The organism is Curvibacter sp. GW821-FHT09D12 (assembly GCF_059416245.1).
Window position 1 is genome coordinate 470958 of record NZ_JBWKOU010000002.1, and the last position, 57002, is coordinate 527959.

At 67.6% G+C, this 57002-nt stretch carries 50 protein-coding genes and 1 riboswitch (2 of these 51 cut by a window edge); of the genes, 39 read left to right on the forward strand and 11 right to left on the reverse strand.

Annotation, left to right across the window (positions count from 1 at the left end):
• A protein-coding gene (locus AC07PT_RS04645) for a hybrid sensor histidine kinase/response regulator (protein ID WP_494655920.1) crosses the window boundary here: on the reverse strand, positions 1-2728 show its 5' portion. The gene continues 713 nt to the left of window position 1, outside the view; the window shows 2728 of its 3441 coding nt (coding positions 1-2728); its start codon is at positions 2726-2728; its stop codon lies off the left edge, out of view.
• 190 nt (positions 2729-2918) lie between these two features.
• Here AC07PT_RS04645 and urtA point away from each other — a divergent pair, with 190 nt between their 5' ends.
• From urtA to AC07PT_RS04695, 10 genes are all read left to right on the forward strand, one after another.
• Positions 2919-4187, forward strand: a complete 1269-nt coding sequence (gene urtA / locus AC07PT_RS04650; protein ID WP_494655921.1) for an urea ABC transporter substrate-binding protein — start codon at positions 2919-2921, stop codon at positions 4185-4187.
• A 194-nt stretch (positions 4188-4381) separates the two neighbouring features.
• On the forward strand, positions 4382-5296 hold the full coding sequence (gene urtB, locus AC07PT_RS04655; protein WP_492349553.1) for an urea ABC transporter permease subunit UrtB: 915 nt from the start codon (positions 4382-4384) through the stop codon (positions 5294-5296).
• A 58-nt stretch (positions 5297-5354) separates the two neighbouring features.
• Entirely contained in the window at positions 5355-6563 is a 1209-nt protein-coding gene (urtC, locus tag AC07PT_RS04660) for an urea ABC transporter permease subunit UrtC (RefSeq protein ID WP_492349554.1), read from the forward strand.
• Between the two features lie 17 nt (positions 6564-6580).
• Positions 6581-7324: an urea ABC transporter ATP-binding protein UrtD gene (urtD, locus tag AC07PT_RS04665; protein WP_494655922.1), complete on the forward strand. Its 744-nt coding sequence runs from the start codon at positions 6581-6583 to the stop codon at positions 7322-7324.
• A gap of 57 nt (positions 7325-7381) precedes the next feature.
• A complete protein-coding gene (gene urtE, locus AC07PT_RS04670; protein ID WP_492349556.1) occupies positions 7382-8071 on the forward strand; it encodes an urea ABC transporter ATP-binding subunit UrtE in 690 nt (229 codons plus the stop codon).
• A 57-nt stretch (positions 8072-8128) separates the two neighbouring features.
• The gene (gene fmdA, locus AC07PT_RS04675; RefSeq protein ID WP_492349557.1) at positions 8129-9358 is read left to right on the forward strand and encodes a formamidase; all 1230 of its coding nucleotides are present in this window, start codon (positions 8129-8131) and stop codon (positions 9356-9358) included.
• 23 nt (positions 9359-9381) lie between these two features.
• The gene (locus AC07PT_RS04680) at positions 9382-9765 is read left to right on the forward strand and encodes an FmdB family zinc ribbon protein (RefSeq protein WP_494655924.1); all 384 of its coding nucleotides are present in this window, start codon (positions 9382-9384) and stop codon (positions 9763-9765) included.
• A 31-nt stretch (positions 9766-9796) separates the two neighbouring features.
• Positions 9797-10837: an aliphatic amidase gene (locus AC07PT_RS04685; protein WP_019573618.1), complete on the forward strand. Its 1041-nt coding sequence runs from the start codon at positions 9797-9799 to the stop codon at positions 10835-10837.
• Entirely contained in the window at positions 10821-11675 is an 855-nt protein-coding gene (locus AC07PT_RS04690) for a CbbQ/NirQ/NorQ/GpvN family protein (protein ID WP_492349560.1), read from the forward strand. The genes AC07PT_RS04685 and AC07PT_RS04690 overlap by 17 nt, the downstream gene beginning before the upstream one ends.
• Positions 11659-13386: a VWA domain-containing protein gene (locus tag AC07PT_RS04695; protein WP_494655925.1), complete on the forward strand. Its 1728-nt coding sequence runs from the start codon at positions 11659-11661 to the stop codon at positions 13384-13386. Before AC07PT_RS04690 ends, AC07PT_RS04695 begins: the two co-directional genes overlap by 17 nt.
• A gap of 13 nt (positions 13387-13399) precedes the next feature.
• On the opposite strand, the gene AC07PT_RS04700 is transcribed toward AC07PT_RS04695, so the two are convergent.
• Together AC07PT_RS04700 and AC07PT_RS04705 are read right to left on the reverse strand one after the other, a co-directional pair.
• Positions 13400-14494: a porin gene (locus AC07PT_RS04700; protein WP_494655926.1), complete on the reverse strand. Its 1095-nt coding sequence runs from the start codon at positions 14492-14494 to the stop codon at positions 13400-13402.
• Positions 14495-14757: 263 nt separating this feature from the next.
• The gene (locus AC07PT_RS04705; protein ID WP_492349563.1) at positions 14758-15669 is read right to left on the reverse strand and encodes a LysR family transcriptional regulator; all 912 of its coding nucleotides are present in this window, start codon (positions 15667-15669) and stop codon (positions 14758-14760) included.
• A gap of 155 nt (positions 15670-15824) precedes the next feature.
• Between AC07PT_RS04705 and AC07PT_RS04710 the strand changes: the two genes are divergently transcribed.
• Complete coding sequence (locus tag AC07PT_RS04710) at positions 15825-16244, forward strand: PACE efflux transporter (RefSeq protein WP_492349586.1); 420 nt, start codon at positions 15825-15827, stop codon at positions 16242-16244.
• Between the two features lie 27 nt (positions 16245-16271).
• On the opposite strand, the gene AC07PT_RS04715 is transcribed toward AC07PT_RS04710, so the two are convergent.
• Positions 16272-16844, reverse strand: coding sequence for a cyclic nucleotide-binding domain-containing protein (locus tag AC07PT_RS04715; protein ID WP_492349564.1), 573 nt, complete (start codon positions 16842-16844; stop codon positions 16272-16274).
• Between the two features lie 86 nt (positions 16845-16930).
• Positions 16931-17010: riboswitch (S-adenosyl-L-homocysteine riboswitch) on the forward strand.
• A gap of 26 nt (positions 17011-17036) precedes the next feature.
• On the opposite strand from AC07PT_RS04715, the gene metH reads away from it, so the two are divergent.
• Together metH and AC07PT_RS04725 are read left to right on the forward strand one after the other, a co-directional pair.
• The gene (gene metH / locus AC07PT_RS04720; RefSeq protein ID WP_492349565.1) at positions 17037-19799 is read left to right on the forward strand and encodes a methionine synthase; all 2763 of its coding nucleotides are present in this window, start codon (positions 17037-17039) and stop codon (positions 19797-19799) included.
• A gap of 134 nt (positions 19800-19933) precedes the next feature.
• A complete protein-coding gene (locus AC07PT_RS04725) occupies positions 19934-20791 on the forward strand; it encodes a hypothetical protein (protein ID WP_494655927.1) in 858 nt (285 codons plus the stop codon).
• 23 nt (positions 20792-20814) lie between these two features.
• On the opposite strand, the gene AC07PT_RS04730 is transcribed toward AC07PT_RS04725, so the two are convergent.
• The 4 genes from AC07PT_RS04730 to AC07PT_RS04745 all read right to left on the reverse strand — a co-directional run bounded on the left by AC07PT_RS04730 (position 20815) and on the right by AC07PT_RS04745 (position 24842).
• Entirely contained in the window at positions 20815-21939 is a 1125-nt protein-coding gene (locus AC07PT_RS04730; RefSeq protein ID WP_492349567.1) for a serine hydrolase domain-containing protein, read from the reverse strand.
• Between the two features lie 86 nt (positions 21940-22025).
• Positions 22026-23225 (reverse strand): amidohydrolase family protein, encoded by a 1200-nt coding sequence (locus AC07PT_RS04735; protein ID WP_492349568.1) that lies wholly within the window; start codon positions 23223-23225, stop codon positions 22026-22028.
• 76 nt (positions 23226-23301) lie between these two features.
• Entirely contained in the window at positions 23302-24012 is a 711-nt protein-coding gene (locus tag AC07PT_RS04740; RefSeq protein ID WP_494655928.1) for a TetR/AcrR family transcriptional regulator, read from the reverse strand.
• A 56-nt stretch (positions 24013-24068) separates the two neighbouring features.
• Positions 24069-24842: a ferredoxin--NADP reductase gene (locus AC07PT_RS04745; protein WP_492349570.1), complete on the reverse strand. Its 774-nt coding sequence runs from the start codon at positions 24840-24842 to the stop codon at positions 24069-24071.
• A 406-nt stretch (positions 24843-25248) separates the two neighbouring features.
• Here AC07PT_RS04745 and AC07PT_RS04750 point away from each other — a divergent pair, with 406 nt between their 5' ends.
• The 11 genes from AC07PT_RS04750 (at position 25249) to AC07PT_RS04800 (ending at position 39163) form a co-directional block, all read left to right on the forward strand.
• On the forward strand, positions 25249-26892 hold the full coding sequence (locus AC07PT_RS04750) for a 6-hydroxynicotinate reductase (RefSeq protein ID WP_494655929.1): 1644 nt from the start codon (positions 25249-25251) through the stop codon (positions 26890-26892).
• 10 nt (positions 26893-26902) lie between these two features.
• Positions 26903-27823 (forward strand): UPF0280 family protein, encoded by a 921-nt coding sequence (locus tag AC07PT_RS04755; protein ID WP_494655930.1) that lies wholly within the window; start codon positions 26903-26905, stop codon positions 27821-27823.
• A 21-nt stretch (positions 27824-27844) separates the two neighbouring features.
• Positions 27845-28486 carry an amino acid synthesis family protein gene (locus AC07PT_RS04760; protein ID WP_494655931.1) on the forward strand — a complete coding sequence of 214 codons (642 nt, stop codon included), beginning with the start codon at positions 27845-27847 and terminating at the stop codon, positions 28484-28486.
• Positions 28487-28535: 49 nt separating this feature from the next.
• Positions 28536-29120 carry an amino acid synthesis family protein gene (locus AC07PT_RS04765; protein ID WP_494655932.1) on the forward strand — a complete coding sequence of 195 codons (585 nt, stop codon included), beginning with the start codon at positions 28536-28538 and terminating at the stop codon, positions 29118-29120.
• Positions 29121-29193: 73 nt separating this feature from the next.
• On the forward strand, positions 29194-30399 hold the full coding sequence (locus AC07PT_RS04770) for an ABC transporter substrate-binding protein (RefSeq protein WP_492349575.1): 1206 nt from the start codon (positions 29194-29196) through the stop codon (positions 30397-30399).
• 97 nt (positions 30400-30496) lie between these two features.
• On the forward strand, positions 30497-32467 hold the full coding sequence (locus tag AC07PT_RS04775) for an ABC transporter permease (RefSeq protein WP_492349576.1): 1971 nt from the start codon (positions 30497-30499) through the stop codon (positions 32465-32467).
• Positions 32464-33237, forward strand: a complete 774-nt coding sequence (locus tag AC07PT_RS04780; protein ID WP_494655933.1) for an ABC transporter ATP-binding protein — start codon at positions 32464-32466, stop codon at positions 33235-33237. Before AC07PT_RS04775 ends, AC07PT_RS04780 begins: the two co-directional genes overlap by 4 nt.
• The gene (locus AC07PT_RS04785; protein ID WP_492349578.1) at positions 33234-33992 is read left to right on the forward strand and encodes an ABC transporter ATP-binding protein; all 759 of its coding nucleotides are present in this window, start codon (positions 33234-33236) and stop codon (positions 33990-33992) included. Before AC07PT_RS04780 ends, AC07PT_RS04785 begins: the two co-directional genes overlap by 4 nt.
• Before the next feature lie 89 nt (positions 33993-34081).
• Positions 34082-34819 (forward strand): bifunctional nicotinamidase/pyrazinamidase, encoded by a 738-nt coding sequence (pncA, locus tag AC07PT_RS04790; RefSeq protein WP_492349579.1) that lies wholly within the window; start codon positions 34082-34084, stop codon positions 34817-34819.
• 124 nt (positions 34820-34943) lie between these two features.
• Positions 34944-35435, forward strand: a complete 492-nt coding sequence (locus AC07PT_RS04795) for a (2Fe-2S)-binding protein (RefSeq protein ID WP_494655934.1) — start codon at positions 34944-34946, stop codon at positions 35433-35435.
• 8 nt (positions 35436-35443) lie between these two features.
• Entirely contained in the window at positions 35444-39163 is a 3720-nt protein-coding gene (locus tag AC07PT_RS04800; RefSeq protein ID WP_494655935.1) for a molybdopterin cofactor-binding domain-containing protein, read from the forward strand.
• Between the two features lie 116 nt (positions 39164-39279).
• Here AC07PT_RS04800 and acpA read toward each other — a convergent pair whose 3' ends face one another.
• Entirely contained in the window at positions 39280-40962 is a 1683-nt protein-coding gene (acpA, locus tag AC07PT_RS04805) for an acid phosphatase (RefSeq protein ID WP_494655936.1), read from the reverse strand.
• A 224-nt stretch (positions 40963-41186) separates the two neighbouring features.
• Here acpA and AC07PT_RS04810 point away from each other — a divergent pair, with 224 nt between their 5' ends.
• Complete coding sequence (locus AC07PT_RS04810) at positions 41187-42422, forward strand: cytochrome-c peroxidase (protein ID WP_494655965.1); 1236 nt, start codon at positions 41187-41189, stop codon at positions 42420-42422.
• Positions 42423-42425: 3 nt separating this feature from the next.
• On the opposite strand, the gene AC07PT_RS04815 is transcribed toward AC07PT_RS04810, so the two are convergent.
• Complete coding sequence (locus AC07PT_RS04815; protein WP_494655937.1) at positions 42426-43991, reverse strand: YifB family Mg chelatase-like AAA ATPase; 1566 nt, start codon at positions 43989-43991, stop codon at positions 42426-42428.
• Between the two features lie 264 nt (positions 43992-44255).
• Between AC07PT_RS04815 and AC07PT_RS04820 the strand changes: the two genes are divergently transcribed.
• The 11 genes from AC07PT_RS04820 to AC07PT_RS04870 all read left to right on the forward strand — a co-directional run bounded on the left by AC07PT_RS04820 (position 44256) and on the right by AC07PT_RS04870 (position 54481).
• Complete coding sequence (locus tag AC07PT_RS04820) at positions 44256-45023, forward strand: TorF family putative porin (RefSeq protein ID WP_494655966.1); 768 nt, start codon at positions 44256-44258, stop codon at positions 45021-45023.
• Positions 45024-45050: 27 nt separating this feature from the next.
• A complete protein-coding gene (gene glnK / locus AC07PT_RS04825; RefSeq protein ID WP_019573583.1) occupies positions 45051-45389 on the forward strand; it encodes a P-II family nitrogen regulator in 339 nt (112 codons plus the stop codon).
• Positions 45390-45426: 37 nt separating this feature from the next.
• Positions 45427-46983 (forward strand): ammonium transporter, encoded by a 1557-nt coding sequence (locus tag AC07PT_RS04830; protein WP_494655938.1) that lies wholly within the window; start codon positions 45427-45429, stop codon positions 46981-46983.
• Positions 46984-47159: 176 nt separating this feature from the next.
• Positions 47160-48056: an aldose 1-epimerase gene (locus AC07PT_RS04835; protein ID WP_494655939.1), complete on the forward strand. Its 897-nt coding sequence runs from the start codon at positions 47160-47162 to the stop codon at positions 48054-48056.
• On the forward strand, positions 48053-49000 hold the full coding sequence (locus AC07PT_RS04840; RefSeq protein ID WP_494655940.1) for an SMP-30/gluconolactonase/LRE family protein: 948 nt from the start codon (positions 48053-48055) through the stop codon (positions 48998-49000). The genes AC07PT_RS04835 and AC07PT_RS04840 overlap by 4 nt, the downstream gene beginning before the upstream one ends.
• 207 nt (positions 49001-49207) lie before the next feature.
• Positions 49208-50278, forward strand: coding sequence for a glycolate oxidase subunit GlcE (gene glcE, locus AC07PT_RS04845; protein ID WP_492350568.1), 1071 nt, complete (start codon positions 49208-49210; stop codon positions 50276-50278).
• A gap of 29 nt (positions 50279-50307) precedes the next feature.
• Positions 50308-51075: a YoaK family protein gene (locus tag AC07PT_RS04850; protein WP_492350560.1), complete on the forward strand. Its 768-nt coding sequence runs from the start codon at positions 50308-50310 to the stop codon at positions 51073-51075.
• Positions 51076-51129: 54 nt separating this feature from the next.
• A complete protein-coding gene (glcF, locus tag AC07PT_RS04855; protein WP_494655941.1) occupies positions 51130-52359 on the forward strand; it encodes a glycolate oxidase subunit GlcF in 1230 nt (409 codons plus the stop codon).
• A 47-nt stretch (positions 52360-52406) separates the two neighbouring features.
• Entirely contained in the window at positions 52407-53477 is a 1071-nt protein-coding gene (locus tag AC07PT_RS04860; RefSeq protein ID WP_494655942.1) for a ProQ/FinO family protein, read from the forward strand.
• Between the two features lie 103 nt (positions 53478-53580).
• Entirely contained in the window at positions 53581-53979 is a 399-nt protein-coding gene (locus AC07PT_RS04865) for a VOC family protein (RefSeq protein ID WP_494655943.1), read from the forward strand.
• Positions 53980-53992: 13 nt separating this feature from the next.
• Entirely contained in the window at positions 53993-54481 is a 489-nt protein-coding gene (locus AC07PT_RS04870) for an EVE domain-containing protein (protein WP_494655944.1), read from the forward strand.
• Between the two features lie 27 nt (positions 54482-54508).
• Here AC07PT_RS04870 and AC07PT_RS04875 read toward each other — a convergent pair whose 3' ends face one another.
• A complete protein-coding gene (locus AC07PT_RS04875) occupies positions 54509-55048 on the reverse strand; it encodes a cysteine hydrolase family protein (RefSeq protein ID WP_494655945.1) in 540 nt (179 codons plus the stop codon).
• An 88-nt stretch (positions 55049-55136) separates the two neighbouring features.
• On the opposite strand from AC07PT_RS04875, the gene AC07PT_RS04880 reads away from it, so the two are divergent.
• The 3 genes from AC07PT_RS04880 to AC07PT_RS04890 all read left to right on the forward strand — a co-directional run.
• A complete protein-coding gene (locus AC07PT_RS04880; protein ID WP_492350554.1) occupies positions 55137-55832 on the forward strand; it encodes a helix-turn-helix transcriptional regulator in 696 nt (231 codons plus the stop codon).
• Between the two features lie 122 nt (positions 55833-55954).
• Complete coding sequence (locus AC07PT_RS04885) at positions 55955-56344, forward strand: DUF2237 family protein (RefSeq protein WP_492350553.1); 390 nt, start codon at positions 55955-55957, stop codon at positions 56342-56344.
• A gap of 6 nt (positions 56345-56350) precedes the next feature.
• Positions 56351-57002: the 5' portion of an AraC family transcriptional regulator gene (locus AC07PT_RS04890; protein ID WP_494655946.1), read on the forward strand. The gene runs 233 nt beyond the window's last position; 652 of the gene's 885 nt are visible here — the first part of the coding sequence; its start codon is at positions 56351-56353; its stop codon lies off the right edge, out of view.

A 57002-nucleotide genomic window follows, 5' to 3' on the forward strand; every position in this document is an offset into this window, starting at 1 on the left:
TCGGGTCGGGCGGCACGCCCGGCAGGTAAAGGCGCACGCTGAAGGTGCTGCCCTGGCCCGGCGTGCTGGCCAGCACCAGTTCGCCACCCATGAGCTGGGTCAGCAGGTGGGTGATGGTCAGGCCCAGGCCGGTGCCCGCCTCGCTCACGCGGCGCCCGGCGCTGCCGCGTTCGAAGGGGTGGAAGATGCGTTCCTGGTCCTGCGGCTCGATACCGATGCCGGTGTCGCTGACCTCGAAGCGCGTCACGTGTTGCCGGAAATCCATGCGCAGGCGCACCTCTCCGTGCTCGGTGAAGCGCACTGCGTTGGACAGCAGGTTGATCAGGATCTGGCGCAGGCGTTTCGCATCCACCCGCACCCAGCCCGGCATCATGCCCACCGTCTCGACCACGAAGCGCAGGCCCCGTGCCTCGGCCTGCGGCCGCATCATGCCTTCGAGCTGGGCCACCAATTCGGCCAGCGGCAAAGGGGCCGGGTCCAGGCGCAGGCGGCCGGCCTCGATGCGGGCCAGTTCAAGCGAGCCGTCGATCAGCGCGTGCATGTGCTCGCCGCTGTGCTGCATGGTCTGCAGGGTTTCGCGGGTGGTGGCGTCCAGCCGTGCGCTCTTGAGCAGGATCTGGGTGTAGCCCAGGATGCTGTTGAGCGGCGAGCGCAGCTCGTGCGTCATGCCGGCCACGTAGCGTGTCTTGGCCAGGCTGGCGGATTCGGCCAGGTCTTTGGCCGACTGCAGCGCGGCATCGGTGCGCTGGTGGGCGTCGATTTCCTGCAGCAGCAACTGGGTCTGACGCTCGGATTCGTCCTGCGCCATGCGGCGGCTGTCGGTGCTCAGCACCACCCACCACGCGCACACCGCGGCCAGCAGGGCCAGCAGGGCAAACACCTTGAGAAAGGGCACGCGCAGCGCTTCCGAGGGCATGTTCAGGCTCTCCTGCACATACACCACGGCCAGCACGAAGCTGATCAGTGCGCACAGCGACAGCGTCACCATCAGGTACTGGCCCAGTCGGAAGTTGACCTTCAGCGCCCAGCGCGCCGGCAGCAGTCGGGCGGCCAGCGCACGCAGCTGATCGGAGGCGCGCGAGCCCGTCTTGCAGCGGTCGTGGCAGCGCGATTCGAGCGAGCAGCACAGCGAGCAGATCGGTGCGGCATAGGCCGGGCAGCGGGCCATGTCCTCGGCCTCGAAGGCGTTTTCGCAGACGGCGCAGCGCACGATCTCGCCGCGCTGCCATTGCGTGTCGGGTTGGCGCGCCAGGTAGTAGCGCCCCCCGGTGGCCCAGGCCAGCAGGGGCGACAGCAGCATCGACAAGGCCAGTGCGATCAGCGGCGAGAACGCGGCCGCCAGCTCGCCCAGCCAGCCCGCGTAGGCACAGCCGGCCACGGTGGCTCCCAGCACCATCGCACCCAGGCCCACCGGGTTGAAGTCGTACAGGTGGGCGCGCCGGAACTCGATGCCCGGCGGGCTCAGGCCCAGCGGCTTGTTGATGACCAGATCGGCCACCAAGGCGCCGACCCAGGCAATCGCCACATTGCTGTACAGGGCCAGCACCTTCTCCAGGGCGCCGAACACGCCCAGTGTCATCAGCAGGGTGGCAATGCCCACGTTGAACACCAGCCAGACCACGCGCCCCGGGTGGCTGCGCGTCACCCGGGCAAAGAAGTTGGACCAGGCCAGCGAACCCGCATAGGCGTTGGTGAGGTTGATCTTCATCTGCGAGACCACCACGAACACCACGGTGATCACCACGGCCAGCGTGGGCATGCCCAGGGCCTGGGTGAAGCCGGCCAGAAACATCTGGGTGGGCTCGGCCGCACGTTGCGCCCCCACCTCGAACTGCAGTGCGGCAAAGGCCAGAAAGGCGCCCCCGGCCATCTTGAGCATGCCCATCAGGATCCAGCCTGGCCCGGCCAGCAGCACCGCGCCCCACCACCGGGCGTTGTTGGCCGGCGTGCGCGCGGGCAGAAAGCGCAGAAAGTCGACCTGCTCGCCGATCTGCACCACCAGCGAGAAGATCACGGCCGTGGCCGCACCGAACATCAGCGGATCAAACCCGCTGCTGCCGCTCTTGAGCCCCGACAGGCCGGTGAACTCGCGGTACAGCTCGGGTTGCGACAGGGCGATCCACACAAAGGGCAGCACCAGCAGGAACAGCCACAGCGGCTGGGTCCAGGCCTGCAGTTTCGAGATCAGGGTGATGCCGCGCATGGCCAGCGGCAACACCACCACCGAAGACAGCACATAGCACCAGTTCAGCGGCCAATCGACCACCATCTGCATCGCCAGCGCCATGATGGCCGCCTCCAGTGCGAAGAAGATGAAGGTGAACACCGCGTAGATCAGCGAGGTGAGGGTCGAGCCCAGGTAGCCAAAGCCGGCACCTCGCGTCAGCAGGTCCATGTCCAGCCCGTAGCGTGCCGCGTAGTACGCGATGGGCAGGCCCGTCAGAAAGATCACCAGCCCCACCACCAGGATGGCCCACATCGCGTTGCTGAAGCCGTAGTTCAGCGCGATGGCACCGCCAATGGCCTCCAGCGCCAGAAACGACAGCGAACCGAAGGCCGTGTTGGCCACGCGGAACTCGCTCCAGCGCCGAAAGCTCTTGGGCGTGTAGCGCAGCGCGTAGTCCTCCATGGTCTCGTCGGCCACCCAGGAGTTGTAGTCGCGCCGGAAACGAAAGATCGTCTGCGGGGCGGCCTGGGGGGTGCTGTGGCGGGGGGGCGTGCTGGGCATGACGCCGGGCCATGCAAGAAGTGTTCTCGCCCCGTGCTGGTGCGTGGGCCGGCCATGCCCTGGCGATGGGGTTTGCGCAGGCCCCTACGTTAATTGACGTATGGGCCGCTCCCAGGGTTCTCCCTAATCTTTGCACCAGCGCGGCGATTCCCGCCGTCCGGTTTCAAAACCCTGTTGCAAGGAGCGTTTCATGAAGCACGTTTTCGACGTTCAAGACCCCCGGTCCACCAAGGCTGAGATCAGCCGCCGCCGCCTGCTGCAGGCCTTGGCCACGGCCTCTGCTGCCGGCCTGCCCGCCTGGTCTTTTGCCCAGCCCACCGACAAGGTCAACACCACCAAGCTGGCCGTGACCGACACCGAAGTCACCGTGGGCCAGTTGCACTCGGCCACCGGCACCATGGCCATCTCCGAGACCGGCTCCATCCAGGCCGAGCAACTGGCCATCGACCAAATCAACGCCATGGGTGGCATCCTGGGCCGCAAGATCAAGGTGATCAAGGAAGACGGTGCCTCCGACTGGCCCACCTTCGCTGAAAAATCGAAGAAGCTGCTCATCAACGACCGTTGCGCCGCCGTCTTCGGCTGCTGGACTTCGGCCTCGCGCAAGGCCGTGCTGCCGGTGTTCGAGAAAGAAAACGGCCTGCTGTACTACCCCACCTTCTATGAAGGCCTGGAGCAGTCCAAGAATGTGATCTACACCGGTCAGGAAGCCACGCAGCAGATTCTGTACAGCCTGGACTGGGCCCAGAAGGAGAAGAAGGCCAAGACCTTCTTCCTGATCGGTTCGGACTACATCTGGCCGCGCACCTCGATGAAGATCGCCCGCAAGCACATCGAGAACTTCCAGAAGGGCAAGGTCGTGGGCGAGGAGTACTACCCGCTGGGCAGCACCAACTTCGGCTCGCTGATGAACAAGATCAAGGTGCAAAAGCCCGACTGCATCTTTGCCGCCGTGGTGGGGGGCTCGAACGTGGCCTTCTACAAGGCGCTCAAGGCCGCCGGCATCACCGGCGACAAGCAACTGCTGGTGACCCTGGCCGTGACCGAGGACGAAATGACCGGTGTGGGCGGCGAGAACTTCGCCGGCTTCTACTCGTCGATGAAGTACTTCCAGAGCCTGGACAACGAGAACAACAAGAAGTTCGTGGCCGCCTTCAAGGCCAAGTACGGCGCCAGCGCGGTGATCGGCGACGTGACCCAGGCCGGCTACCTGGGCCCGTGGCTGTGGAAGGCCGCGGTCGAGAAGGCCGGCAGCTTCGATGTGGACAAGGTGGTGGCCGCCTCAGAGACCGGCATTGAACTCAAGACCGCGCCCGAGGGCTACGTGAAGCTCGACAAGAACCACCACCTGTGGAGCAAGTCGCGCATCGCCATGGGCCTGCCCGATGCCACCTTCAAGGTGGTGTCGGAGTCGCCGGACTTGATCAAGCCCGATCCGTTCCCCAAAGGGTACCAGTGACCCCCCCGTTGCTTGCTCACTGCGTGTAGCCGGCATACCCCCCAGGGGGCGATGCGTGCCGACCGGCAAAGCCGGTCCGCCGCATCCCCGAACGGGCTTCGCTTCGCTTGCCGGGGGTTCGGCCTCTGTGGCTTGAGCGTTGCGCCCAGTGCTTGATGTTTCAAAGCCCCAACGTCTTGTTTGGAGTTCGTGCCATGACTTTTTCTGAAATGCTCAACATCGGCCTCATGCAGGGCTTTGCCGGCTTGAGCCTGTTTGCGGTGCTGCTGCTGATGGGGTTGGGGCTGGCGATCATCTTCGGGCAGATGGGCGTGATCAACATGGCGCATGGCGAGTTCATGACCATTGGCGCTTACACCATCTACCTGGGCTCGACGCTGGCGTCCACGCACGCGCCGCAGATGGTGCCCTACTACTTTCCGCTGGCCATCCTGGCGGCCTTCGGGTTCTCGTTTGCAGCGGGCTGGCTGGTGGAGTGGGGGCTGATCCGCCATCTGTACAAGCGCCCGCTGGACACCTTGCTGGCCACCTGGGGCGTGAGCCTGGCGATCCAGCAGATGTTCCGCACCTTCATCGGCCCGAAAGAGGTCAGCCCCACGTTGCCCGACTGGCTGCTGGGCTCGTGGGCCCCGGCCGAGGGGCTTGACATTCCCATCAACGGCCTGTTCGTGCTGGGCCTGACGGTGGTGGTCACGCTGGGCGTGCTGCTGGCCCTGCACAAGAGCCGCTGGGGGCTGCGGGTGCGGGCCACGGTGAGCAACCGCGTGATGGCCAACGCCATCGGCATCGACACCAAGAAGACGGACCGTCTGACCTTTGCCATCGGCTGCGGCATCGCCGGTGTGGCCGGTGCCGCCTTCACCACCATCGGCTCCACGGGGCCCACCTCGGGCTCGCTCTACATCGTCGATGCCTTCCTGGTGGTCACCTTCGGTGGTGCGGCCAGTCTGCTGGGCACCGTGGTGTCGGCCTTCGGCATCGCGCAGACGCAGTCGATCACCGAATTTTTCCTGGCCGGCTCGATGGCCAAGGTGATCACCCTGTCGCTGATCGTGCTGATCCTGATGGTGCGCCCGCAAGGCTTGTTCGCCTCCAAGGTGCGTCGCTGAGTTGCTGCGTTGAGTCGCTGCGTGTTTCCCTGTTCCTGAGTTCACCGGAGTCCTCCCCATGAATGCCCTCAAAGCCTGGATCCAGCGCTACCAGCTTGCCAGCCTGGTGCTGCTGACCGTCTTGCTCGCCGTGGTGCTGCCCCTGACGCTCGACATCTTCCGTCTCAACCTGGTGGGCAAATACCTCACCTATGCCTTCGTGGCCATCGGCCTGGTGATGGTCTGGGGCTACGGCGGCGTGCTCAGCCTGGGCCAGGGCGTGTTCTTCGGCCTGGGCGGCTATGCCATGGCCATGTTCCTCAAGCTCGAGGCCTCGGATCCGATCAGCACCAAGATCCAGTCCACCCCGGGCATCCCCGACTTCATGGACTGGAATCAGATCACTGAGTTGCCGGCCCTCTGGGTGCCCTTCAAGAGCCTGCCTTTCTCGCTGGCGGCCGTGATCGCGGTGCCCACCCTGCTGGCCTGGCTGGTGAGCTTTGCCATGTTCAAGCGCCGTGTGGGCGGGGTGTACTTTGCCATCATCACCCAGGCGGTGGCCCTGATCCTCACCGTGCTCATCATCGGCCAGCAGGGCTATACCGGGGGCGTCAACGGCATGACCGACCTGAAGACCGTGCTCGGCTGGGACACCCGCACCGACAGCGCCAAATACATCCTCTATTACCTGTGCGTGGCCTTGCTGATCGGCGCCATCGTGCTGTGCCGCTTCATCCAGACCAGCAAGCTCGGCACCCTGCTGCTGGCCATGCGCGACAAGGAAGACCGGGTGCGTTTCTCGGGCTACGACGTGGCCAACTTCAAGATCTTCACCTTCTGCCTGGCGGCTGCGCTGTCGGGCATCGGCGGGGCGCTGTTCTCGCTGCAGGTGGGCTTCATGTCGCCCAGCTTCGTGGGCATCGTGCCCTCGATCGAGATGGTGATCTATGCCGCCGTGGGCGGGCGCATGAGCCTGGTGGGCGCCGTGTACGGCACCTTGCTGGTGAATGCGGGCAAGACCTATTTCAGCGAGAGCTTTCCCGACCTCTGGCTGTTCCTCATGGCCGGCCTGTTCATCGGCGTGACCATGGCTTTCCCCATGGGCCTGGCCGGGGTCTGGGAGGAGCACATCGTGCCCTGGTGGAAGGGCCGCCGCCAGGCCCTGAAGGAGGCCGCCGTCCAGGCCCCCGCCAGCACCCCGGCCAACGCTGCCCAGGTCGCCGCCCCAGTCGCCGCCGATCCTCTCCCGGCCACGCTGCCTGACGGCGTGAGCAGCCAAAGCGTCTGACCCCCACGGAGCCCCCCATGAGCAACACCGACTTCGCCCTGGCCGTGGAAGACCTGACCGTCTCGTTCGACGGCTTCAAGGCCATCGACGCCCTGACCCTGTACGTCGACAAGAACGAGCTGCGCGTGATCATCGGCCCCAATGGCGCCGGCAAGACCACCCTGCTGGACCTGATCTGCGGCAAGACCCGCGCCACCAAGGGCAGCATCAAGTTCAAGAACGAAGAACTCACCCAGATGGCCGAGCACAAGCGCGTGCGCCTGGGCATCGGCCGCAAGTTCCAGACCCCCTCGATCTACGAGAACCTCTCGGTGTTCCAGAACCTCGAGGTGTCCTTTCCGTCGGGCCGCTCGGTGTTCGGCGCCCTGGCCTTCAAGTGCACCGATACCGTGCGAGCGCGTGTGCAGGCGGTGGCCGATGACATCGGCCTGGGCGACAAGCTCGACACCGAAGCCGGCCTGCTGTCGCACGGCCAGAAGCAGTGGCTGGAGATCGGCATGCTGCTGATGCAAGAGCCCGAGCTGCTGATGCTCGACGAGCCCATCGCCGGCATGAGCGCGCGCGAACGCGAGCTGACGGCCGAGCTGCTGCAACGCATCTGCCAGAACCGGGCCGTGATCGTGATCGAGCACGACATGGAGTTCGTCAAGCGCATCGCCCACAAGGTCACCGTCATGCACCAGGGAAAGATCCTGGCCGAAGGCTCCATGGACAAGGTGCAGGCCGACCCCAAGGTGATCGACGTCTACCTTGGCCACTGAAGCACCACTGAAGCACCACTGAAGCACCACTGAAAAACGAACCCACAGGAGCGCAGCATGCTGGAAGTCAAGGATCTGTTTGTCGCCTACGGCCAGAGCGAGGCCCTGCATGGCATCTCGTTCGAGGGCCGGGCCAATGAAACCGTGGCCATCATGGGCCGCAACGGCATGGGCAAGACCACGCTGTTCAAAAGCCTGATGGGCGTGATGCCACTCAAGAGCGGCAGCATCCGCGTGGCCGGCCAGGACGTGTCGCGCGACGAGAGCTTTCGGCGCGTCGCCAAGGGCATTGCCTATGTGCCGCAAGGCCGCATGATCTTTCCGACCCTGACGGTCGAGGAGAACATCCAGACCGGTCTGGAGAACTCGAAGACGCGCCAGATCCCCGAAGAAATCTACGCCCTGTTCCCCGTGCTGTGGGACATGCGCCGGCGCAAGGGCGGCAACCTGTCGGGTGGCCAGCAGCAGCAACTGGCCATTGCCCGCGCCCTGGTCACCGACCCCAAGGTGTTGTTGCTCGACGAGCCCACCGAAGGCATTCAGCCCTCGATCATCAAGGACATCGCCAAAGCCCTGAACGAGATCCGCAAGCTGCGCGAGATCACCATCATCGTGAGTGAACAGGTGCTGTCCTTTGCCATGGACGTGGCCGATCGCCTGTTCGTGATCGAGGGCGGCCGCCTGGTGCACGAAACCGCCCGCGCCGACACCGACCAGCAGCACATCAAGGCCTACCTGTCGGTATGAACCGGGCTGCGCCGCACGTTTTTTCACCTCTCCACTTTCATTCCCAAGGAGCACACCATGGCTGAGACCCTGATCAAGGTTGACCTGAACCAGTCCCCCTACGACAACCCGCTGGTGCACAACCGCTGGCACCCCGACATCCCGATGGCCGTGTGGGTCGAGCCCGGGGCTGAGTTCAAGCTCGAGACCTACGACTGGACTGGCGGTGCCATCAAGAACGACGACAGTGCGGAAGACGTGCGCGACGTGGACCTGTCCACGGTCCACTTCCTGTCGGGCCCGGTGGGGGTCAAGGGGGCCGAGCCCGGCGACCTGCTGGTGGTCGACCTGCTCGACATCGGGGCACGTGACGACAGCCTGTGGGGCTTCAACGGCTTCTTCTCCAAGCAGAACGGTGGCGGCTTTCTGGACGAGCACTTTCCGCTGGCGCAGAAGTCGATCTGGGACTTCCATGGCCTCTACACCAAGAGCCGCCACATCCCTGGCGTCAACTTTGCCGGCCTGATCCACCCGGGCCTGATCGGCTGCCTGCCCGACCGCGCCATGCTCGATGCCTGGAACACCCGTGAAGCCGACCTGATTGCCACCAACCCGACGCGCGTGCCCGGCCTGGCCAACCCGCCGTTCGCCAGCACCGCCCACATGGGCAAGCTGCAGGGCGAGGCCGCTGCCAAGGCCGCAGCCGAAGGCGCCCGCACCGTGCCCCCGCGTGAGCACGGCGGCAATTGCGACATCAAGGACCTGTCGCGTGGCTCGCAGGTGTTTTTCCCTGTCTACGTCGAAGGCGCGGGCTTGTCGGTGGGCGACCTGCACTTCAGCCAGGGCGACGGCGAGATCACCTTCTGCGGCGCCATCGAGATGGCCGGCTGGGTGCACATGAAGGTCAGCCTGATCAAGGGCGGCATGGCCAAGTACGGCATCAAGAACCCGATCTTCAAGCCCAGCCCGATCACGCCCAACTACAAGGACTACCTGATCTTCGAAGGCATCTCGGTCGACGAGTCGGGCAAGCAGCACTACCTGGACGTCACCATCGCCTACCGTCAGGCCTGCCTGAACGCCATCGAGTACCTGAAGAAGTTCGGCTACAGCGGCGCCCAGGCCTACTCCCTGCTGGGCACGGCGCCGGTGCAAGGCCACATCAGCGGGGTGGTCGACGTGCCCAATGCCTGCGCCACGCTGTGGCTGCCCACCGAGATCTTCGACTTCGACATCAACCCCACGGCCGCGGGGCCCCAGAAGATCATCACCGGCGGGGTCGACCTGCCGATTGCGCAAGACAAGTAAGCCATCCCAGCAGGAGACCGCCCATGCCTACCTACGACTATGACTGCGCGGCCTGCGGCGGCTTCGACGCCCTGCGCAGCCTCGCGCAGCGCAACGAGCCCGCCGCCTGCCCGCAGTGCGGCGGGGCCTCGCCGCGGGTGTTTGCCCACGCGCCGCACCTGGCCTGCGTCAGTCCCGAGCAGCGCCGTGCCCATGACACCAATGAGCGGGCGCGTCATGAGCCCCGCAGCAGCTCACGCGACGGCACTGAAGGCTCTTATGGGCGCATGCGCCACCCGGCGGGCTGCGGTTGCTGCAGCAGCAACGGCGGCAACAGCGGCAACAGCAAAAAACGCAGCGCCACCTACACCGCACCCAGCGGGGCCAAGGCCTTCCCGAGCAAGCGGCCCTGGATGATCAGTCACTGAAGACCGGCCAGGCCGGCAAGGAGCACAAGCCATGATTCACGGCGACATATCCAGCAGCAAAGACACCGTCGGTGTGGCGGTGGTCAACTACAAGATGCCGCGCCTGCACACCAAGGCCGAGGTGCTGGACAACGCACGCAAGATCGCCGACATGCTGGTCGGCATGAAGGCCGGCCTGCCGGGCATGGACCTGGTGATCTTTCCCGAGTACAGCACCCACGGCATCATGTACGACGCCCAGGAGATGTACGACACGGCGGCCACCGTGCCCGGGGCCGAGACCGAGATCTTTGCCGAGGCCTGCCGCAAGGCCAAGGTCTGGGGCGTGTTCTCGCTCACCGGTGAACAGCACGAAGAGCACCCTTACAAGGCGCCGTACAACACCCTGATCCTCATGAACGACCAGGGCGAGATCGTGCAGAAGTACCGCAAGATCATGCCCTGGGTGCCGGTCGAGGGCTGGTACCCCGGCAACTGCACCTATGTGAGCGAAGGCCCCAAGGGCCTGAAGATCAGCCTCATCATCTGCGACGATGGCAACTACCCCGAGATCTGGCGCGACTGCGCCATGAAGGGCGCTGAACTCATCGTGCGCTGCCAGGGCTACATGTACCCGGCCAAAGAGCAGCAGATCCTGATCAGCAAGGCCATGGCTTTTGCCAACAACACCTATGTGGCCGTGGCCAATGCTGCCGGCTGGGACGGGGTGTACAGCTACTTCGGCCACAGCGCGCTGATCGGCTTCGATGGGCGCACCCTCGGCGAATGCGGCGAAGAGGAGTACGGCGTGCAGTATGCGGCCCTGTCGACCAGCCTGATCCGCGACTTCCGCAAGAACGGCCAATCGGAGAACCACCTGTTCAAGCTGCTGCACCGCGGCTACACCGGCACCATCAACTCGCGTGATGGCGACAAGGGCGTGGCCACCTGCCCCTACGACTTCTACAGCCGCTGGGTGAACGATCCCGAAGGCACGCAAAAGGCGGTCGAGGCCTTCACCCGCCCCATGGTGGGGACCGAGGAATGCCCCATCGAGGGCATTCCCAACCCGGGCGATGCGGGCCACCGCTGAGGCGTCCGCCCCCTGTGCGACGGGGGCGGACGCCCTGGCTGCCTGGCGCTTGCAGAGCGAGCCCTTCTACCAGCCGGTAGGTGATGAGGTGAAGGCCTTCGAGGCCGCCACCGCCTGCCGCTTGCCGGTGTTGCTCAAGGGCCCCACCGGCTGTGGCAAGACCCGCTTTGTCGAACACATGGCCTGGCGCTTGCAACGCCCCCTGGTCACCGTCGCCTGCCATGAGGACCTGAGTGCCGGCGACCTGGCTGGGCGCTGGTTGCTCGATGCCCGAGGCACCCACTGGCAGGACGGTCCCTTGGCCCTGGCGGCACGCCACGGCGCCATCTGCTACCTGGACGAATTGGTCGAAGCCCGCGCCGATGCCACGGTGCTGCTGCACCCTTTGGCCGATACCCGCCGGGTGCTGCCGCTGGAGCGGCGCGGCGAGCTGCTGAACGCCCATCCCGACTTTCTGCTGGTGGTCAGCTACAACCCGGGCTACCAAGGCTTGCACAAGGCCCTCAAGCCTTCCATGAGGCAGCGTTTCACGGCCTTGCAATTTGACTACCCCGAGCCCGCCCAGGAGGCCGCCGTGGTGGCCCGCGAGGCGGGTACCGACCCTGGGCTGGCACAGCAACTGGTGGCCCTGGGCCAGCGCACGCGGCGGCTGCAGGACCATGGGCTGGAAGAGGGCGCCTCCACGCGCATGCTGGTGCACGCCGCGGCCCTGGTGCGCGCCGGCCTGTCCCCAGCGGCGGCGGCCTTGCAAGCGGTGGCCACGCCGCTCAGCGACGAGCCCGGTCTGCAGCGCACCTTGCGGGCGCTGGTGGAGGCCGTGTTTGGTCCACCAGATTGACCCGGGTCGGGTGCCGCCTCCTTTGGCGCCCTCGCTTGCGGCGGGGCTGGGCGCCTACCAGCAAGCCTTGTGGGGCTTGCCGACGCGGCTGGTGCTGTGGGACGCCCATGACGCGCGTGCTGGGCAGGCCCCGGTCCTGACCGGAGGCCCCGCAGGCTTGCCGGGCACGACGCCCACCCTGCACCTGCCCTGGGCTGCGCCGGCACCGCCGCGTCGCTGGGCTGAGGCGGTGGTCAGCCACGCGGCGGCGCATCAGCGTTTTGGTGCGGTACCCCAACCCCGGGCCGGACTCAAGCCTGTGCAGCAAGCCTTGTACGGGGTGCTGGAGGACGCCCGTGTCGAGGCGCTGGCCTGTGCCGAACTGCCGGGCCTGCGTGGGCTCTGGCAAGCCTTTCATGGCGGGCCGGATGCCTTGCAGGGCCTGGGCTTCGAGGCCTTGTTGGCCCGCCTGGCCCGGGTGCTGCTCGACCCCGCCTGGCGCGACCCGCACCCCTGGGTCGACAAGGTGCGCCGTGGCGTGCAAGGGCCTGATGGCGGGGGCCTGCTGCTGGCCACCCCCGCCTCTTTGCGCCAGGCCGCATCGGTGCTGGGGCATGACATCGGTCAGATGCGCCTGCCCTTCAACCCCCGCACCTACCGGCCCCATCCCGCGTACCGCGATGACAACCAGCACCTGTGGTGCTGGGACCCCGAGCTGCCGCCGTCCGATCTGCCGCTGCGGGGAGAGGCCGCGCAAAGCCGCGATCCCCAGCTTGATTTGCAGGCGCCGCCCAGCCTGCAGGCGGCTGCGCCACGGCCGGTCGAACCGGCCAGCCCGCCCACAGGGGCCGGGGCCTTGCACCCTGAGTGGGACCAGCGCATCGGCCGCTATCGGCCGGCCTGGTGCTGCGTGCGGGTGGAGCCGGCATTGCCACGCGGGCCGGCGCTGGCGGGGGCCCCGGCGCCGCCAGCCTTGCGCGCTGCGCTGGCCCGCCTGCCCGGGCCGCGCCAGCGTGCCCCGGGTTGCGCCGCCGAGGGCGAGGTGCTGCACCCTGCCGCCCTGGTCGAAGCCGCGCTGGACCTGCGCCGCGGCCAGCCCCCCGACCCCAGGCTGTACCAGCGTCAGCGGGTGCAGGGGGCGCCGCTGGCGGTCAGCCTGTTGCTGGACATGTCGGCCTCCACGGCCGAGCCCGGGCCCGGGGGCTTGCCCCTGCTGGCGGCCTTGCGACCTTCGGTGGCGCACACGCTGGCCGCCCTGCAGGCGCTGGGGCACCGGCAGGCGGCCTGGGCATTTTCGTCGCGCGGGCGCCTGCAGGTGACGCTGCAAGGCCTCAAGGATTGGAATGAATCGGCCCTGGCGTCCGAGGTGCAGGCGCGGCTGGCGGGCCTGCAAAGCGGCGGCTCAACCCGCTTGGGCGCCGTGCTGCGCCAGGCCTTGCAGGCCCAACTGGCGGATGCCGCCCGTCACCCGGGCTGGCGCCGGGTGATGGTGTTGCTCACCGATGGCGAACTGCACGACATCGATGTGCACGAGGCGGGCTACCTGCAGGCTGACCTGGCCCGGGCCTGCCGTGAGGCCGCACGCCAGGGCGTGGCCGTGCGGGCGCTGGTGCTGCCGCCAGGACGGCCGCAGGCCCTGCACCCCTGCCTGGGGGCCGGGGCCTGCGCCGAGCTCGGGGGACCGACCCAGTTGGCTTGGCGCCTGCCATCCCTGTTGGGCACGGGTTGGTGAGTCCTGGGCGGCCTCAAAACACGTGCTTGATGCCCAGCGAAACGCCGGTGGCGGTGTGGCGTGTGCCCGGCAGGTGGGCCGCGCCTTGCCACTGGGTCTGGTCCAGTTCGGCGTACACCAGGCTGCGCCGCGAGAGCTTGTATTCGAGGAAGCCCACCGCTCTGTTGAAGCCATCGTTGGCCAGGCCGGTCTGCTGGCGTTTCACGTGGTAGAGCGCCATCACCAGGTCCAATTGGGCGCTCAAGGGCAGCACGCCCCCGAAGGACAGGATGTCGCGCCGGGTTTCCTGGGTGGTGCTGGTCTGGGCGATGTGGCGTGCATAGCTGGCGGACCAGCGCCCGCCCCAGGCGGCCAGGCCCAGGCCGGCGCTGACGGCTTTCAGGTTCAGGCCTTCAGCGGTCTTGAATTGGCTCAGGGACAGGCTGCCGTTCAGGTCGGGCGTGTCGTAGAACAGGCCCAGCTCGGTGGCGCCGGCCTGCGAAGGGGCGTCGCTTTGTCGCTGCCCCAGGGCGCGCAGGGCCCGCCATTCATAGGCCCCGGTCTTGAGGCTGTATTTGAGGGTGTTGTCCAGTCGGAACGAGCCTGTTGCGGAGCCTGCCGGTCCGTACTCCTGGCCCAGGCCGTGGGCACTCAAGCCGGCCAGTGCCACATTGGGGTTGAAGGGCGCAAAACGAAAGCCCAGGGGGTCGATCTTGCCGAGGGAGTCTCCCAGCAGCGTGGTCTGACGGCCCAGAGTCAGCGTGCCCGCCTCACCCGACAGGCCGAGAAAGGCGGCCCGGTCAAACCATTTGTTGCGGTTGATGCTGGTGCCGTCGTTCAGGTTGAGGCCGGTTTCCAGGTTGAAGAGCGCAGCCAGTCCGGCGCCAAGGTCTTCGCGGCCGCGAAAGCCCAGCCGGCTGGTGGTGTCGATGCCGCTGCCGACCAGGCTGCTGTCTCCCGTGCTGGGGGCATTGCCCGGCGTGAGGCCGCTGGCCTGTCGAAAGCCCATGTCGGCAATGCCATACACGGTGACGCCGTTTCCGGCTGTCTGGGCCTGGGCGAATGGCCCCAACAGGCCGAGCCAACCCAGACAGCCTGCCATGCAGGCAGTACGAGCGTGAAATTTCATGAATAGAGTCTCCGGAGCCCGCGTGCGGGCCCTTGTTGATGCCAAGGTGGTTGTTGAGCCGCCGGATTCGACGCAGGCGCCCAGGTGGGGCGCCGCCGTTGTGAGGCGGGGCCGAATGGCGCTGCGTGCGTGGGCAGCGGTGCCGGCGGTCAGAGCCCAGAGAGCGTAGAGGCCGTTCGATGCGGTCGACCAACCGTTGGGTCGACAGATTCAGACCTTGGTCGGGTCAGGCGATCGCTCCGAGCCGGGTCGCGCGGCGGGCCTCAGCGTTCGCCGCGGACGTCTTGTATCAACTCGATGAAGCGCCGGGCCCCCAGGCCCAGCGGGCGCTCCTTGGACCAGACCACGTCCACCCACAGCGCCAGGCCGTTGGTGAGGTTTTCGAACGGCAGCACCACCAGGCTGCCGGCAGCCACCTGGCTGCGCACAAAAGACTGCGGCAGCCAGCCCCAGCCCAGGCCGGCCTCGATCAGGCGCAAGGCGGCCACCTGGTTGTCGGTGCGCCAGTGGTGGCGGGCAAACACGAAGCGGGGGTCGCTCTGGCCCAGGTCCCGACCGGCCACCACGATCTGGCGCACCTCGGTCAGCAGGTTTTCGCGAAAGGTCTGGGCCGGCTCGCCGGGCGCTGGTGGGTGGGCCAGCATGGGATGGCCTGGGGCCATGACGGCCACCAGGGTCTCGCTGCCCACCTCCTGAAAGCCCTCACGGCCGTCCAGGCTCGGGCGTTCGAAGACCAGGGCCAGCTGGGCGCGACCCTCGTGCAGCAGCTTGAGCGCATCGGCCTGCGGGGCTGCCAGCAGTTCCAGCTGCAGCAGCGGGTGCTCGGCCGCCAGTGCGGCCAGCGGGCCGCTCCAGGGGCCGGCCAGCAGTTCGGGCGCGATGGCCAGCGTGAGGCGTTCCTCCAGCCCCTGGTTGAGCGAGCGGGCCTGCGAGTTGAGCTGGCGCAGTTGCACCGCCAGCAGGCGCGCCTGGGGCTCCAGCGCCCGGGCAGCGGCCGTGGGGCGGGGTTCGCGGCCGCTGCGGTCGAACAGCACCAGGTCCAGCTCGGCCTCCAGTTGGGCCACAGCCATGCTCACGGCCGAAGGCACGCGCCCCAGCGCCCGGGCGGCGGCCGAAAACGAGCCCCGGTCCAGCACGCTGAGAAACAGATCCACGTTGTCGGCACTGAAAGCCATGATGTATCAATAAATCTGAAAGGAGATGACTTTAACTGTCAGCGTGATGAACATAAAGTGAACCCATGTCTTGCCCATCCCCCACCCCGGCTTCTACGGCATCCGCCGCATCCGTTCCCACCGCCCAAGCCCTCCCACGCCCCTGGCTGTTTGTGCTGCAGGGCTGGCGGCGTCGGGTGCTGTTCGTGACGCTCTACGAGGCGATCGCCATTGCGTTTTCCAGTTGGGGCCTGGCCCAGATGTCGGGCGACGGCCTGGCGCATGCCGGCGTGATGGGCCTGGCGGCCTCGGCCATCGCGATCCTGTGGAACCTGGTTTTCAACGCCTTGTTCGAGCGCTGGGAAGCCCGTCAGTCCGTGCGGGGCCGCGGCTTTGCACGCCGCGCTGCCCACGCCATCGGCTTTGAAGGCGGGCTGTTGCTCTACTTTGTACCGCTGTTCGCGTGGTGGTTCGACGTCAGTCTCTGGCAGTCCTTCGTCATGGACCTGGGGCTGCTGGTGTTCTTCTTGATCTACACCTTTGTTTTCAACTGGTGCTTCGACCGTGTCTTCGGCCTGCCCGGCAGCGCGGCCTGACCGGCCTCGGGCGGCCAGCGCCCCGGCTCAGGACATCCGGTCCATCTCCTGCTGCATGGTCTGGATCAGGGCCGCGTAGCTTTTCAGTTTTTCGGTGCGCTCGCGCACCCGGTTGCTCATGTGCACGCCAATGGCGAGCAGCAGTTTCACGCCCAGGGCAGGGTCTTCTTCCAGCAACTCGCCCAGTGCGACCCGACCGAGCTTGGCCGCCAGCACCTCGGTACAGGTGGTGCAGGTGGCCGACCGGGGTGAGCCATCCAGCAGGCCCAGTTCACCGACCAGAGCGCCTGCGCCGATCACGGCCGTGGTGATCGGGGTGCGGCGGCTGACGATGAAGTTCTCCACCATCACGTCGCCTTCCAGGATCAGCAGCATGTAATCGGTGTCTTCGGTCTGACCTTCGCGCATGAAGCATTGGCCGGACAGCAGGCGCACGGGCTCCATGTAGCTGACGATGCGGCGCGCGTCATCGGCCGAAAGCTGGATCAGCGCGCTGGGGGCATGCAACATCTGCGCTGCCAGTTCGGCCGCGGGTGAGTCCTGCACCGACAGGCGACGGCGTTTGCGCGATTTGAGTGACTTCAGCAGGGCTTCGAGCATCTTGGGCGAGGACCGCAACAGGCCGGCAGGGGGTAGTGGGTGGTGGGCAGGGGGTGAGCCAGGGGATCACACAGTAAAATCAATGGTATCTCAAGGAGCGTTGCAGCAAGCCCGCGGGCTTGTCAGGCTTGAGATGTTTACGCGATGTCAACGACGCTCACCTGATTCCGCACGACCCTCCAGGTGAGTCCCATGTCTGATCAAGCCCTCGAAAACAACGACGCCGATAACCACGCTGCAAATTCTGTGCCTCCGATGCTGCTGTCCGGCCTGGAGCCCGTGCGCATTGGCGAGGGCAGCCTGTTCGTCAACATCGGCGAGCGCACCAATGTCACCGGCTCCAAGGCCTTCGCCCGCATGATCCTCAACGGGCAGTTCGAAGAAGCCTTGGTGGTGGCCCGCCAGCAGGTTGAGAACGGCGCCCAGGTGATCGACATCAACATGGACGAGGCCATGCTCGACAGCCAGGCCGCCATGGTGCGCTTTCTGAACCTGATCGCCTCCGAGCCCGACATCGCGCGCGTGCCGATCATGATCGACTCGTCCAAGTGGAGCGTGATCGAGGCCGGCCTGCGCTGCATCCAGGGCAAGGGCATCGTCAACTCGATCAGCATGAAAGAAGGCGAGGCGGCCTTCATCCAGCAGGCGAAGCTGCTGCGACGCTACGGCGCTGCCGCCGTGGTGATGGCCTTCGATGAAAAAGGCCAGGCCGACACCTACGAACGCAAGATCGAGATCTGCGAACGCGCCTACCGCCTGCTGGTCGACCAGGTCGACTTCCCTGCCGAAGACATCATCTTCGACCCCAACATCTTTGCGATTGCCACCGGCATCGAAGAGCACAACAACTACGCGGTCGACTTCATCAACGCCACGCGCTGGATCAAGCAGAACCTGCCCGGCGCCAAGGTGTCGGGCGGCGTGTCCAATGTGAGCTTCAGCTTCCGCGGCAACGACCCGGTGCGTGAGGCCATCCACACCGTGTTCCTGTACCACGCCATCCAGGCGGGCATGGACATGGGCATCGTCAATGCCGGCATGGTGGGCGTGTACGACCAGCTTGAACCGGTGCTGCGCGAGCGCGTCGAAGACGTGGTGCTGAACCGCCGCCCCGATGCCGGTGAGCGCCTGGTCGAAATCGCCGAGACCGCCAAGGGTGCGGCCAAGGACGACAGCAAGAAATACGAATGGCGTGTCGGCACGGTCGAGCAGCGCCTGTCGCACGCGCTGGTGCACGGCATCACCGAGTTCATCACCGAAGACACCGAAGAGGCCTACCGTGGCATCCTGGCCAAGGGTGGGCGCCCGTTGCACGTGATCGAAGGTCCGCTCATGGACGGCATGAACGTGGTTGGCGACCTGTTCGGCCAGGGCAAGATGTTCCTGCCCCAGGTGGTCAAGAGCGCCCGCGTGATGAAGTCGGCCGTGGCCCACCTGATCCCCTACATCGAAGAAGAAAAGCGGCAGGACGAAGCCGCCGGCCGCGATGTGCGCAGCAAGGGCAAGATCATCATCGCCACCGTCAAGGGCGATGTGCACGACATCGGCAAGAACATCGTCACCGTGGTGCTGCAATGCAACAACTTCGAGGTGGTCAACATGGGCGTGATGGTGCCCTGCCATGAGATCCTGGCCCGAGCCAAGGTCGAGGGCGCTGACATCGTGGGCCTGTCGGGCCTGATCACCCCCAGCCTCGAAGAAATGCAGTACGTGGCCGCCGAGATGCAGAAGGACGCGCATTTCCGCGTCAAGAAGATCCCGCTGCTGATCGGGGGCGCCACCACCAGCCGGGTGCACACCGCGGTCAAGATCGCGCCGCACTACGAGGGCCCCGTGGTCTATGTGCCCGATGCCTCACGCAGCGTGAGCGTGGCGCAGAGCCTGCTGTCCGACAACGTCCAGGTCTATGTGGATGAGCTCAATGCCGACTACGACAAGGTGCGCGCCCAGCATGCCAGCAAGAAGCAGACCCCGATGTGGCCGCTGGCCAAGATCCGCGCCAACAAGACGCCGCTGGACTGGGTCACCTACACCCCGCCGGTGCCCAAGTTCATCGGCCGCCGCGTGTTCAAGAACTTCGACCTGGCCGAGCTGGCCCGCTACATCGATTGGGGCCCGTTCTTCCAGACCTGGGATCTGGCCGGCCCCTACCCGGCCATCCTGGACGACGAGATCGTGGGCATCGAGGCGCGCAAGGTGTTTGAAGACGGCAAGCGCATGCTGCAGAAGATCATTGACGGCCGCTGGCTCAGTGCCAGTGCAGTGATGGGCATTTACCCGGCCAACAGCGTGAACGACGACGACATCGAGCTCTACACCGACGACACCCGCCAGCAGGTGGCACTCACCTGGTACGGTTTGCGTCAGCAGACCGAAAAGCAGGCCATTGACGGGGTGATGCGCCCCAGCCGCTGCCTGGCCGATTTCGTGGCTCCCAAGGCCAGCGGGCGTGCCGACTACGTGGGGGTGTTTGCCGTCACCGCCGGCCTGGGGGTTGAAAAGCGTGAGCAGGCCTTCATGGACCAGCACGACGATTACTCCGCCATCATGCTCAAGGCCCTGGCCGACCGCCTGGCCGAGGCCTTTGCCGAGTGCCTGCACCATCGGGTGCGCAGCGACCTGTGGGGCTACGCCGCCCAGGAGGCGCTCAGCAACGAGGACATGATTGACGAGAAGTACCAGGGCATCCGACCCGCGCCCGGCTACCCGGCCTGCCCGGACCACAGCGTCAAGCGCGAGATGTTCGAGCTGCTGCAATGCGCCGAGATCGACATGGGCCTGACCGAAAGCCTGGCCATGACCCCTGCGGCCAGCGTCAGTGGCTTCTACCTGAGCCACCCCGACAGCACCTACTTCAATGTGGGCAAGATCGCCGAAGACCAGTTGCAGGACATGGCCCAGCGCCGCGGCCTGCCCGAGGATGCGCTGCGTCGCCTGCTGGCGCCCCAGCTCTGAGCCGGGCGAAGGGCGGCCATGCCTCTGCGCATGACAGGGGCTTGGCGGGGCGCAGACGCAGTGCAGCACAGACGCGCTACATTGGCAGCCTGTGCGCCATGCCCCTGGTGGGGCCTTGCTGAAGGAGGCTGATCATGACGATGTCTGCCCATCTCCCCCCTCATCCCCCCGGCCTGCCACCCCAGGGCGACGCGGCGACGCCCGCGCTGCTGAGGTCTTTTGCCGGCCTGCTGGGGGTGGTGGCCCTGGCCGTGGCGGCCAGCCTGGTGCTGGTCAAGACACGGCCGGCCGAGTTCAAGACCGCCGTCGCTCCGAGCGCCTCCAGCGTGCCTGCCGCCACCTCGACGGCCCCGGCGCCGGGTCATCCGTCGTCCTTCACGCCGCCCGACTTGCACCCCACGCCCCCCCGCATGCCGGCCTTGGCGGGGGCCCGCCCGGGCGGCCCGCCTCCGCTTTCCTTTGCCTTGCCGCGGCAGGGGCCATCGCGCCACGCATCCCTGCCGCCATCGCCGGGCACCGCCTCGCTCAAGGGGGTGTATGGCACCCAGAAGGCCTGCGCCCAGTGCGGTTGGGTCGAGTCGGTGCAGTCCTTGTCGGTGGGCTCGGGCGGCTTGCCACCCGGGGCTGCCGTGGCGGCAGGCGCGGCCCTGGGGGCGCAGGCGGGGGCCAACCGGGGCGGCACATCAGGTGCGTATGGCGGCAGCGCTGCAGCGGCGGCCGCAGGTGCCGTTCTGGGGGCCAACGTGGGTGCGCGCACCGGGCCGCGTCAGCAAGCGGCCTACGAGGTCAACATCCGCATGGAAGACGGCAGCCAGCGCGTGTTTGAACTGCCTGAGCCCCTGCCCCTGGGGGCCGCCGTGGTGGTGGTGGGCGGGGTACCGCGTCTGGCGCCCGACCGGGGCGCTGCCGCCAGCGCTGGCACAGGTGTGGGCACGGGCGCTGGCACCGGCACCGGCACCGGCACCGGCAAGGCTTACGGCACCTCCCGCTGAACGCCAGGCCCGGCCGGTCGGGTTCAGAGCGCCGCGTACACCAGGGCCGGGTACAGCTCGATCCAGTGGTTGAGCAGGCCGGGCGCCTGGGTCAGCAGCAACGCGAACAGTTCTTCGGCCGGGTCGACAAAGAAGACCGTGCCCCCCAGGCCGCTCCAGCCGTATTGGCCGGCCGAGCCCGGGCGTGCGGCCAGTCCGGTTTCACGGCGCACCGACACGCCCAGGCCAAAGCCGTGGCCGGGCGGCAGGATGTCGCCCGCCACCGGGATGCTGCCCAGGTGGTCCGCCGTCATGAAGGCCAGGGTGGCTCGGCTGACCAGGCGCACGCCCTCGCGCTCGCCGCCGCCCAGCATCAGCTGCAGAAAACGGGCGTAGTCGCCGGCCGTGGACACCAGACCGCCGCCGCCCGACTCAAACACCGGTGGCCGGCTCACATCGATCAGGTTCACGGCGGTGCCTGTGGCGGGATCTTTGGCCAAAGGCTCGGCCAGTCGGTGCTGTTGCGCTTCGGGCACGGAAAAGCCCGTGTCGTCCATGCCCAGCGGCTCCAGGATCAGGCGCTGCAGCACGGCGCCCAGTGGCTGGCCCTCGATGACCTCCAGCACCGCGCCCAGCACATCGGTGGCACGGCTGTATTCCCAGGCACTGCCCGGGTCGCGCAGCAAGGGCAAGGGGCCCAGGTTCTGGGCCAGTTGTTGGTTGCTGTGTTGGCGCGAGCCGATGCGGGCCACCCGGTAGGCCTGGGCCACCGGGGTTTCGTCCCAGGCGTAGCTCAGGCCTGCGGTGTGGCGCAGCAGGTCATGCAAGGTGGCTTCGCGCCGCACGGGGCGGCCGCCTTCGGGGCTGTACACGCTCTGGCCGGCAAAGCTGCCCAGGTAGCGTGACACGGGGTGGGCCAGTTGCAGCCGGCCCTGCTCCATCAGCATCAGCACCGCCAGCGAGACGATGGGTTTGGTCATCGAATAGATGCGGAACACTGTGTCGCGGGCCATGGGCGGGGCGCCTGTGGCCGGGCCCTGGGCCCCCAGGGCGGCGTGCAGCACCCGCTGGCCCCGGTGCTCGATCAGGGCCACCGCACCGGGCAGCAGCCCCTGGTCGATGGGGGCTTGCAGAGCGGCTTGCAGGTGGAGCAGGGCAGGGGGATGCATCAGGGCCTCGAGATCAGTCGATGGGTCGGTGGAGCCGATTCTAGGAAGGCCCCGCGCCCCGGGCGTCGCCCTGGCGACGCCTGGCCTCAGTGCCCGCCGTGCAGCACCACCGGGATCTCGGTGGCGGGTGGCGTGTTGCGGCTGCGCCCGCAGCGCACCAGGCCGTCGATCATCACCATGCCGATGCCGGGCAGGTCGCCCAGTTGCACGCTTTCCAGCAGGGTGGCGCCGGCGGTGTGCTGGGCCCGGTCCATGAAGACAAAGTCGGCGGCCCGGCCGACCTCGATCAGGCCGCAGTTCAGCTGACGGATGCGCGCCGTGTTGCCGGTGGCAAAGCAGAACACCAGCTCGGCCGGGATGTTGGCAAAGCTGGAGATCAGCGCAATCATGCGCAGCATGCCCAGCGGTTGCACGCCCGAGCCCGCGGGCCCGTCGGTGCCCAGAATCACGCGGTGGGGGCATTTGAGCTCGATGGCGGCGCGGGCCGCTTCGATGGCGATCTTCTCGTTGCCGTTGTGCACCAGTTCGATTGCGCGCGACGATTTCTCGCACAGCTCGCACACATGCTTCCAGGGCAGCGAGGTGTGGCCTCCGTTGATGTGGCCGATCACGTCGGCGTCGGCCTCCAGCACCACGTCCTTGTCGATCAGGCCCGAACCCGGGATCGAGGGGCCGCCCGTGTGGATGGTGCTCTGGATGCCGTGTTTGCGGGCCCAGGCCACCATCTCCTTGGCCTCGTAGCCGGCCTTGACCGAACCCAGGCCCACCTCGCCCAGCAGGGTCACGCCGGCTTCGGCCAACTCCTTGAAGTCGTGCTCGGTCATGCCTTTTTCGATCACCGGGGCCCCGGCAATCACCTTCACCCCACCGGGGCGGAAGTTGTCGAAGGCACGTTGCGCCGTGATGGCCAGGGCCTTCAGGCCCACGATGTCCTTGGGGCGGCCGGGCAGGTGCACCTCGCCGGCCGAGATCATGCTGGTCACGCCGCCGTTCAGGGTCGACTCGATCCAGCCCAGCTGGTTCTGACGCGGCGTCCAGTCGCCGAACACCGGGTGCACGTGGCTGTCGATCAGGCCGGGGGCCAGGCAGGTGCCGCGCGCGTCGATCACGGTGCGTGCGCCCTCGGTGTCGCAGTCCTTGAAACGCCCCACGGCTGTGATCAGGCCGTCGTGCACCACCACGGTGTCGGCGTCGAGGATGGGGCGGTCCAGATCGCCCGACAGCAAAAGACCGATGTTCTGGATGACGACCTTGCCGGACTTCTCGCCGGCGACTGCTTCTGCCATGGTGTGCTCCTGTGCTTCTGTGGGGTGAAAACGCCAGCCGCCGCCAGGGGCTGCCGGCCGGAAATCGGTCAGCCCGTCAGCCTGGCTGTGCGGGAGGGGATGCGGGCGCCACCGCCCGAAGCACCGTGTCGACCACGAACTCTTCCCAGTGCGCCAGGGCCTCGGGGGCCTCCAGGTCTTCGCCCAGGAAGGCCGACAGCGTGTGCCGGTTGGACATGTAGAAATAGCCGTTGGCGGCGATCAGCAGGTACAGATCGCGGGCCGAGATGTCGGGCCGGAACAGGCCCTGGGCCTGGCCGCTGGCCAGCAGCTCGCGGATGATCTCGATGGCGGGGGATGAGTACTCGCGGGCCCGCACCGACTTCACGATGTGACGCCCCTTGTGCAGGTTTTCGGTGTTGAGCAAGGTGACGAACTCTGGGTGGCGCCGGTAATAGCCCACCACGAAGCGGATCACCGCCTGCAGCGCCTCCAGGGGCTGATCGGGGCGCAGGTTGAGCTGCTCCTCGGCCTCGTTCATGCGGCGGTAGATTTCTTCGATGACCTCGATGTAGAGGCCTTCCTTGCTGCCGAAGTAGTAGTAGATCATGCGGTCGAAAGACTTCGCCGCCTTGGAGATCTTCTCGACGCTGCCGCCGTCATAGCCGTAGCGGGCGAACACCTTGATGGCCGCCTTGAGGATGTTGTCCCGCGTGGTCTGGGCTGCCTGCTCGCGCACGCCGACCGCACGGCGGCCGGTGGGGCTTTTCTTCGCAGCAGTCCGGGTCTTTCTGGGGGTGGCCGACATGAAAGGGTCCAGAGCAAGGGCCGGGCCAGCCCGGGCGGGCGGGCCTGGTCAGGGGGTCACTGTTCAGCGAAAGCGCGTTCGATCACGAAGTCGCCGGGCTTGGTGGTGTTGCCTTCCTTGAAACCGCGGGCTTCCATCATGTGCTTGAGGTCACGCAGCATCTCGGGGCTGCCGCAGATCATCACGCGGTCTTCGGCCGGGTTCAGCGCGGGCAGGCCGAGGTCGGTGGCCAGCTGGCCGTTCTCGATCACGGTGGTCACGCGGCCCTGGTGCTTGTAGGGCTCGCGGGTCACGGTGGGGTAGTACTTGAGCTGCTTGCTGACCATCTCGCCAAGGAACTCGTGCTTGGGCAGTTCTTCGGTGATGTAGTCGTGGTAGGCCAGTTCGTCGACCTGGCGCACGCCGTGCACCAGCACCACTTCCTCGAACTTCTCATAGGTGTCGGGGTCGCGGATCAGGCTCAGGAAGGGGGCCAGGCCCGTGCCGGTGGACAGCATGTACAGGCGCTTGGCGGGCAGCAGGTAGTCGATCAGCAGGGTGCCGGTGGGCTTCTTGCCGACAATGATGCTGTCGCCCACCTGGATGTGCTGCAGGCGCGAGGTCAGCGGGCCGTCCTGCACCTTGATGCTCAGAAACTCAAGATGCTCTTCGTAGTTCGGGCTGACGATGCTGTAGGCGCGCAGCAGCGGCTTGTTGTTCACGCGCAGGCCGATCATCGTGAAATGGCCATTGGAGAAACGCAGGCCGGGGTCGCGCGTGGTGGTGAAGGAGAAAAGGCGATCGGTCCAGTGGTGAACCGTCAGTACGCGTTCTTCGTGAAAAGCACTCATGGTTTCAGATGGCAATGGTGGATAAACAGGGGCTGCCGAGGTGCTGATGGGGCCGATTTCGGGCCTTTGGCACACCTCGAACAGGGAACTCGCAACCCTCCATTGTTCCGCAAGTCGGGAAAGCCCTGGTTTTCGGGGCTTCACCAGTCCGTCGGGGACGGCACCGAAGCGGGGCATGGCGGAGGTTCTGCATCAAAACGGGGCTCCTGGTCGGGTCACTTTGGCACCCTTGCGGGGCACGCGAAAATACGGTTGCGGCAAGGGTTTCGATACGTTACATTGTGCCGGAAATGTAGTGAACACCACATTTTTGTTTGGTGAATGCTACACAAATGGGATGGCCTTCACAAGCTGTCTTTTCGAGCCTTCGATGTGCCCCCATGGGCCTGGAAATTCGGATCCTGCGATGACTGAACACACCAAGACCGACGGCCTGCCCGGCCTCGAATCGCCCGGCCTGCCACCGCTGGCCGAGCGGGCCCGCCCGCGCAACGAACGCATGAACACCGCCAAGGTCGAGTGCAACGCCTGCCCGGTGCTGTGCCAGATTTCCGAAGGCCGCGCCGGTGCCTGCGACCGTTATGCCAACCAGGGCGGCACGCTGGTGCGGCTTGACCCGGTGGTGCTGTTGCGCCGCACGCTGGAGGCCGGTGAAACCCCGCTGGTGCCTTTTGCCGGGCGCAGCACCGACAGCACCCCAAGCCCTGACGCCCCTGATACCCCTGATACCCAGGGCACCGCAGCCGCACCCGCCTGGTCAGGTGATCTGCTGCTGGCTGATCAGGTGTTCGTCACCGGTGTGGGTTCGTCCACCACCTACCCCGACTACAAGCCGGCCCCTTTCATTGTGGGCTCGCAGGTGCAGGGGGTGGACATGGTCACCGTGGTCACCGAGGGCATCTTCAGCTACTGCAGCTTCAAGGTGAAGATCGACACCGACCGCTTCCTGGGCGCCGAACAGGCCAATGTGCGCTGCAAGGGCGAGGTGGTGGGGCACGTCACCACGGCCGAGTACGGGTCGCAGATGCTGTCTTTGGGGGGGGTGCACCACCTCACCGGGGGTAGCAAGAAGGAAGGGCGCATCACCGCCGAAATGATGCAGGCCCTGGGCAACAAGCAGGCGGTCGAGTTCACCATCGACGGCGGCTCGCAGATCCTCATCCAGGCCGGGCGTGCGCCCATCGTCAACGGGGTCGAGGAACAGCGCATGCGGGTGGGCTGCGGCTCGGCGGCCGTGGGCATCTTCGCGCGCCAGTTGTTCGGCCTGGCCGACGAGGTGGTGGTGGTCGACGACCACATCACCGGTGTGTTGACCGAGCACCAGGCCGGCCGTTGCCTCGACATGCGGCCCTCGGGCATCCAGATGCTGGGCCGCAAGTCCACCCCGGGGCGGTACTTCCAGGTGGCCAACCCGGGCACTGGCTGGGGTGGCACCGACATTGCCGACCCGCTGGCCATCATCGAAGGCTGGAACGCCGAGGTGGCCTGGCCCGGCCTGCGCCTGCTCATGACCAGCACCACCGGTGAGCACGCCAGCTGGTACGTGCTCGACGAGCAACTGCGCCCGGTCGAGGCCGAGATGCCCACCGACGTGCGCCGCATCGTCGATCGCATTGGCGAGAACTGCGAGCCCTCGCTGGCCTCGGTGTTGTTCCTGGCCGGGGCCGGGGGCAGCTTGCGCGCCGGCGTCACCGAGAACCCGGTGTTGCTCACCCGCTCCATCAAGCAGGCCCTGGTGAATGTCACCTGCGGCGGCGCGCCGGCCTATGTGTGGCCCGGCGGCGGCATCACCGTGATGGCCGATGTGTTGCGCATGCCTGACAACAGCTTCGGCACCGTGCCCACGCCGGCCATCGTCGCGCCCATCGAATTCAGCATGCGGCGCAGCGACTATGCCGCGCTGGGTGGCCATGTGGATCAGATCCGCTCGCTGGCCGAGGTGCTGTCGCGCGGCGCCTGGCACAACGAGGGCGCCCCCCAGGCCCTGCAGTGGCAGCGCCAGCCCGATGCCAACCCCTGGCCCCTGGGCCGTCCGCCCCTGCTGGGCTGAGGCGCGCCCCATGCAAGCCACCCGACAGGCCCTCGAAGGCGAACGCTGGCACTTCCAGCATGGCCCCATCGACCTGGTGATCGCGGCCGAGGGCCAGGCCCCGGCCGTGGCGCAGGCGCATGAGCAGGCCTGGCAATGCTTTCAGGGCCTGCTGGCCGAGTTGGTGGCCGAGCTGCCTGCGCTGCGTGCGCCCGTGGCGGAGAACTGCCCGCTCCAAGGCCCGGTGGCCCGCTTGATGTGGCAGGCCTGCTTCCCCTATCGCCAGCCCTTCATCACCGCCATGGCCGCCGTGGCCGGTGCCGTGGCGCAGACCGTGCTCGAAGCCTACCGTCGCCCCGGCGTGCGCCGCGCCTGGGTCAACAACGGCGGCGACATCGCCCTGCACCTGACACCGGGCCAGTCGGCCCGTGTGGGCTTGTACGCCGACCTGGCCCGGCTCGATGGCGCCCAGTTGCGGCACGGCCTGAGCCTGGACGGTCAGCTCGAAATCCAGCCCCACTGGCCGGTGCGGGGCGTGGCCACCAGTGGCTGGCGCGGGCGCAGCTTTTCGCTGGGCATCGCCGACAGCGTCACGGTGCTGGCCGCCACGGCTGCCCAGGCCGATGCCGCCGCCACCGTGATCGCCAACGCGGTGCAGGCCGAACACCCCGCGATCGAACGCGCCCCGGCCCACACGCTGCGTGACGACACCGATCTGGGGGCGCGCCTGGTCACCGTGCAGGTGGGCTCGCTGCCCGCAGGGGTGGTGGCCGACGCTTTGCACCAGGGCTTGAAAAAAGCGGAAGAATTGAGGGACGCCGGGCTGGTATGGTTCGCCTTGCTCTGCTGCCAGGGGCAGAGCCGGGCCACCGGCGGACCTGAAACCGGGGATGGCCCGGCAAAGCCCTTGTCCCTGGCCGGTTCGGCCAAAGTTGGTTCAGTATTTGCTTAACGAAATGCACAGGCTCACAGCATGATCGACATCCGACGCGTTTTCACCCATGTTGAAGAAATACGGCACGAATTCGGGCCCCCGGCGGTCGTGCCGCTCCAGCGTGGTGCCATCGGCGCCGTGTTGACCAACCCCTTTGCCGGCCGCTACGTGGAAGACATCCTGCCCATGATGGAGGCACTGCAGTCCGTCGGCCTGGACATGGCGCAGCGGCTGCGCGCGGCCATGGACGTGCCGGTCGAGCGCATCGAGGGCTACGGCAAAGGCGCCATCGTGGGGGCGGCGGGTGAGCTGGAGCATGGCGCACTGTGGCATGTGCCCGGTGGCTATGCCATGCGCGAACTGCTGGGCTGGAAGGGCGACCGCGACGCCTACAAAAAAGGCCAGGCCGAGGTCAAGACCGGGCAGCCTGCCAATGCGCTGGCCATCGTGCCGTCCACCAAGAAGGTGGGGGGCCCGGGGGCGGCACTTGACGTGCCGCTCACGCACATCAACGCCAGTTATGTGCGCAGTCATTTCGATGCCATCGAGGTGCGCGTGCCCGGGGCACCGCGCGCCGACGAGATCGTCTTCATCCTGGCCATGAGCACCGGCCCGCGCGTGCATGCCCGCGTCGGCGGCCTGAAGGCCGCCGACATCAGCCTGTGGGATGGCCTGCGCTGAGCGCTGCCGCCCACCTGTCCAGAACACCGAGCCCGAGGAACCCCCCCCCATGTCTGCCAAGATCCGAAAAATCATCGTGCAAGTCGACGAAGTCCGCCGTGAAATGGGCCAGGACGTGCAGCCCCCTGTGCGCAAAGCCCTGGCCATGGCCGTGATCGAAAACCCCTTTGCCGGCCGCTACGCCGAGAACCTGGACGAGCTGATTGCCATCGGCGAAGAGCTGGGTGGCCTGCTCGGTGAGCGCTGCGTCAAGGCGCTGGGCATCACCCCGGCCCAGGCCCAGAGCTACGGCAAGGCCGCCATCGTGGGCGAGGCCGGTGAGCTGGAGCACGCCGCCGCCATCCTGCACCCCAAGCTGGGCGCCCCTTTGCGCGTGGCCGTTGAAAAAGGGGCCGCCCTGGTGCCCTCGGCCAAGAAGCTGGGCAGCCTGGGCACCGCCATCGACGTGCCGCTGGGCCACAAGGATGCCGCCTATGTGCGCAGTCATTTCGACGCCATGGAAGCCCGCGTCGCCGATGCCCCGCGGGCCAACGAGATCGTGGTGGCCGTGGTGGTCACCGACAGTGGTCGCCCGCTGGCCCGCATCGGCGGCCTGCAGGCCCATGAGATCAAGGGCCAGGACGGCTTGCGCTGACCCAGACCCATTCTTCACCCTGCCTGTTCTGCTTTTCCGCTCATCTCACCCCCACACCCAGGAGAGCCCCACCATGAAGCTGACCCCCCACCTCATCCGCACCACCGCCCTGGTCACCCTGACCGGCGTGCTGGGCACAGTTCACGCGGCCGATGTCATCAAAATCGGTGAAATCAACAGCTACAAGGCGCAGCCCGCCTTCCTTGAGCCCTACAAGAAAGGCATGGAGCTGGCGATTGCCGAGATCAATGCCGGCGGCGGCCTGTTGGGCAAGAAGGTCGAGCTGATCAGCCGCGACGACAACGCCAGCCCGGGCGACGCGGTGCGCGCCGCCGAAGAGCTGCTCTCACGTGAGAAGGTGGACGTGCTGACCGGCTCGTTCCTGTCGCACATCGGCCTGGCACTGACCGATTTCGCCAAGCAGAAGAAGGTGTTCTTCCTGGCCGGCGAGCCGCTGACCGACAAGATCGTCTGGCAGAACGGCAACCGCTACACCTACCGCCTGCGCCCCTCGACCTACATGCAGGTGGCCATGATGGTGCCCGAGGCCGCTGCCCTCAAGAAAAAGCGCTGGGCCCTGGTGTTCCCCAACTACGAATACGGCCAGTCGGCCGCCGCCACCTTCAAGCAGTTGCTCAAGGCGGCGCAGCCCGATGTCGAGTTTGTTGCTGAGCAGGCGCCCCCGCTGGGCAAGGTCGATGCCGGTTCGGTGGTGCAGGCCCTGGCCGATGCCAAGCCCGATGCGGTGTTCAACGTGCTGTTCGGCGCCGATCTCTCGAAGTTCGTGCGCGAGGGCAACACCCGTGGCCTGTTCGAAGGCCGCTCGGTGGTCAGTCTGCTGACGGGCGAGCCCGAGTACCTCGACCCGCTCAAGGACGAAGCCCCCAACGGCTGGATCGTCACCGGCTACCCCTGGTATGGCCTGCAGACGCCTGAACACAAGGCTTTCCTGAGCGCCTACCAGGCCAAGTTCAACGACTACCCGCGCCTGGGCTCCATCGTGGGTTACAGCGCCATCAAGTCGCTGGCCGAGGGCATCAAAAAGGCGGGCAGCACCGACACCGAGAAACTGGTGGTCTCCTTCAAGGGCCTGCAAGTGCCCACTCCGTTCGGTCGCATCACCTACCGCACCGAAGACAACCAGTCCACGATGGGCGGCTTCATCGGTCGCACCAAAAACGAAGGTGGCAAGGGCGTGATGGTGGACTACCGTTACCTCGATGGCGCCAAGTTCCAGCCCAGCGCTGACGAAGTCAAGAAAATGCGTCCGGCCGACTGAGTTCGGTTGAAGGTCGGGTGATCAATGCGGCGCCGCTGGCGCCGCCGTCCCCTGGCGGGCAGAGCCGCCGGGTGTGACACGTCCTGAGGGGTTTGGCATGGGCTTTTCGAGTTTCGTGGTGCAGCTGCTCAACGGCTTGGCGGGGGCGTCCTCGCTGTTCCTGGTGGCTGCGGGTTTGTCGCTGATCTTCGGCGTCACGCGCATCGTCAATTTTGCGCATGGCTCGTTTTTCATGCTGGGCATCTACCTGGCCTACAGCCTGGTGGGCGCGCTGGGCAACAGCCTGGGCTTCTGGCCCGCCCTGCTGCTGGCCGCGTTGGGGGCCGGCCTGATCGGCGCGGCCGTCGAGATGCTGCTGCTGCGTCGCATCTACAAGGCCCCCGAGCTGTTTCAGCTGCTGGCCACCTTTGCCCTGGTGCTGGTCATCAAGGACGCCGCGCTGTGGATCTGGGGCCCGGAGGAACTGCTGGGCCCAAGGGCGCCAGGCCTGGCCGGCTCGGTCAGCATCCTGGGTCGCCACTTCCCGGCCTATGACCTGTTCCTGATCGTGGTCGGCCCGGTGGTGCTGGGCGCGCTCACGCTGCTGCTCACCCGCACCCGTTGGGGCACCCTGGTGCGCGCTGCCACGCAAGACCGCGAGATGGTCAGCGCCCTGGGCGTCAACCAGGCCTGGCTGTTCACGGCGGTGTTCGCCCTGGGGGCCCTGCTGGCCGGCTTGGGGGGCGCCCTGCAATTGCCGCGTGAACCGGCCACCCTGGAGATGGACCTCAACACCATCGGTGCCGCTTTCGTGGTGGTGGTGGTGGGCGGCATGGGCTCGATCCCGGGCGCCTACGCCGCCGCTTTGCTGATTGCCGAGATCAAGGCCGTGTGCATCTGGCTGGGCGTGGTCGAGCTGTTCGGTTACAGCGTGTCGTTTTCCAAGCTCACCCTGGTGGTCGAGTTCCTGGTGATGGCTGTGGTGCTGGTGGTGCGCCCCTGGGGCCTGATGGGCAAGCCCCAGGCCAACAGCCGCAACGTGGGCCTGCCCGAGGCGCCCTTGCGTCACCCCGGCAGCTGGTTCAAGCTGGGTGGGGCCTTGCTGATGCTGGCGCTGGTGGCACTCCCCTGGCTCGCCGCCGATTCGCCCTACCTGTCGGTGCTGGCCATCGACCTGATGATCGCGGCCCTGTTCGCGGCCAGCCTGCACTTCATCATGGGGCCGGCCGGCATGCACTCGTTCGGCCACGCCGCCTACTTTGGCATCGGGGCCTATGCCGCCGCCCTGCTGGTGCGCAGCGCCGGCCTGCCCATGGAGCTGACCCTGCTGCTGGCGCCCCTGGTGGCCGCGGCCGGGGCCTTTCTGTATGGCTGGTTCTGCGTGCGACTGTCGGGCGTCTACCTGGCCATGCTGACCCTGGCCTTTGCCCAGATCACCTGGGCCATCTGCTACCAATGGGATGGCTTCACCGGCGGCAGCAACGGCCTGACCGGGGTGTGGCCGGCCGAGTGGCTGTCCGACAAGACCCACTACTACTACCTGACGCTGGCCCTGGTCACTGCCGGCGTGCTGCTGTTGCGCCGCGTGCTGTTCTCGCCCTTCGGCTATGCCTTGCGAGCCGGGCGCGACTCGGCTTTGCGGGCCGACGCCATCGGCATCGACGTGAAGCGCATGCAGTGGGTGGCCTTCATCATTGCCGGGGGCTTTGCCGGCCTGGGCGGGGCGCTGTTCGCCTTCTCCAAGGGCAGCATCTCGCCCGAAAGCCTGGCTGTGGGCAAATCGGTCGATGGCCTGGTGATGGTCTTGTTGGGCGGCCTGCAGACCCTGTCGGGCCCGGTGGTGGGGGCCGTCACCTTCACCTGGCTGCACGACACCGTGGCCCGCAACACCGACTACTGGCGCGCCATGCTGGGCGGCATCATCTTGCTGCTGGTGCTGCTGTTCCCGCAGGGCATTGCGGGCTCGATCAAGCATGCGGTGGAGCATTGGCGCGAGGGGCGCAAGCCCCGCGAACCGCTCAACCAGAGGGGCGGCGCCAAGGCCTCTGTCTCGGTGAGCCCTGTTTCTGCATCCAAGGAGGCCGCATGAGCCTGCTCAAAGTGTCCGGCCTGGGCAAGGCCTTTGGCGGCGTCAAGGCCGTGGACGGCATTCATTTCGAACTGGCGGCGGGTGAACTGCTGGCCCTGATCGGCCCCAACGGCGCTGGCAAGTCCACCACCTTCAACATGGTCAACGGCCAACTGCCGGCTGACAGTGGTTCCATCGTGCTCGATGGCCATGAGCTGGTGGGCCGCAAGCCGCGCGACATCTGGCGCCTGGGTGTGGGGCGCACCTTCCAGATCGCCGAGACCTTTGCCTCTCTCACGGTGGTCGAGAACGTGCAGATGGCGCTGATCTCGGTGGATGACCGCTTGTTTTCGTTCTGGCGCAAGGCCTCGGATCACAAGCGCGACGAGGCCCTGGCCCTGCTCGATCAGGTGGGCATGAAGCCCCAGGCCGACCGCCCCTGCAGCGAGTTGGCCTATGGCGACGTCAAACGCGTCGAACTGGCGATTGCCATGGCCAACTCGCCCAAGCTGTTGCTGATGGACGAACCCACCGCCGGCATGGCGCCCAAGGAGCGCAACGATCTGATGGCCCTGACCAAGCAGCTGGTGATCGACCGCGGCATGGCCGTGCTGTTCACCGAGCACAGCATGGACGTGGTGTTCGCCTACGCCGACCGCATGATCGTGCTGGCCCGCGGCCGCCTGATCGCCGAGGGCAAGCCCCTTGAACTGCGCGACCACCCCAAGGTGCAGGAGGTGTATTTCGGCTCCGGCAAGACCTTCGAAAAGAAAGAGACGGCCCTGGCATGAGCAACCCCAGCACCGCTTCCCAAGCCTTGGCCCCGGCACTGTTGCAGGCCCGTGGCCTGGCCGCCTGGTACGGCGCAGCGCAAATCCTCTACGACATCGACCTCGACGTGAAGCGCGGCGAGGTGGTGGCCCTGATGGGTCGCAACGGCGCTGGCAAGTCGACCACCCTCAAGGCCTTGATGGGCATGCTGGCCAAGCGCCGCGGCCACATCGAGTTCCTGGGCCAGGACATCTCACGCAGCGAGCCCCATGTGGCGGCCCGCCTGGGCCTGGGCTTTGTGCCAGAGGACCGGCGCGTTTTCACCGACCTCAGCGTGACTGAGAACCTCGAGGTGGGACGCCAGCCGCCGCGCCGTTGGCCCGATGGCAGTGCCGCCCCCGAGTGGACGCCCGATCGCCTGTACACCTTGTTCCCCAACCTGGGCGAGATGCGCCAGCGTGCCGGTGGCCGCATGAGCGGTGGTGAGCAGCAGATGCTGACGGTGGCGCGCACCCTGATGGGCAACCCCTACCTGGTGCTGCTTGACGAGCCCAGCGAAGGCGTGGCCCCGGTCATCGTCGAGCAGATGGCGCACATGATCCTTGAGCTCAAGGCCCAGGGTGTGAGCATCCTGCTGTCCGAGCAGAACATGCACTTTGCCGAGCTGGTCTCCGACCGGGCCTATGTGCTTGAAAAAGGCCAGATCCGTTACCAGGCTTCGATGGCCGAACTGGCCGCCAACGAAGAGGTGCGACGGGCCTACCTGAGTGTGTGAAAGCCCGCGGGGCGGCACGGCTCATGCTTGCCATGGTGCGCCCCTCATCTGTTGTTGTGTCAGTCATCCAAACCCCCAGGAGTGATGCCATGTCTTTGCCGCTTTCGATGTCCCAACGCCGCCAGTTTCTCCAGTCTGCCGCCCTGCTCGGGTTGGCGGGCGCCGGCCTGTCGCAACGCGCTTTCGCGGCCGCCATCAAGCCCGGTGCCGACAGCGCGCTGATCGTGGTCGACGTGCAGAACTGCTTTGTGCCCGGTGGCACCTTACCCGTCGCCAAGGGCGACGAGGTGGTGCCGGTGATCAACCGCATCGCCCCCGCCTTTGAGAACGTGGTGGTCACGCAAGATTGGCACACCCAGGCCCATGCCTCGTTTGCCAGCAGCTATCCCGGCAAGAAGCCTTTCGAGACCACCAAGCTCAGCTACGGCCAGCAGGTGCTGTGGCCCGACCATTGCGTGCAAGGCACCGACGACGCGGCCCTGCACAAGGACCTCAAGGTGCCCCAGGCCCAGATCATTCTGCGCAAGGGCTTTCACCAGCATGTCGACAGCTACTCGGCGTTCGAAGAGGCCGACCGCAAGACGGCCACCGGCCTGGCGGGCTACCTCAAGGCCCGCGGCATCAAGACCGTCTTCGTGACCGGTCTGGCCACCGACTTCTGCGTGGCCTGGACGGCACTCGATGCCCGGCGCCTGGGCTTCAACACCTATGTGATCGAAGACGCCTGCCGCGGCATCGACCTCAACGGCTCGCTCGACGCCGCCTGGAAGCAGATGGCGGCCAAGGGCGTCAAGCGCATCCAGTCCAGCGACCTGGCCTTGGCCTGACCTGCTGAAAACCCCCTGTGCGGACCGGGCGCGCCCGGCCACACTGGGCAGCCACGCGTTTCAAGTTCAGTGAACACTGAATGAACCGGCTGCTATCACCTCTGCCCCGCTTGCCAGATCTGCCATGCCCACCCCCGCTCTTGAGGTCAACGGCCAGGCCGTGACCCTGCCCGACTCGGCCCAGGCCACCCTGCTGCACGTGCTGCGCAACGACCTCGGCCTGAATGGCCCCAAGTACGGCTGTGGCCTGGGCCAGTGTGGCGCCTGCACCGTGTGGGTGGACGGCGTGCCGGCACGGGCCTGCGTGATCCCGGCCCAGGGCGTGGCCGGGCGCCGCATCACCACGCTGGAGGGGCTGGCCCCTGGTTCGTGCGCGGCGGGTCTGCACCCGGTGCAACAGGCCTTCATTGACGAACAGGCGGCCCAGTGCGGCTACTGCCTCAACGGCATGGTCATGATGGCGGCGGCCCTGCTGGCGCGTGAGCCCGACCCCGACGAGGCCGCCATCCGGCGTGAACTCTCGCGCAACCTGTGCCGCTGCGGCACCCATGTCGAGATCGTGCGCGCGGTGCAGCGCGCTGCGGTGCTGCTGCGTGGCGCTGGGGTGGGTGAATGACACTGCCCATGACCCCGCCCCGGCCCTTGACCCGGCGCGCCGAGATCCCCCAGCACCGCGCCGATTACTTTGCCGCCCAGGGCGTGCTGCTGGTCTGGCGCGATCCGCCGCCGCCCCGCACCCCCACGCCAGGCCAACCTCTGTCCGTGCCCAGCAACCCCGCCGAAGGCCCCGAGTTGCTGCTGGCCGTGTGGGACGATGGCTCGGTCACCGCGCTCAATGGCCACGTTGACCTGGGCACCGGCATCGGCACCGCCCTGGCGCAGATCGTGGCCGAAGAACTCGACCTGCCCATGGCCGCCGTGCACATGGTGCTGGGCGACACCACGCGGGCGCCCAACCAGGGCGCCACCATCGCCAGTGCCACCTTGCAGATTCATGCCCAGCCACTGCGCCAGGCCGCCGCCCAGGCCCGCCATTGGCTGCTGGCCGAGGCCGCGGCCCAAGCGGGTTGCCCGCCCGAGTCCCTCACCCTGCGCGACGGTCTGTTGCAAGGGCCCGGCCTCACCGAGGCCTGGCCCCTGGGCCGGCTGCTGCAAGGCCGCCAGGCCTCGCTGCGGCTGGACCCGGCCACCCCCACCAAGCCGGCCGCCGACTACCGCCTGGTCGGCCAATCCGTGCCCCGGGTGGACATCCCCGCCAAGGTGCAGGGCCAGGGTGATTTCGTGCATGACTTCCGTCTGCCCGGCATGCTGCATGGGCGGGTGCTGCGCCCGCCCTATGCGGGCGCCGACCACGGTGATTTCATCGGCAACACCCTGGAGTCGGTGGACGAGGCCTCGGTAGCCCACATCCCGGGCCTGCGGGCAGTGGTGGTGATCCGCGATTTCGTGGGCGTGGTGGCCGAGCGCGAGGAGCACGCCGAGCAGGCCCTGCGCGAGCTGCGCGTGCGCTGGAAGCCCTTTCCCGGCCTGCCTGATCTGGGCCACCCCGAGGCGGTGCAGCAGGCGCTGCGCAACAACCCGGCCACCCAGCGCCGCCTGGTCGATGAAGGCGATGTGGAGGCCGCCCTGGCACAGGCGGCCCAGCCCATGCCGCGCACCTATGTCTGGCCCTACCAGCTGCATGCCTCGCTGGGGCCTTCGTGTGCGGTGGCCCATTGGCAGCCGGCGGGGCACAGCCCGCGCCTGGCCGTGTGGGCCGGCACCCAGAACCCGCATGTGCTGCGTGCCGACCTGGCCCGGCTGATGGAACTGCCCGATGTCGACATCGACCTGGTTCGCCTGGAGGCCTCGGGCTGCTATGGCCGCAACGGCGCCGACGACGTGGCCGCCGATGCGGCCCTGCTGTCGCGGGCCGTGGGGGCCCCGGTGCGCGTGCAGCTCACCCGCGAGCAGGAGCATCTCTGGGAGCCCAAGGGCACGGCCCAACTCATGCAGGTGCGCGGCGGCCTGAATGCCGACGGCTCGGTGGCCGCCTACGACTTCGAGACCTCTTACCCCAGCAATGGCGCGCCCACGCTGGCGCTGCTGCTCACCCGCCGCATCGAGCCCACGGCCCAGGCCTACGAGATGGGCGACCGCACGGCCCGCCCGCCCTACGACTACGACAACCTGCGCGTGGCGGTGAACGACATGCCGCCCGTGATCCGTGCCTCATGGCTGCGCGGCGTCTCGGCCCTGCCCAACTCCTTTGCCCACGAAAGCTACATCGACGAACTGGCCGCCGCCGCTGGCATCGACCCGGTGGCCTACCGGCTGCAGCACCTGAGCGACCCGCGTGCCATCGAACTGGTGCAGGCCACGGCGCAGAAGGCCGGCTGGCAGCCCCGCACCGGCCCCCGCCTGCAGGCCGACCCGGCCCAGCCCGATTGGCTGCACGGCCAGGGCTTTGCCTATGCGCGCTATGTGCACAGCCAGTGGCCCGGCTTCGGCGCCGCCTGGGCGGCCTGGGTGGCCGATGTGGACGTGAACCGCCAAACCGGCGAGGTGTATGTGCGCCGGGTGGTGGTGGGGCACGATGCGGGACTCATGGTCAACCCCGCGGGCATCGAACGCCAAGTGCATGGCAACGTGGTGCAGACCACCAGCCGGGCCCTGAAAGAGCAACTGCAGTTCGAGACCCCGCTGCGCACCGAGGGGGCTCCGGCGGCTGCGCCGGTGCTGGCCAGCCGCGACTGGGGCAGTTACCCCATCCTGAGCTTCCGCGAAGTGCCGGTGGTCGAGATCGTCCACATGCCGCGCCCCGGCGAAGCCCCGCTGGGGGCCGGTGAATCGTCGTCGGTGCCCGGCACGGCGGCCATTGCCAACGCCATCTTCGATGCCACCGGCGTGCGCTTTCGGGCGCCGCCCTTCACGCCCGAGGTGGTGCGTGCCGCGCTCAACCCCTTGCCGTCGACCGGGCCTGGGGCGGGCGCTGAAACGCCGCCCCAGGCCTTGCCTCCAGCCTTGCCAGCCCCCGCCGGTCTGCCACCGGACGCCGTGCTGCCACGCCCGCGTCGCCCCTGGGCCCGTGTGGGGGCGCTGCTGGCAGCGGGGGTCGGCCTCGGTCTCAGCGTGCTGGGCTGGCGCCCGGCCATCGCACCGGTGCAGAGCACAGGCGGGGCCTCGGTCTACAACGCGGCCACGTTGGAGCGAGGGCGGCTGCTGGCCGCGGCAGGCGACTGTGCGGTGTGCCACACCGCGCCGGGCGGGGCCGTCAACGCGGGCGGGCGGGCCATGGACACGCCCTTCGGCCGTCTCTACACCAGCAACCTCACGCCCGACCCCGAGACCGGCCTGGGCCGCTGGTCCTTCAGTGCCTTCCAGCGCGCCATGCGCGAGGGCCTGTCGCGCGACGGCCATCACCTGTACCCGGCCTTCCCCTACACCGCCTTCGCCAAGATGAGCGATGACGACCTCACCGCGCTGTACGCCTGGCTGATGTCGCAACCCCCGGTGCGGGCCGAAACCCCGGCGCCCGAGATGCGCTTTCCGTTCAACCAGCGTTGGCTGATGGCGGGCTGGAACGCGCTCTACCATGACCCCAGCCCCTGGCAGCCCGAGCCTGGCCAGAGCCCCGAATGGAACCGCGGCGCCTACCTGGTGCAGGGCCTGGGCCACTGCGGCGCCTGCCACACCCCGCGCAACGCCTTGGGGGCCGAGCAGGGCGGGGCGGCGTTTTTGTCAGGTGCCCTGATCGACGGCTGGGAGGCCCCGGCCCTCACCGGCCTGTCGCGCGCCCCCGTGCCCTGGACAGGCCAGGCCCTGTACGACTACCTGCGCCACGGCCACAGTGCCCAGCATGGCGCTGCCCTGGGCCCCATGGCCCCGGTGGTGCGCGAGCTGCAGGCCCTGCCCGACAGCGACATCCGCGCCATGGCCACCTACCTGGCCAGTTTCAACCCTGCCGTGCCCGACGCCCCTGAGCGCGCTGCCCGCCAGGTGGCCACCGCAGCCGCCCAGGCCCCGGCCCCGGGGCGGGTGCAACGCCTGTTCGAAGGTGCCTGCGCCGCCTGCCACCACGACGGCGACGGCCCGCGCCTGCTGGGCGCCAACGTGCCCCTGGCGTTGAGCAGCAAGCTGCACAGCGAACGCCCCGACAACCTGCTGCGCACCCTGCTGCACGGCGTGCGCGAGCCCGCCACCGCTGAGCTGGGCTTCATGCCCGCCTTCGACCAGGTCCTGAGCGACACCCAGATCGTCGAACTGGTCGGCTGGCTGCGTCAGCGCTATGCGCCGGGGCAGCCGGCCTGGGCGGACCTGCCCGAGGCGCTGGCGCGGCTGCGGGCGGGGCCGGGGCATCCTTGAAACGCCCCCGCATCTCGCGCTTCATCACGACATGAAAAAAAGCCGGCCCCCTGGCAGAGGGGCCGGCCTGTGGCTTGGGCGCTGACAGCGCCCAAATGCTCCGCTCAAATGCTCGATCAGTTCAGCTGCAGCGCATTGGTCAGGTCGCCCATGACGGAGGCGCCGTTGGCCTTCAATGCGGCGTCACGCGAGGCCAGGCCGGGCAGGGTGTCCAGGCTGAAGGTGCGGGTGATCAGGCGCAGCACCGAGGCGGTGTCGTACTGGGTGTGGTCCACGGTGCCCTTCTTGGCCAGGGGCGAGATCACCAGGGCCGGGATGCGGGTGCCGGGGCCGATCAGGTCGCCCTTGGGCGGGGCCACGTGGTCCCAGGTGCCGCCGAACTCGTCATAGGTCACGACCACCACCATGTTGTTCCACTGCGGGCTGGCCTGCAGCTTGGCGATCAGGTCAGCGATCTTGCTGTCGGCGTCGCTGATGTTGGCGTAGCCAGGGTGCTGGTTGTACAGGCCTTCGGGCTTGTAGAAGGTCACTGCGGGCAGGGTGCCGGCGGCGGCGTCGGCGACCAGGTCGTTGTAGTCCTTCAGGTGGTTGGTGCGGTAGGCGGCGCCGGTCACCGGGTCGGCCTTGGCGTAGTAGTTGAAGGGCTGGTGGTGCGGCTGGAAGTCCACGTTGGCGGTGGTGGCCACACCAAAACTGTTGCCGGCGTAGATCACCGAGCGGGTGGCCGAGGGGTCTTGCACGCCGTCGGCCAGGGCGCTGTTCCAGGCGCCGCTGTACCACTTCCAGGTCACGTTCTTGGCATCCATCAGGTCGCCGATGTTCGTGGCCGTCTGCGCGGGCAGGGTGGTGGCTTTGGTGGCGTTGGCGTACAGGCCGTTGCTGCCGGTCACGTTGGCCGGGGCGTTGCCGCTGGGCTGGTAGGGCGGCTGCATGGTGTTCACGGCGTAGAACTTGCCGTCGCCAAAGTAGTTGGCGGGGGTGATGTTGCCGCTCAGCACATAGCTGGGGGCGCCGTCCAGGGCCGAGGCCGGGCTGGTCGACTTGGTGGTCAGTGTGTTGGTGTACTTGCCGCTGGCGTCCTTGTTCAGCACCGCGATGGTGGGGGCGGCGGTGGCGGTGTCGGCGTTCGGGTACTCGGGGGCGCAGGCGCACACCAGGTACTGGTGGTTCAGGAACGAGCCGCCGAAGGCGCCCTGGAAGAAGTTGTCGGCCAGCACGTATTGCTGGGCCAGCTTGTACATGGCGGTACCGCTGGTGTCGAAACGGCCCATGGTCAGGCCGCCGGCGTCTGACCAGGCGGCAAACATGTCGTTGGCGCCGCCGTTGATCTGCATCTGGTTTTCGAAGAAGCGGTGGTACAGGTCGCGCGTCACCGTGGCGGTGGTCAGCACGGCGTTCGAGGCGGCCTGGAAGGCGGTTTCGATCGAGAACGGCGCGTTGGCCAGGCCAGCGCTTTGCGCCTGGGTCACCACCGGGGTCACGCCGCCGGCCGTCACACCGCCCCAGGTCTGGGGCAGGGTGGCCAGCACGTTGCCGTTGCGGTCTTTTTGCGGCACGTAGGCCGAGGTCAGCTTGCCGTTGGCGTCGTACAGGTTGCTGATGCCGTTGGCACCTGGGAAGTTGCCATACAAGCCGTCGAAGGAGCGGTTTTCGGCGTAGATGACGACCACGTTCTTCACCTTGGAGCGCAGGGCGGTGGTGGTGTCGACGCTGTCGCTGCCGCAGGCGCTCAGCGCCAGTGCAGCCAGCACGGTCAAGGGAAAGACGGCAAGGCCTTTCAGCGAGGGACGGTTTTTCATGGTGGAGTGATCCCGGTGGGTGACAAAGATGGACGGCTCAGTGTTCCGAGCGCCTGTGACAGACCGTTTACATGCGCGGAATCCGGCCCTTCTTTACCGTGTCTTTGCAATGGGGCGGCTGCCCTCGTGTCCGCCCACAGCCGACTGTCTGGCTGTCACGGCATTGCCACGGGGCGGCGGTACAAGGGCGACCTCTGTTGTCGAAAGCGTCGCCCGTGAGCCGTCTGTCTTCTGCTTTTTCTGCTGCTGTGTTGTCTTGGTGTGCCTTGGCGGGCACGGTTGGGGCCGCACCGTCGGAGCCAGCCCAGCCCTTCTATGCCACCCGCTTCGAGCGCCAACCCAATCCGGCCGAACTGACCGAGCTGGGGCGGCGCCTGTTCAATGAGCCAGCCTTGTCGGCCTCGGGCCGCATGAGCTGCGCCTCGTGCCACAGCCCGCAGCACGCGTATGGGCCGGCCAACGCCCTGGCGGTGCAGCTGGGCGGCCCCGACGGGCGCCTGCAGGGCTTGCGTGCTGTGCCCTCGCTGCGCTATCGGCAGGCCACCCCCCCGTTCAGCGAGCACTTCAATGACAGCGACGGCAACGACAGCATCGACCAGGGCCCCACCGGGGGGCGCACCTGGGACGGGCGCGCCAATTCGGCGCATGAGCAGGCCGAGATGCCCTTGCTGTCACCGTTGGAGATGGCCAACCGCAGCCCGGCGGACGTGGTGGCTCGCTTGGCCGCTTCACCGAGTGCAGGCGCTTTTCGCACCACTTTCGGGCCCCAGGTGCTGAGCCAGCCCGACAAGGCCTGGAAGGGCCTGCTCTGGGCGCTGGAGGTGTTCCAGCAAAGCCCGGCCGATTTTTACCCCTACAACAGCCGCTACGACGCCTTTTTGCGCGGCCAGGCCCAGCTCAATGCGGCCGAGCGGCGCGGCATGGCCGTCTTCAACGACCAGAACAAGGGCAACTGCCTGCAGTGCCACCCGGGTGCGGTCAAGCGTGGGGCGTTTCCCGAGTTCACCGACCATGGCCTGATCGCCCTGGGCGTGCCACGCAACCCCGCCATCCGTGCCAACGCCGATCCGGCCTGGTTCGATCTGGGCCTGTGTGGCCCCCTGCGCACCGATCTGAAGGACCACCCCGAGTACTGTGGTCTGTTCAAGACCCCCAGCCTGCGCAACGTGGCGGTGCGCCAGGCGTTCTTTCACAACGGGGCTTACCACCGGCTGGAGGATGCGGTGCGCTTCTATGCCGATCGGGATGCCCGGCCTGAGCGCGTGTATCCGCGGGGCCGCGACGGTCGCGTGAAAAAGTATGACGATCTGCCCGGCAGCTACGAATCCAATGTGAACACCGAGGCCCCCTTCGGCACCGGCCCGGGCGGGCGGGCTCGCCTCAGCGAGGCGGACGTGCGCGATCTGGTGGCTTTCCTGCGCACCTTGACAGACAGCGATTTGCCGGCGGCGCGGCGCTGAGCCTCAGCGCCGCACCACCAACGGCCGGTACTGCGCCGCCTCGGCCAGGTGCTCGGCCAGCACGGTGTCTGAATCGGCCAGGTCGGCCACGCTGCGGGCCACGCGCAGCACCCGGTGCACGCCGCGGGCCGACCAGGCCCATTGGCGGCTCATGGCCTGCAGCAGGCCGGCCACGCCCTCGCCCAGTTGCAGATGGGTGTCCAGCGCCTGGCCTTGCAGGTCTCGGTTGGGGCCGCCCTGTCGTCGCAGGGCGCGGGCCCGGGCCTGGGCCACGCGGGCGCGCAGTTCGGCGCTGTCGGTGGCGGGCAGGGGCGGCACGGCGTTGGTCACGCCGGGCAGCAACTCCAGGGCCGGCACGGCCGTCACTTCCAGGTGCAGGTCGATGCGGTCGAGCAGGGGGCCGCTGAGTCGGCCTTGGTAGCGCGCGATCTGCTCGGGCGAGCAGCGGCAGGCGCGCAGGGTCGAGCCGTGGTAGCCGCAGGGGCAGGGGTTCATGGCGCCCAGTAATAGAAAGCGGGCCGGGAAGTTGGCCCGCCGCCCGGCCCGCGAGATGGTGATCTCGCCGGTTTCCAGCGGCTCGCGCAGGGCCTCCAGGGCGCTGCGCGGAAATTCGGGCATTTCATCGAGGAACAGCACACCATGGTGCGCCAGCGAGATTTCGCCGGGGCGGGGCGGCGATCCGCCCCCCACCAGGGCCACGGCGCTGGCCGTGTGGTGCGGCTGCCGGGTGGGCCTGCGGCCCCAGTCACTGATGTTGAAGCGCCCCTCCAGGCTGGCCACGGCCGCGCTTTCCAGGGCCTCGTCCAGGCTCATGTCGGGCAGCAGGCCGGCAAAGCGCTGGGCCAGCATGGATTTGCCAGAGCCTGGGGGGCCGCTCATCAGCAGGCTGTGGTGGCCGGCCGCGGCGATCTCCAGGGCCCGCTTGGCCGCGGCCTGGCCCCGAACGTCTCGGAGATCCGGCCCGCTGAAGGCCGGGTTGCGCGCCGGTGCCTGCACCCGCACCAGGCCGGTGCCCGCTTCGGCCTCGGCGGTCGGGCCTTCGCCGGGCGACCAGGCAAAGGCCTGCACCACGTCCAGCAGGTGGTTGGCGCGCCAGACCGGCATGTCGGGCACCAGGGCGGCCTCTTCGGCACTGCCGGGGGGCAGCACCAGTTGCACGGGCTCGCCCCCTTGGCGGTGCAGGGCCAGGCACATGGCCAGTGCGCCGCTGACCGGGCGCAGTTCGCCGGACAGCGACAGTTCACCCGCGAACTCGTGCCCGGCCAGCCGGGCCGGGTCGATCTGCTCGCTGGCGGCCAGCAGGCCGAGGGCGATGGGCAGGTCGAAGCGGCCGGAGTCCTTGGGCAGGTCGGCGGGCGCCAGGTTGACGGTGATGCGCTTGTTGTGCGGAAACTCCAGCCCCGAGTTCTGCAGGGCCGAGCGCACGCGCTCGCGCGCCTCTTTGACTTCGACTTCGGCCAGGCCCACCAGGGTGAAGCTGGGCAGGCCATTGGCCAGATGCACCTCAACGGTCACCGGCAGCGCCTCGAAACCGAGCAAAACCCGGCTTTGCACCAAAGAAAGACCCATTTTCATGCGCTCCTGTTCATCTCGTCACCAGAAGAGTGCATTGGGAGGCCGATCGGCGTAGGCTGCACGTAATTGCACCAATTAGGTGCTCTTCTAACAATTTTGAAACAAAAAGACCCGCCCACTTCCAGGGCGTTCCACTGGCGGCAACGGGGATTTGCGCAAAGAGCCGCAAAAGTTGGCACACAACCTGCATAAGTGCAGCGTCAACCCGATGATTTTTTTTAACAGGAGAACTCCGTGAAATTCGACGTCAAAAAAACAATGATCCTGGCCGCTCTGACCCTGGCTGCCTCGTCTTCGTTTGCCCAGACTGCTGCACCGGCCGAAGCTCCGGCTGCCGCACCTGAAAACACGCTGGCCTTCAACGCCAGCCTGGCCTCTGAATACCGCTATCGCGGCATTTCGCAGTCGCGTTTCCTGCCGGCCGTGCAAGGCGGCGTCGATTTCACCCACACCAGCGGCTTCTACGTGGGTGCCTGGGCCTCCACCATCAAGTGGATCAAGGACGGCGGCACGGTGGCCGGCGTCAACGCCAAGGGCCCGGTCGAGCTCGACCTGTATGGCGGCTACCGCGGTGAAGTGGTCAAGGACGTGGCCTACGACGTGGGCTACCTGCGCTACGAATACGTGGGCAACACCTACAAGAACGTGTCGGGCACCAATGCCAACACCGATGAAATCTACGGCGCCCTGACCTACAACGTGGTCACCGCCAAGTATTCGCACAGCCTGTCTGACCTGTTCGGTACCCCCAACAGCAAGAACAGCGGCTACCTCGACGTGTCGGCCACCTTCGACCTGGGCAATGGCCTGAGCCTGGTGCCTCACGTGGGCCGCCAACTGGTCAAGAACAATGGCCTGTACAGCTACACCGATTACGCCCTGACCCTGAACAAGGACCTGGGCAATGGTTTCGTCGTGTCGGGCGCCGTGCTCGGTACCGACGCCAAGAGCGGCGCTTACGTGTCCCCGTCCAACAAGAACCTCGGTCGTGACGGTGTCGTCGTCAGCGTCAAGTACAACTTCTGATCAGCGGCCCTGGCCCTAGGAGAACGCATGAAACTCGTAACCGCCATCATCAAACCCTTCAAGCTGGACGAGGTGCGTGAAGCCCTGTCCGCGATGGGTGTGCAAGGCATCACCGTCACGGAAGTGAAGGGCTTCGGTCGCCAGAAGGGCCATACCGAGCTCTACCGCGGTGCCGAATACGTCGTCGACTTCCTGCCCAAGGTGAAGATCGAAGCTGCGGTGGCCGACGACCTGGTCGAGCGCGTCATCGAAGCCGTGGAGTCCGCAGCCCGCACCGGCAAGATCGGCGACGGGAAGATCTTTGTGTACGACCTCGAGCAGGTGGTCCGCATCCGTACCGGCGAGACCGGTAAAGAGGCCCTGTAAACGAGCCCTCGGTCACGTCCGAAAGAAAGTCACAACCATGAAAAAGCTATTCGCAACGATTGCACTGGGTTTCAGTCTGATGTTTGCCGGCGGCGCCGTGCTGGCTCAGACTCCCGCCGCGCCCGCGGCTGAAGCACCGGCTGCTGCAGCACCTGCTGCCGAAGCCAAGGCCGCTGATGCCAAGCCGGCCGATGCCGCAGCACCTGCCGCAGCCGCAGCCGCCCCGGCCGATGCTGCTGCTGCCGCTGCTCCGCAGCCGGTTCCCAACAAGGGCGACACCGCCTGGATGATGGTCTCCACCCTGCTGGTCATCCTGATGACCGTGCCGGGCCTGGCCCTGTTCTACGGCGGCCTGGTGCGCAGCAAGAACATGCTGTCCGTGCTGATGCAGGTGATGGTCACGTTCTCGCTGATCGTCGTGCTGTGGTTCATCTACGGCTACAGCCTGGCCTTCACCGAGGGGGGCTCCTTCATCGGCGGCTTTGACCGGCTGTTCATGAAGGGCATCTGGGACAACGCCGCAGGCACTTTCGTGAACGCTGCCACCTTCAGCAAGGGTGTCGTGATTCCTGAAATCGTGTTTGCCGCCTTCCAGGCCACCTTCGCCGGCATCACCTGCACGCTGATCGTCGGCGCCTTTGCCGAACGCATCAAGTTCTCGGCCGTGCTGATGTTCATGGTGCTGTGGTTCACCTTCAGCTACGCTCCGATCGCCCACATGGTCTGGTTCTGGATGGGCCCGGACGCTTACACCGGCAAGGACGTTGTGGATGCCATGAACGGCAAGGCCGGCATGATCTGGCAATGGGGCGCGCTGGACTTCGCCGGCGGCACCGTGGTGCACATCAACGCCGCTGTGGCGGGCCTGGTGGGTGCCTTCATGGTTGGCAAGCGCATCGGCTACGGCAAGGAATCGATGGCGCCTCACAGCCTGACCCTGACCATGGTCGGCGCCTCGCTGCTGTGGGTGGGCTGGTTCGGCTTCAACGCCGGCTCCGCTCTGGAAGCCAACGGTTTTGCCGCCCTGGCCTTCATCAACACCTTCGGCGCCACTGCTGCCGCTGTGCTGTCCTGGTCCGTGGGTGAAGCCCTGCACAAGGGCAAGGCCTCGATGCTGGGTGCTGCTTCTGGCGCCGTCGCCGGCCTGGTGGCCATCACCCCGGCTGCCGGCAACGTCGGTATCGGCGGTGCACTGGTGATCGGTCTGCTGGCTGGCTTTGTCTGCCTGTGGGGCGTGACCGGTCTGAAGAAGATCCTCGGCGCTGACGACACCCTGGACGTGTTCGGTGTGCACGGCGTGGGCGGTATCCTGGGTGCCATCCTGACCGGCGTGTTCAACTCGCCTTCCCTGGGCGGCCCTGGCTTCGTGGCTGACTGGGTCACGGCCACCGGCATCACTGCTGCTGACTACTCCATCGCTTCCCAAGTCTGGATCCAGACCAAGGCCGTCCTGGTCACCGTGGTCTGGTCGGGCGTGGTCTCGTTCGTGTCCTACAAGGTGGTCGACCTGACCATTGGCCTGCGCGTCAGCGAAGAAGACGAGCGCGAAGGTCTGGACATCACCTCGCACGGCGAAACGGCTTACAACCGTTGAGGCCATGCCGGAGGGGCCGTAGCTGCCCTGCGACCCCTCCGAGGTTTTTTTCATTGAGAGTCTCCCTTGGATATTGGGCCCGCTTCGGCGGGCCCTTTTTTTGCGCGAGCCATTCCGGGCCGAGGGCACAATCCGGGATTCCGTTTTTCGCCGCCCCGGCCGCCAAGGTGAATGCCATGCACGATGCCCCCACCCTGATCCTGGACAACACCGCCGCAGGCGGTGAACTGCGTTGCGCAGTACGCCCCGACCTGGGGGGCTGTCTGGCCGGCCTGTGGTGGCGCGGCGAGCCGGTGCTGCGCCTGCCGCCGCCTGAGGGCCTGGCCCAGGCCCGGCAATCCGGCAGCTACCCGCTGGTGCCGTATTCCAACCGCATCGGCCACGCCGTGCTGCACTGGCAAGGCACCGGCCACCCCCTGGTGCACAACAACGCGCCCGAGCCCCATGCCATTCACGGCGTGGGCTGGCAACGCGCCTGGCAGGTGCTGGAGCAAAGCCCTGACAGCCTGCTCATGGCCTTCGAACACCCGGCCGACGGCGCCTGGCCCTTTGCCTTTGACGCCTCCCAGACCCTGCGCCTGCGCGACAACACCCTGGAGCTGACGCTGAGCATGACCAACCAGTCGCCCCAGCCCGTACCTGCAGGCCTGGGCTGGCACCCCTGGTTCGTCAAGCGGGCCGGTGCCCACCTGGCCTTCGAAGCCACCGCTCGCTGGGAAATGGGCCCCGACAAGCTGCCCACTCACCGCACCCCGTCCACGGGCCTGCACGCCGATGCCAAACTGCTGGACCTGGACCACTGTTTCGAGGGCTGGCGTGGCCTGGCCACCTTGCGCGATCCGGTCATGACGGTGCGCGTGCGCAGCAACACCGCCTACCTGGTGGTGTGCACCCAGCCTCAACGAGACAGCGTGGCCATTGAGCCGGTCAGCCATGCCAACAACGCCATCAACCTGCAGCACGCGCAGGGCCGCACCCCGGCCGAACTGGGGGTGCGCACGCTGGCGCCAGGCGAGTCGCTGACCTTGCAGATGAGCATCGAAGTCAGCCATGACGAAGGAGAACCCGCATGAGCACCACCCTGCAACTGAACTGGCAGGCCGTCAGCCCCGAACGCAGCAAACTTGGAGAATCGCCGTTCTGGCACCCGCACGAGCAGATGCTGTACTGGGTCGATATCCCCGGGCGTGAACTGCTGCGCTGCAACGTCTTCACTGGCCACATCGAGCACTGGGCCCTGCCCAGCGAGCCCGGGTGCGTGGCACCGGCCCACGCTGGCGGCCTGGTGCTGGCGCTGCGTGATGGTGTCTACCGCGCCCGCGATTGGGGCGGCACCTTGCAGCGCATCGCTGGTTTCAGTTATGACCCGCGTACCACCCGCTTCAACGATGGCCGCTGCGACCCGCAGGGCCGCTTTTGGGCCGGCACCATCTATGAGCCCCGCGACCGCCGCCTGGGCGAGCTGTTCAGCGTGGACGCCCGCGAGGGGGGCAAGCCCACGCTGGCCTTGCGCGCCATCAACAACGTGGTGTCCAACGGGCTGGCCTGGTCGCCCGACAGCCGCACCTTGTACTGGGCCGACACCCAGGACCACCGCATCGACGCCTGGACCTTCGACCCCACCAGCGGGGCCTTGCGCCGACATCGCCTGTTCGCCCAACTGCCCCCCAAGCCCGAAGGCTTCCGCTCCGACGACATGGCCGCCGCCGCAGGCTATGGTGGCCGCCCCGACGGTGCGGCGGTCGATGTTGAGGGCAACTACTGGAGCGCTCAGTTCGAAGGCGGCCGCCTGCTCAAGTTCTCGCCCGCAGGCGAACTGCTGGCCGAGGTGCCACTGCCCGCCCGCTGCCCCACCATGCCCTGCTTCGGGGGCGACGATGGCCGCACCCTGTATGTCACCACGGCGTCCAACGGCCGTCCGGAGGCCGAGGCCGAGCGCTGGCCTGATAACGGCCGCGTGCTGGCCGCCCGGGTCGACGTGCCGGGCCTGCCGGTGAATTTCTTCGCCGAGGGCTGAGAGCCAGTTCACGATCTCGCGCGGCCCGTGGGAGGCGTGAACAGCCTCTGAGCCCCGACCCCGCCCGGGGGCGTCCTGCGGACCCGCTCCGGACCGGCCTTGGTCGGTGGAATTTGCCCTGGCTCAATTTTCTGCATGCAGGGCGTTCAAAAAAATCACGTGGCTGCCTATCGCGCCTCCCGGGCCCTGGGCGTACCATTTGCGCCCATGGAGACCGCCTTGCAAACCCTCATCGAGCGCATTCGCGCCGCCGCCGCCGCTGCCACGCCCCTGCGCATCCGCGGCGGTGGCACCAAGGATTTCTATGGCCAGAGCCTGCATGGCCAGGTCCTGGACACCCGCAGCCTGTCGGGCATCAGCGCCTACGAACCCAGCGAACTGGTGATCACCGCCGGTGCGGGCACCCCCCTGGCCGAGCTGGAGGCCGCACTGGCGGCTCAGGGCCAGTGCCTGCCCTTTGAGCCACCGCATTTCGGCCCCGGTGCCACCGTGGGGGGCATGGTGGCGGCGGGCCTGGCCGGACCGGCGCGGGCCGCGGTGGGCAATGTCCGCGACTACGTGCTGGGGCTGGAGCTGGTCAATGGCCGTGCCGAGCACCTCACCTTTGGCGGCCAGGTCATGAAAAACGTGGCCGGCTATGACGTGTCGCGCCTGCTGGCGGGCTCACTGGGCACGCTGGGGCTGATCACCTCGGTCTCGCTCAAGGTGCTGCCGGTGCCGGTGGCCGAGGCCACGCTGCGCTTTGAATTCGACGAGCCCACCGCACTGACCCGCCTGAACGCCTGGGGCGGCCAGCCTCTGCCCGTCAATGCCTCGTGCTGGCTGGCCGGTGTGCTCCACCTGCGTTTGCGCGGCGCCCAGGCCGCGGTCCAGGCCGCCTGCCAGCGCCTGGGCGGCGAGCTGTTGGCGCCCGAGCCGGCGCAGGCCTTCTGGCAGTCGCTGCGCGAGCAGACCCACCCCTTTTTCCAGCCCCAGGCCGATTTCAGCCTGTGGCGCCTGGCCGTGCCTGACACCGCCGTGCCTTTGCAGCTGGGGCCCACCCTGATCGAGTGGGGCGGCGCGCAGCGCTGGTTGCATGCGCCCTCGGACCAGGCCAAACGGCTGCGTCACCACGCGGTCAGTGTGGGCGGGCATGCCACCCGTTTTCGCGGGCCGGACGCCGCACTCGACGTCTTCACCCCGCTGTCGCCGGCACTCGATCGCATCCAGCGCGGCCTCAAGCAGCAGTTCGACCCGGCCGGCGTGTTCGGCCATGGCCGGCTGTACCGCGGCTGGTAAGCCGGCTCGAGCCTTCCCGCCGCCACCCCATGCGCCGCCTGCGACACCTCACCGGACTGCACCGTACCCCGGCCACCAACCGGATGCTGGGCTTTTTGCTGGCCTTCAATGCCGGCGCCATCAACGCGGGTGGGTTTCTGGTGGTAGGCATGTACACCTCACACATGTCGGGCTTTGTGTCCATGCTGGCCGACAACCTGGTGCTGGGCAATGTGCTGCTGGTGGCGTCGGCCTGTGGGGCCTTGCTGTCCTTCACGGCCGGGGCCGCCTTGACGGCCGTGCTGGTCAACTGGGGCCGGGTGCACCATTTGCGCAGCGGTTACGCGCTGCCCCTGCTGCTGGAGGCCATCTTGATGCTGCTGTTCGGCCTGATCGGCAGCACCTTCAATCGCCAGACCCCCTTTGCCGTGCCGTTCACCGTGCTGTTGCTGGCCTTCATCATGGGCTTGCAGAACGCGCTGGTGACCAAGATCTCCTCGGCCCAGATCCGTACCACCCACATGACCGGGATCGTCACCGATCTGGGCATCGAACTGGGCAAGATGCTGTATTGGAACGGCAGCGTGCCCGGGGCCGGCCCCCAGGTGCGTGCCAACCCGGCCCGGCTCAAGCTGTTTGCCTCCTTGCTGGGCCTGTTCACCGTGGGCGGCATCGTGGGGGCGGCCGGCTTCAAGCACATCGGCTTCATCTGGGTGCTGCCTTTGGCCACGCTGCTGTTGTCCCTGTCGCTGCCGCCGCTGCTGGGTGACCTGCGTCGGCTGGGGCGCCTGGTCGAACAGCGGGCCGCCGCCGACTGACTCTCTCCAACGGCCGCCTGCGGCCCAAGAACACGCTCCTTTACCGCTCCCACCATGCAAACCCATCTCGCCCCCCAATACCAGGACAGCGCGGCCGGCCGCGAGGCCGAGGCCATTCTGCGCAAATGTGTGCACTGCGGCTTCTGCACCGCCACCTGCCCCACTTACCAGCTGCTGGGCGATGAACTCGATGGCCCGCGTGGCCGCATCTACCTGATCAAGCAGGTGCTCGAGGGCGAGGCCCCCACCCGCAAGACCCAGATGCACCTGGACCGCTGCCTGACGTGCCGCAATTGCGAAAGCACCTGCCCCAGCGGCGTGCAATACGGGCATCTGGTGGACATCGGGCGCCAGATCGTGGACGAGCAGGTGCCCCGCCCGGCGTCCGAGAAGGCCGTGCGCTGGCTGCTGAAGGAGGGCCTGCCTTCGCCGCTGTTTGCCCCCGCCCTCAAACTGGGCCAGATGGTGCGCGGCGCTCTGCCACCCACGCTGCGCGCCAAGGTGCCGCTGCCCCAGTCGGCGGGGCGTTGGCCCAGCGCCAGCCATGCCCGCAAGGTGCTCACCCTGGCCGGCTGCGTGCAACCGGCCCTGTCGCCCAACATCAACAGCGCCACCGCCCGGGTGCTGGATGCCGCGGGCATCGAGTGCGTCACCGCACCCCAGGCCGGCTGCTGTGGGGCGGTCAAGTTTCACCTCAACGACCAGAGCGGTGGCCTGGGCCAGATGCGCGCCAACATCGACGCCTGGTGGCCCCTGCTCAGCAGTGGCCAGGTCGAGGCCCTGGTCATCAATGCCTCGGGATGCGGTGCCACCATCAAGGATTACGGCCACCTGCTGCGCGATGACCCGGCCTACGCCGAAAAGGCCGCCCTGGTCAGTTCGATGACGCGTGACCTCACCGAACTGCTGCCCGACTTGGTGCCCTTGCTCAAATCGCGCCTGAAGAGCGCCCCGCAGGGGGTGGTGGCCTTCCACCCGCCCTGCACGCTGCAACACGGCCAGAAACTGCGTGGCGGCGTGGAGACCCATCTGGGCGAGCTGGGCTTCACCGTGCAGGTGGCGCGCAACGAGGCCCACCTGTGCTGCGGCTCGGCCGGCACCTACTCGGTGCTCAACCCCGACATTGCCTACGAGCTGCGCGACCGCAAGGTGGGGCATCTCGAAGCGCTGCAACCAGAGGTCATCGTCAGCGCCAACATCGGTTGCATCACCCACCTGCAAAGCGGTACCGCAACACCGGTCAAGCACTGGGTCGAGGTGCTCGATGAGGCCCTGCAAGCCTGAGTGCTGGCATGATGGCGGGTTTGTCCCTTTGCGAAATCCGTTCTGCCATGACTGAATCCGTGTCCGAAACCGCTGGCGTACCTCCTCTGGCCGATGCCGCGTCGGCGTTGCCGCAGGCCGCCGCATCCGAAGTTCCGACCGGTGCCGTCACCGCGCAGGAACCCGCTGGCGAGGCCGGCGCCCCCCCTGAGCGCGGCGCGCGGCGTGGCCGCCGCGGTGGCCGTGGGCGCTCGCGCCCCGAGGGCGGTGAGGGTGCTGCCGCCCAGCCAGCGGCCGCCCAAGCGGCCCGTGACCGGGGTCGTGACGGTGGACGTGACGGTGGTCGCAACCCAGGCCGTGAAGGTGGCCGCCGCCCGCAACGCCAGCCCGGCGCCGAGCGTGCTGAGCATGGTGCGGCAGCCCCTCAGTCGCTCAAGCCTGCCCGTCCGGCGCGCAGCCACCCCGTGCTCGATCAACTCGCCGGCCTGTACCCGGCCCTGTTTGGCGAGCAGCCCTTGCCGCTCAAGCGAGGCATCTTCCAGGACCTGCAGGACGCCCATCCCGAGGTGTTCGAGCGCGAAGCTTTGAAGGCCGCCCTGGCTTTGCACACCCGCTCCAGCCGCTATCTGACGGCGGTGGCCGCAGGCCAGCAGCGCCATGACCTGCATGGCCAGCCGGTCGAAGCCATGGCCCCCGAGCACGTGCACCATGCCTTGCTGGAGGTATTCCGCCGTCGCCAGCAGCGCCCGGGCGCTGAAGACCTGCGTCCCAAGCTGCGCCGGCGCATCGTGCAGGCCTTCGAGGCCTCGGGCCTGAGCTCAGAGGCCTATGCGGCCCGCGTGATCGGCCGTGACGAAGCCGCCAATGCCGTGCTTGACGAAGCCCTGGCTGAGGCCGCCGAAGCCGCCGCCCGCGACGAAGCCCGCCTGCGCGCCTTCGAAGCCAGCGGCCAGACCGTGCAGGCCTTTGCCGACATGTACGGGTTCGACCCGCGCGACGCGGCCCGCACCCTGGAGCGTGCCCAGCGCCGTCGGCAGATGGCGGCAGCCATGGCGGCCGAGGCCACCCCGCCCGAGGTGGCTGAAGACGCTGCGGACGAGTCCGAAGCCCCTGCAGTGCCCGCGACCCCCGCAGCCTGAGCCTGCATCCGGCGCCTTGCGCGCCGCAGGCTGCTGACACCCCGTTGTCAGCAGCCCCCCCGCAACATGGCGTCCTTCACAACCCTGCTTGAAGGAAAAGACCATGAACACCTCTTCTGCCACCTCCACCCGCCACGCGATCACCTGGTTCGAGATCCCCTGCGCCGACCTGGACCGTGCCCAGGTCTTTTATGAGGCCGTGCTGGCCCGCCCCATGCACCGCGAAGATTTTGGCGGCGGCCCCATGGCCGTGTTCTGCCACGACAAGCCGGCCCCGGGCGGTTGCCTGGTGGCCGGCCCCGGGCGCCGCGTGGCCCCCGATGCGGGCGTGCGCCCTTACCTGGACTGCACCCCCTCGCTGGCGGCGGCCGTGGCCCGCGTTGGCGCGGCGGGTGGTCAGGTGTTGGACACCTGCATCGAACTGCCCCACGGCATCGGCTTCATTGCCCATGTGCACGATACCGAGGGCAACCTGGTGGGCCTGCACAGCACTCAGCGCTGAGCCGGGGCACGCCATGCACGCCATGCCCCTGTTCCCGGATGCCCCCTTGTTGCCCGACCGTGCGCCGCGCCACTGGATGGCCGTGGCCTGCGCCGAGCACGCCCGCCGCGGCCGCGACCACGCCCCGCAGGGCTTCATGCAGGTCTGCCACGGCAAGCGAGGCCCGCTGGCGCGTCTGCAGCCCGGCGACTGGGTGGCCTATTACTCGCCCAGCACCCGCATGGGCGGTAGCGACCGGCTGCAAAGCCTGGTCTCGATCGGCCGGGTGGCGCCGGGCCAGCCCTATGCCTTCGACATGGGCGGTGGCTTCGTGCCGTTCCGGCGCGACGTGCATTACCTGCCAGTGGCCCGAGAGGTACCGATCCACCCCCTGCTGGACCGGTTCGACTTTGTCGAAGACCGCCAGCGCTGGGGCGCCCGCTTCCGCTTCGGTCTGTTCGAGCTCAGTGCCCACGACATGGGGCTGATCGCCCACGCCATGGGCGTGGCTGGCCCGGCCTGAGGCGGGTCGCCGGGCGTGAGATGGGGCTCATGCCCCGAAACTCAGCTCGGCACAGGGCACGATCTGTACCCGAGGCCCGAAACTGCTGATGTTGCTCAAGGTGATGTTGTGGTGCGCCACCACCTGCTCTGCGCTCAGGGCCGCATTGCCGGCCGAGCCATGGCCATCGGCCGGCAGCGTCACCGGGTAGCCCAGGGCCAGCGCACGCCGGGCCGTGGTGTCCACGCAGAACTCGGTGTGCATGCCACACAGCACCAGGGCCTGGATGCCCAGCGCCTCCAGGCGCAGCTTCAGCCCGGTGTTCAGGAACGAGTCCGGGGTGGTCTTGCGCACCCGCAGGTCCAGGGTGCTGGCTTGCAGCCCGTCGGCCAACTGCCAGCCCCGCGAGCCGTGCGCCAAGGGGCTGCCCGGGCTTTCATGCTGCACAAACACCACCGGCACGCCGGCCTGCCGGGCCCGCGTCGTCAAGCCATTGAGGCGTTCGATCAGCGCGGGGGCCTGCCAGACGGCGCCTTCGCCCTCACACAGGGCTTGTTGCACATCAATCACGATCAGGGCGGTTTTCATGGCGTCGGGCTTCCGGGCAAAGAATGAACTGGCATCATCGTCGATCCGGGGCCGGCCCACCTGACCCCACCCAACCGTTCCAATGCCCATGCGCCGCGCCGACCGTTTGTTTCACATCGTCCAGCTGATTCGCGGTCGTCGCCTCAGCACGGCCGCCTTTCTGGCCGAGCGGCTGGAGGTGTCCGAGCGCACCATCTACCGCGATGTGGCCGACCTGCAGCACCAGGGCGTGCCCATCGAGGGCGAGGCTGGCGTGGGCTACCGCATGGGGGCTGGCTTCGAGCTGCCGCCCCTGATGTTCACCCAGGCCGAGGCCGGCGCTCTGCTGGCGGCCGTGCGCCTGGCCCAGGCCTGGTTCGACCCGGCCCTGGCGCGCGAGGCCGAACAGGCCCTGGGCAAGATCCTGTCGGTGCTGCCCGCAGGGGCGCGGGCGGCGGCCGAGTCGCAGGCCGTTTATGCCCCCACCCTGGGGCAGGACCCGCAGGTTCAGCAGCACCTGCAGCGCCTGCGCGAGGCGGCCCAGTCGCGCCACAAGGTGCGGCTGTGCTATCACGCGCTGTCGGGCGAGCACAGCGAACGCACGCTGCGGCCGCTGGGCTGTTTTTTCTGGGGACAGGTCTGGACGCTGGCCGCCTGGTGCGAAAGCCGGCAGGCCTTCCGCAGCTTTCGGCTGGACCGCATGACCCAGCTGGAGTGCCTGGAGGATCGTTTTCGCGATGAGGCCGGCAAGACCCTGGCCGACCTGTTGCGCGAGGTGGGCCAGGGGCGCCGCGAGCGCGCCTGATGCACGTGGACCAGGCGGGGTTTTTGTTCACATTTCACAAAGTGCAAACCAGCTTGTCGCACACTGGGGGCTGAGACCTTGAACACGCCCCCAACAATCCGGCGCCTTGGCGCAGTTTCCCCATGACCACCTTGTCTCCTGCGAAAAACGTGCTGGGCACCGAGCTGATGGCCTGCTCTTACGACCCCCTGACCGGCTACTTCCGAGACGGCTGTTGCCAGACCGACGCCGACGACGCCGGCAGCCACCTGGTCTGTGCCCGTGTGACGGCCGACTTCCTGGCCTTTTCGCTCAGTGTGGGCAATGACCTCAGCACCCCGAGACCTGAATACCGCTTTGCCGGGTTGCAACCGGGCGACCGCTGGTGCCTGTGTGCGCTGCGCTGGCGCGAGGCGCTGGAGGCTGGCGTGGCCCCACCTGTGGTGCTGGAGGCCACCCATGAAAGCGCGCTGCAGTTCGTGACCCTCGAATCGCTGCAGCGGCATGCCTGGCGCCAGCCCAGCCGGTCCTGAGCCTTGTTGAACGCACCTGTGCCCGACGCCGAGCCCCCGTTGCGCCCCAGCGGCGTGCCACAGGCCTTTGACTCGCCGCGCGATCGCGCCCTGTACCGGCGGGTGCCGCACCGGGCCGGGGTGGAGCTGTACCGGGCCGAAATCGTCGACCACGCCTTTGCGCCTCATGCCCACGACGCTTTTGGCATCGGGGCGGTCGAGTGGGGTGTGGAGCGCTTTCGCTACCGCGGCAGTGAGCACGTGGCCGGCCCAGGCTCCCTGGTGCTGATGGATGACGACGAGCTGCACACCGGGCGCGCCGATACCGCCCAGGGCTGGCGCTATCGCATGGTCTACCTGGAGCCGGCCGTGCTGGCCGAGCTCAGCGGCCAGCCGGTGCAGCGTTTTGCCCAAGCCGCGGTGGATGACCCGGTGCTGGGGCAGCGGGTGACCCAGGCCCTGGATGTCCTGTGGGCCTGTGTCGGGCAGCCGCTGGCGTTTGACAGTCAGCTGGCCGTGCTGGTCGATGAGCTGGTGCGTCGCCATGGCCGCGCTGCCGGCATGCCGCCTCGCCAGGCCGGGTTGTCGGCGCTCACGCTGGCCCGCGTGCAGGACTACCTGGAAGCCCACCTGCACCAGACCTTGCGCCTGGACGAGCTCGCCGGGGTGGCGGGGCTGT

Bases quoted from the DNA above. Each gene is read 5' to 3' on its own strand.
- AC07PT_RS04725 (WP_494655927.1), top strand. From the start codon at position 19,934: ATGACGATGTCTGCCCATCTCCCCCCTCATCCCCCCGGCCTGCCACCC.
- AC07PT_RS04840 (WP_494655940.1), top strand. From the start codon at position 48,053: ATGAGCACCACCCTGCAACTGAACTGGCAGGCCGTCAGCCCCGAACGC.
- AC07PT_RS04830 (WP_494655938.1), top strand. From the start codon at position 45,427: ATGAAAAAGCTATTCGCAACGATTGCACTGGGTTTCAGTCTGATGTTT.
- AC07PT_RS04865 (WP_494655943.1), top strand. From the start codon at position 53,581: ATGAACACCTCTTCTGCCACCTCCACCCGCCACGCGATCACCTGGTTC.
- AC07PT_RS04755 (WP_494655930.1), top strand. From the start codon at position 26,903: ATGCAAGCCACCCGACAGGCCCTCGAAGGCGAACGCTGGCACTTCCAG.
- AC07PT_RS04735 (WP_492349568.1), bottom strand. From the start codon at position 23,225: ATGGCAGAAGCAGTCGCCGGCGAGAAGTCCGGCAAGGTCGTCATCCAG.
- metH (WP_492349565.1), top strand. From the start codon at position 17,037: ATGTCTGATCAAGCCCTCGAAAACAACGACGCCGATAACCACGCTGCA.
- AC07PT_RS04740 (WP_494655928.1), bottom strand. From the start codon at position 24,012: ATGTCGGCCACCCCCAGAAAGACCCGGACTGCTGCGAAGAAAAGCCCC.
- AC07PT_RS04680 (WP_494655924.1), top strand. From the start codon at position 9,382: ATGCCTACCTACGACTATGACTGCGCGGCCTGCGGCGGCTTCGACGCC.
- AC07PT_RS04880 (WP_492350554.1), top strand. From the start codon at position 55,137: ATGCGCCGCGCCGACCGTTTGTTTCACATCGTCCAGCTGATTCGCGGT.
- urtD (WP_494655922.1), top strand. From the start codon at position 6,581: ATGAGCAACACCGACTTCGCCCTGGCCGTGGAAGACCTGACCGTCTCG.
- AC07PT_RS04705 (WP_492349563.1), bottom strand. From the start codon at position 15,669: ATGGCTTTCAGTGCCGACAACGTGGATCTGTTTCTCAGCGTGCTGGAC.
- AC07PT_RS04770 (WP_492349575.1), top strand. From the start codon at position 29,194: ATGAAGCTGACCCCCCACCTCATCCGCACCACCGCCCTGGTCACCCTG.
- AC07PT_RS04815 (WP_494655937.1), bottom strand. From the start codon at position 43,991: ATGGGTCTTTCTTTGGTGCAAAGCCGGGTTTTGCTCGGTTTCGAGGCG.
- urtB (WP_492349553.1), top strand. From the start codon at position 4,382: ATGACTTTTTCTGAAATGCTCAACATCGGCCTCATGCAGGGCTTTGCC.
- AC07PT_RS04750 (WP_494655929.1), top strand. From the start codon at position 25,249: ATGACTGAACACACCAAGACCGACGGCCTGCCCGGCCTCGAATCGCCC.
- AC07PT_RS04760 (WP_494655931.1), top strand. From the start codon at position 27,845: ATGATCGACATCCGACGCGTTTTCACCCATGTTGAAGAAATACGGCAC.
- AC07PT_RS04690 (WP_492349560.1), top strand. From the start codon at position 10,821: ATGCGGGCCACCGCTGAGGCGTCCGCCCCCTGTGCGACGGGGGCGGAC.
- AC07PT_RS04870 (WP_494655944.1), top strand. From the start codon at position 53,993: ATGCACGCCATGCCCCTGTTCCCGGATGCCCCCTTGTTGCCCGACCGT.
- AC07PT_RS04795 (WP_494655934.1), top strand. From the start codon at position 34,944: ATGCCCACCCCCGCTCTTGAGGTCAACGGCCAGGCCGTGACCCTGCCC.
- urtE (WP_492349556.1), top strand. From the start codon at position 7,382: ATGCTGGAAGTCAAGGATCTGTTTGTCGCCTACGGCCAGAGCGAGGCC.
- fmdA (WP_492349557.1), top strand. From the start codon at position 8,129: ATGGCTGAGACCCTGATCAAGGTTGACCTGAACCAGTCCCCCTACGAC.
- AC07PT_RS04800 (WP_494655935.1), top strand. From the start codon at position 35,444: ATGACCCCGCCCCGGCCCTTGACCCGGCGCGCCGAGATCCCCCAGCAC.
- urtC (WP_492349554.1), top strand. From the start codon at position 5,355: ATGAATGCCCTCAAAGCCTGGATCCAGCGCTACCAGCTTGCCAGCCTG.
- AC07PT_RS04775 (WP_492349576.1), top strand. From the start codon at position 30,497: ATGGGCTTTTCGAGTTTCGTGGTGCAGCTGCTCAACGGCTTGGCGGGG.
- AC07PT_RS04715 (WP_492349564.1), bottom strand. From the start codon at position 16,844: ATGCTCGAAGCCCTGCTGAAGTCACTCAAATCGCGCAAACGCCGTCGC.
- AC07PT_RS04820 (WP_494655966.1), top strand. From the start codon at position 44,256: ATGATCCTGGCCGCTCTGACCCTGGCTGCCTCGTCTTCGTTTGCCCAG.
- AC07PT_RS04860 (WP_494655942.1), top strand. From the start codon at position 52,407: ATGACTGAATCCGTGTCCGAAACCGCTGGCGTACCTCCTCTGGCCGAT.
- AC07PT_RS04875 (WP_494655945.1), bottom strand. From the start codon at position 55,048: ATGAAAACCGCCCTGATCGTGATTGATGTGCAACAAGCCCTGTGTGAG.
- glnK (WP_019573583.1), top strand. From the start codon at position 45,051: ATGAAACTCGTAACCGCCATCATCAAACCCTTCAAGCTGGACGAGGTG.
- AC07PT_RS04835 (WP_494655939.1), top strand. From the start codon at position 47,160: ATGCACGATGCCCCCACCCTGATCCTGGACAACACCGCCGCAGGCGGT.
- pncA (WP_492349579.1), top strand. From the start codon at position 34,082: ATGTCTTTGCCGCTTTCGATGTCCCAACGCCGCCAGTTTCTCCAGTCT.
- urtA (WP_494655921.1), top strand. From the start codon at position 2,919: ATGAAGCACGTTTTCGACGTTCAAGACCCCCGGTCCACCAAGGCTGAG.
- AC07PT_RS04785 (WP_492349578.1), top strand. From the start codon at position 33,234: ATGAGCAACCCCAGCACCGCTTCCCAAGCCTTGGCCCCGGCACTGTTG.
- AC07PT_RS04885 (WP_492350553.1), top strand. From the start codon at position 55,955: ATGACCACCTTGTCTCCTGCGAAAAACGTGCTGGGCACCGAGCTGATG.
- AC07PT_RS04700 (WP_494655926.1), bottom strand. From the start codon at position 14,494: ATGAAATTTCACGCTCGTACTGCCTGCATGGCAGGCTGTCTGGGTTGG.
- AC07PT_RS04850 (WP_492350560.1), top strand. From the start codon at position 50,308: ATGCGCCGCCTGCGACACCTCACCGGACTGCACCGTACCCCGGCCACC.
- glcE (WP_492350568.1), top strand. From the start codon at position 49,208: ATGGAGACCGCCTTGCAAACCCTCATCGAGCGCATTCGCGCCGCCGCC.
- AC07PT_RS04765 (WP_494655932.1), top strand. From the start codon at position 28,536: ATGTCTGCCAAGATCCGAAAAATCATCGTGCAAGTCGACGAAGTCCGC.
- AC07PT_RS04685 (WP_019573618.1), top strand. From the start codon at position 9,797: ATGATTCACGGCGACATATCCAGCAGCAAAGACACCGTCGGTGTGGCG.
- acpA (WP_494655936.1), bottom strand. From the start codon at position 40,962: ATGAAAAACCGTCCCTCGCTGAAAGGCCTTGCCGTCTTTCCCTTGACC.
- glcF (WP_494655941.1), top strand. From the start codon at position 51,130: ATGCAAACCCATCTCGCCCCCCAATACCAGGACAGCGCGGCCGGCCGC.
- AC07PT_RS04745 (WP_492349570.1), bottom strand. From the start codon at position 24,842: ATGAGTGCTTTTCACGAAGAACGCGTACTGACGGTTCACCACTGGACC.
- AC07PT_RS04730 (WP_492349567.1), bottom strand. From the start codon at position 21,939: ATGCATCCCCCTGCCCTGCTCCACCTGCAAGCCGCTCTGCAAGCCCCC.
- AC07PT_RS04780 (WP_494655933.1), top strand. From the start codon at position 32,464: ATGAGCCTGCTCAAAGTGTCCGGCCTGGGCAAGGCCTTTGGCGGCGTC.